This is a genomic window from Sporichthya polymorpha DSM 43042 (assembly GCF_000384115.1).
GTDB classification, from domain to species: Bacteria; Actinomycetota; Actinomycetes; order Sporichthyales; family Sporichthyaceae; genus Sporichthya; species Sporichthya polymorpha.
This window is the reverse complement of sequence record NZ_KB913029.1, coordinates 463625-520347: the sequence shown is the minus strand read 5'-3', so window position 1 is coordinate 520347 and position 56723 is coordinate 463625. Positions and strand designations below refer to the sequence as shown.

Sequence of the window (56723 nt, the reverse complement as noted above, 5' to 3'; positions counted from 1 at the left end):
GTCGTGAACCCGACCGTGGAGAGCATCGACGGCGACACCGCGCGGATCACCGACTGCCAGGACAGCAGCATGGCCGGGCGGAAGAAGCGCAGCAACGGCAAGATCACCACCCGCGGGACGAAGCAAGCCAAGGCCGAAGTGACGGCCAAGCGCGGTGAGGACGGCCGGTGGCGGATCTCCACCGTCGACTACCAGGACGACAGATGCTGACCCGAGCCGTCCCCCGCGGTGTCGGCGCGCTCGGCGTGAGCGCTGCCGGTGTGAGCGCCGTACTCGGTGTGATGGTGCTGTCGCCGGCGATCGCATCCGCCACGGATGATCCCGACCGGATCTCGGTCCTGCCTGGCTGGGCGGGGTGGATCGACACCGAGGTCGCCGACCCGGGCACGGTGGAGGGCGCGCGGGAGCGGCCCCGACCGGCGCGCGAGTCCGCGCCGCCCCGGTGCACGCAGACCAAGTCCGACGGCGCCGGCGGGTACGCGACGCAGGAGCAGTTTCAGTCCGGCGCCCCGGCGGGAGATGGCCCGGGCGGTTGGGTGGTGCGGCGATGCACGGACGGAACGATGGAGACCGCTTGGGTTCCGGTACCGGAGCCGACCCAGGTGACGCCGCAGCGGTTGGCGGAGCGGGCCACGAACCGGCTCCCGCTCCCGCTCCCGGAGCCGGGGTTCGAGCCCCATCGGGATTCCAGCGCCGGCCCGGCGACGTTGGTCGCGATCCCGACGTGGTTCTTCCTGGACGGCTGGGAGCCAGTCACCCAGCGCACTGCCGCCGGTGAGACGTGGGCCGAAGTGACGGCTGAGCCGGTCGCCACAACATGGTGGCCGGGCGACGGCAGCGGCCCGGTGCGGTGCGCGGGCGCGGGCGCGGGTCGGGCCTGGACGGCGACGGACTCGGCTGGGACGCCGTGCACCTACACCTATCGGCGCTCGAGTGCGGCGCAGCCGAACAACGTCTACCTCGCCCGCGTCGTCGTGAGCTGGCGAGTGACCTGGTCGGGGTCCGGGGGGCTCAACGGGACCCTGCCGCTGATGGAGCGTCAGACAACGTTCCCGATCGCCGTCGCCGAGCGGCAAACCGTCGTCGTCCAAGGGGGAGACCGATGAGCACTGCAACGACCGGCTCGCTGCCCAGGTCACGCAACGGCACTGTTCCTGGCGCCGGCATGGTCACGGGTGCCGGGTCGCCGGCGGCGCGGCCGTTGCCGACCCGGGCCCGCCGGCCCGGGTTGATCGCGGCCGCGGTGCTGCTGATCGTCGGCTTCGCCCTGACTGGTGGATTGCTGGTGTCCAACGCCGCCGGCAAGACGGAGGTTCTGGTCGCCGCGGGTCCCGTCCCGGCCGGGCACGTGGTGACCGCGGGTGACCTGCGTGCGGTCAGCGTCAGCGGTGGGGTGCGCGCGATCCCGGCTGCGGACTTGAGCACGGTGGTGGGCCGGACCGCCACGGTGGCGTTGGTCGGCGGCCAGCTGCTGAACCGGGACATGCTCACCGAGGACGCGGTCCCGGGCGCCGGTCAGGCGATGGTCGGGCTCGCCCTAGGTCTGGGCCGCTTGCCCGCCGACGGGTTGGCACCGGGGGACCGGGTCCAGGCGATCGCGGTCCCGAACGCCGCCGCCGCGGGGGCGAGCCTGGATGCCCCGCGGGTGCTGGCGATCGGGGAGGTCTTCGCCGTCCGCGCCGACGCCGCCTCCGGGGGCGACACCCTGATCACCCTGCTCGTGCCCACCGACGCGGCCGGACGACTGGCCGCTCACGGCGCGAGCGATCAGGTGAGCCTGATCAAGGTGCCGGCCGCACCTGTGGCCGCGCCGGGGCCGGGGGCCGGGTCGTGAGTCTGATCGCGTTGTTCTCCGAGAAGAGCAGCCCCGGTACCACCACGTTGGGTTTGGCTCTGGCCGCGGTCTGGCCGCGCCCGGTGGTGCTGGCAGAGTGCGACCCAGCGGGCGGGGATATCGCCCTGCGCGTGAGCGATCCCGCTGGGCGGCCGGTGTTGGGCCCGGAGCCCGGTCTGCTCACCTTCGCGGTCGCGGCTCGCCGCGATCCGAGCCCCGATCCGCGGGAACATGCACAGCCCCTGCCCGGCGGCCTAAGGTCCGGGCCGGCGGTGCTGGTGGGCCTGGCCTCGCCGGAGCAGGGGGCCGGCCTGGTCGGGCTGTGGCCGGGGATCGCGGCCGCCCTGGCCCGCCCCGGCGAGGGCGATGTGCTGGCCGACCTCGGCCGGTTGCACCCGGGCAGCCCCGCGATCGCGATAGCCGCGGCCGCCGACACCCTGGTCGGAGTCGCCTGCGGTGACGCCGCGGGCATCCTGCGAATCCGCGACCGGCTCACCCACCTCATCACCGGGCTCCCGCCCACCGACGCCGCCCACACCGTGCAGGCCGGCCACGTCGGGGGTCGCCGGGTGGTCGTGGTCCTGGTGGTGGAGGATCGCCACGCTGTCGAGGCGGTCGCCTCGACCCGCGCTGTGCTGGAGCACGCAGCCCTGCCGGTCACGGTGGCCGGGTACCTCGCCCTCGACGCCGCCGCGGTGCACGCCCTCTCGTGCGGGCAACGGGGCGCTCGCCTGGACCGCAGTCTGCTGATCCGCAGCGCACGGGCCCTCGTCCCGCACCTGAACCCGGACCTGCCCCCACCCGTTGTGGCACCCCCCGGCGCTGAGCGCTCGCCCGGGCGCCTCGCCGCGTTGGTGCGGTCCCGATGAGCACGGCCGTCGGGTTGGACCACGCCCTGGTCCGCCGCCTGCAGGGGCAGGTCGCCGAGCAGCTCTCGGCGGCGCGACGCGCGGCCCGGGCCGCCGGGCGCCCGGAGCTGGCCGGTGAGGACGAGCGCGAACACGCCCGCGCGGTGATCGCGGCCGTGATCGCCGCGGACGTGCAACGCGCGATGGCCACCGGGCACCGGCCACCTGAACCGGAGGAGGAACGCGCCCTCGCCGACGCGGTCCACGCCCGCCTGTTCGGGGCCGGCCGGCTGCAGATCCTGCTGGATGACCCGGCGATCGAGAACGTCGACATCAACGGCTGCGACGAGGTCTTCGTCTCCTACGCCGACGGCCGGCGGGCCCGGGTCGACCCGGTCGCCGGGACCGACGCCGAACTCGTCGAGCAGGTGCAGTTGTTGGCCGCCTACGCCGGGCTGAACGCGCGAGTCTTCGACGACGCCAACCCCGAACTGGACCTGCGCCTGCCTGACGGCACGCGCCTGTCGGCGGTACGACGGGTCACCGCGCGCCCAGCGGTATCGCTGCGCCGCCACCGGTTCCCGAAAGTATTCCTGTCCGACCTGGTCGGCAACGCCACCATCACCGCGGAACTGGCCGCGTTCTTGTCCGCGGTGGTCAAGGCACGACGCAACGTGATGATCGCCGGCGAGACCGACTCCGGTAAGACGACGTTGCTGCGCGCCATGGTCAACGAGATCGACGCGTCCGAGCGGATCTGCACGGTGGAGAACAGCCTCGAACTCGGGCTGCGCGCCCATCCCGCGCTGCACCCCGACGTGGTGGAGCTGGAGGCCGCCCCGGCCAATAGCGAAGGCGCCGGCGCGGTGAGCATGGCCCGGCTGGTGCGCCGGACGCTGCGGATGAACCCGGACCGGGTCATCGTGGGCGAGGTCCTCGGGCCCGAGGTCGTCACCATGCTGAACGCGATGAGCCAGGGCAACGACGGGTCCCTGTCCACGATCCATGCCCGCACCCCGCGCGGGGTCTTCGACCGCATCGCCACCTATGCCCGCCAAGCCGAAGAGCGCCTGGACCTGGAAGCCACCCACCAGCTCATCGCCGGCGGCGAGGGCGGCACCGGGGCCCTGGACTTCGTCGTGTTCCTGCGCAAGACCCGCCCTGGCACGCCACCATCACCTGACGCTCAATCAGAGATCGCAGCTTTGTCGTCGACCGGTGCACCGGCGGCCGGAACCCGGCGGGTGCTGTCCAGCGTGCTGGAGGTCACCGGGTTCGACCAGCGGGTCCAGGCCAGCGAGGTGTTCACCCCGGGCCCGGACGGGCGCGCGCATCGCAACGACGCGGTCGCGATCGGTTGCCTGTCCGACCTGATCGCCGTCGGTTATGAGCCCGGCTACACGGCGACCTGAGGCCCTGTCACCACAGAACAGTGGACACGAGGTAGGCACCACATTTGCGAGGGAGGGGAGCCCATGCAAACCGAAACGTTGGTGGCACTGGTGGTGTTCGCGGGTCTGGGCGCCGCGGTGTGGTTGCTCGCCGTCGCCTGCACCGGCCCGATCGTCCCGGTGATGCGGAGCCGGCCGGTCCTGGTCGCGTTGGCCGGCCCGCGGGTGGCCGCGGCCGGGGGAACGGTGCTGGCGGTCGGGGTGCTCACCCGGTGGCCGGTCGCGGCGCTGGGCGCCGGCGCCCTGGTGTGGGCGTGGCCACGGCTGGTCGGCGGCAACGCCGCATCCCAGGCGGGCATTGCCCGGTTGGAGGCCCTGGCCGGGTGGACCGAGTCGCTCAAGGACACCATCGCCGGTGCGATCGGACTCGAGGAGGCCATCCCTGCGACCGCTCCCACAGCGGCGGCACCGATCCGTGGCGAGGTGGAACGTCTGGTTGAGCGGCTGCGGGCGCGCGAACCGCTGCCGGCGGCGCTGCACCGGTTCGCGGCTGACCTCGATGATCCTTCCGCGGACTTGGTCGTGGCCGCGTTGATCCTCAACGCCCGGCTTCGCGGTCCCGGGCTGCGCGCCACGCTGGAAGCGCTGGCCACCTCGGCCCGCGACGAGTTGGACATGCGCCGCCGCGTTGACGCCGGCCGCCGTGCCCTGCGCAGCGGTGTCCGGATCATCGTCGGGGTCACCGTCGCCTTCGTCGGTGCGCTGATCGCGCTCGATTCGGCCTACCTCGACCCCTACGACACCGCGACCGGGCAGCTCGTCCTCCTGCTCGTGGCCGCGATGTTCACCGCCGCGTTCGCCTGGCTCCGCGCGCTGAGCGAGGTCACCGTCCCGCAGCGGCTGCTCACGAAACACGGCCATGAGTTCAGCGGAGCTGACGGACCCTCGTCCCTGACCCGGGCAGCGTCGCGATGACCGCGGAGCTCGTGGTCTTCGCCGGCCTCGGCGCTGCCGTGGCCGCCCTGCTGGCGCTGCTCGCGCCGCAGCGCCCAGGTCTGCTCGTCACGGTCGGACGTCTCGACGCCGCGCGCGCCGCTGCCCCCGCAGCCCCGCGCGCGGAAAACGGCTCGTCAGTGACGGGCCGTCAGGCCCAGCTCGGGCGCCTCGCGGGCGCTCGACTGGGCGCGCTGTCCCGGCCGGGTCGCTCCCCCCGCGGCCCGGCCGGGACCCGCGCGGCCGACCTGGCCATCACCGCTCACCACCCCGAGCTGTTCCTCGGCCGCCAGGTGCTCACCGCTCTGGGCGGGTTCTGCCTGCTCCCGGCCGCGGCCCTGATGCTCCTGCCGGCTGGGCTCGTCATGCCCGCCGGTGTCCTGCTCGCCGGGACGCCGGTGCTCACGGCCGCGTTCTGGTTCCTGCCCGATCTCGCCCTGCGGCGCGAGGCCGAGACCCGGCGGCGGGAGTTCCGCCGCGCCCTGTCCTGCTACCTCGACCTGGTCGCGATGAGCCTGGCCGGCGGACGCGGCGCGGCCCAGGCGCTGCCCGAGGCCGCGGCCCTGTCCGACGGGTGGGCGCACCGACTCATCGCGGACGCGTTGGACGGCGCCCGGCTCGCTGGGATCAGCCCCTGGCGCGGCCTCGGAGACCTCGGCGAGCGGATCGGTGTCGGCGAGCTGGGCGAGCTGGCCGGCAGCCTCGCCCTGGTCGGGGACCACGGCGCCCGGGTCCGCGACACCCTCACCGCCCGCGCCGCCACCTTGCGGCGCCGGGCCCTCACCGACGCCGAAGGCCAAGCCGCCCAGGCCGACCAAGCGATGCGCATCGCCCAGGTCCTGCTCGCCTTCGCCTTCCTCGTCCTCGTCGCCTACCCGGCCCTGGCCGCGGTCCTCGCCCTGTGACCAGTAGGCCGATGACTGAGCCGATGACTGAGCCGCCGAGCGGCCCCACCCGGGCAGTCGTGATCAGACCCGTGCACCAATCCATCGAGGGAGGCACCCGTGCCGCAGATCCAGTTCCTGTCCGCGCTCTGCACGATCCTGAGGGCCCGTCAGCGGAAGCTCGCCGCGCAGGATCGACCCTCCGATGCGGGGGACATCGTGCAGTACGTGGTGATCACCGCGGCACTGGCGATGGCGGCCGTCGTGATCGTCGCGATCATCGTCACCAAGATCACGAACAAGGCCAGCAGCCTGCAAACCGAATGACGGGGGCCCGCCCCGGCAGCCGGCGCCCTGCCGCTCGACCTCGTGCTGCTGCGCGCCGCACTGGCGAGCCGGGTGACCGCGGGGCGAGCAGCGTGGAGCTGGTCATCACCATGCCCGCGCTCCTGCTGGCTGTTCTCGTGATCATGCAGTTCGGCATCTGGGCGCACGCCCAGCACGTGGCGCTGGCCGCCGCCCGCGACGGGGCCGAGGCCGCTCGCGCCTACGGCGCCAGCGAGGCGGCCGGCCACGATCGTGCCACCACCAGCCTGGACCGGCTCGGGCCGACGATCCTGCGCGACCCGCATATCGAGGTCACCCGCACCGCGCAGGAGGTCACGGTCACCGTCACCGCCCACGCCCCCTCGATCCTCGGCGGCCTATTCACCTTCGGTGTGAGAGAACAGGCCCACGGTCCGGTCGAACGCTTCATCCCGACCGCCGGTGAGACAACCCCATGACCTCCGCCACCAGCCCCGACACCAGCCCGGCCAGCAACCCCGGCTCGGGTGCGGACCCGGACACGGGCATGGGGTCTGCGGCCGACCGGGAACGCGGCTCGATTGCGGTCGAGCTGGTGATCCTCACCCCGCTGTTGATCGTGCTGCTCCTGCTGGTCGTTGGGCTCGGGCGGATCGCCCACACCCACGCGCAGGTCGAGGGTGCCGCCGCCGACGCGGCCCGCTCGGCCTCCCTGGCCACCAGCCCTGCCACCGCGCAGCATGCCGGTGAACAGGCCGCCCGCGCCTATCTCGGCGACCGGTCCTGTCGTCACCTGGACATCGACATCGACACCGCCGGGCTCCGCCCCGGCGGCGTGGTCACCGCGCACCTGCGTTGCACCGTCTCGCTGGCCGGGCTCGGGCTGGCGGGCTTCCCCGGTACCCGCACGTTCAGCGCGACCGTGCAGGTCCCCATCGACCTTCACGCATCGCGGTGATGGTCCCCCGTCGCGCGACCGGCGCGCACCCGAACCGGACCGGTCAGCCCCAACACCACCGGCGCTGCCAGGCCGCGGCGGCGCGTGACGAGGGCAGCATCACCCCGTTCGTTGTCGTCATCACCGCCGCGCTGCTCGCGATGGCCGGGCTGGTTGTGGACGGCGGCTACGCTCTCGCCGCCCGCCAGCAGGCTGCCGGCACCGCCGAGCAGGCCGCCCGCGCCGGTGCCGACGCGCTGAACCGTGAGGCCGCGATGCGCGGCGGGCCCCTGCGGATTGATCCGGCGGCCGCCCGGGCCGCCGCCGAGCGGTACCTGAGCACCGCCGGCTCCACCGGCCAGGTCAACGTCGTCGGGCAGACCGTGACGGTCACGGTCCGGATCACCCGCGCCACCGCGATTCTGTCCGCCGTCGGCATCGACACCCTCACCGCCACCGCCACCGCCAGCGCGCACGGCCTGACCGGGATCGACCACGAAGAAGACCTGCCCGCCACCAACCCGGGGGAGCAACCGCGATGACCGCCACCGGCACGAACCGGCCGCCCCACGCCCCCAACACCGGCCGCCTCCTGCTGCGTGGTGTCGGGGCGCTGGCCCTGCTGGTGGCCCTCGCCTTCGGCCCGCCCGCGGCGCTGCTCGCGTTTATCGGCAACCCCATCCCGGCCCAGCCCGTCGTGGGCGGGCGGCTCACCGACGCCGCCGTGATCGGCATGCTCGCCGTCGTGGTCTGGGCCGCCTGGGCGCAGCTCATGCTCGCCGTGCTCGTTGAGGCCGCGGCCGCGCTGCGCAGCGCGCCGCTACCAGCCCGCATCCCCTTCACCGGCCCTCAACAGCACCTCGCCCGCCACCTGGTGCTGGCCGTCTCCTTCCTCCTCGCCGGCAGCGGGACGCTCCTGCTCCCCACGAGCGCCGTCCCGGCCGCGGCCGCCGTCGCGACCTGCGCCGCACCCGAGACGGCGCAGGATCGAGGACATGACACGGAACCGGAACCAGCCGCTGAGCTGACGTCACATCAGATTCCTGCGGCCCGGGAGCAGGTCACGGCGGCAGCGGTCCCGCCGCAATCTGCACATCGCGACGGCGTTCGCTTGGCGCGACCCGAGGCGACGGCTCCACCCCACGCGGCTCAGTCCCCTGTGTCTCAGTCCCCTGTGTCTCAGTCCCCTGCGTCTCAGTCCCCTGCGTCTCAGTCCCCTGCGTCTCAGTCCAATGCGACGACGGAGCGTGCCGGTCGCTGGTATGTGGTGAAGCCGCCGCGTGGATCTCATCACGACACCCTTTGGGACATCGCCGAACGTCACCTCGGCGACGGGCTGCGGTGGAAGGAGATCTACGAACTCAACCGCGGCCGCTCCCAACCCGGCGGCGGTGAACTGCAACTACCGCGGCTCATCCACCCGGGCTGGCGTCTGCTCCTGCCGCCCGACGCCACCGGACTTCCCAAGCCCGGCGGCGAAACATCGAAGCGGTCGACTCCCGCGGCCAAGGACGCCGATGAGCGCGCCGGCCAACCCGGCGCCCCGTCGGCCGATCACCTCGGCGACTCTGCCGATCACTTCAGCGACCCGTCCACCGGCCAACGCCTCCGTCTCGATCAGGCCAAGGAACGGGACCTGCAGACCTCGAAGGAAACGGGCGTCCTCGCGGTTCCGCCGGCGCCCGAGCGTGCTGAGGATTCTCCGCCCGCGGCCATCGTCCCGACGTTGCCACGACCCACTCCACCGGCGACCACCGTCAACGAGACCGACCGGGCCGAGGCTCCGGCCTTCGGCCCGGACCTCGCGCCCGATCATCACCTGGCCGACGACGACCCGGCCGACGATGGGCCGGGGCTCCCCGTCGGCGTGCTCACGCTGGGTCTCGGCGCGCTCGCCTGCGCCGGGCTCACCGCGGAACTGACCCGGCGCCGTCGCCGCGGGCAACGGTTCCGGCGACCCGGTGAACGACTGCGCCACCCCGGCGGCCCGGCCAGCGATCTGCAACGCCAGCTACACGCCGCCAACGCCGAGCTGACAGCGACGGCGTTGCGCGACGCACTCCGAGCGCTCGCCGCGGCCTGCCACGCCGGGGGCCATGCGCTACCGGACCTGCACACCGTCCGCATCAACGCCGCCGGGGCGACGCTGCACCTGGGCAGTGACACCCCGGCCGCTGTGCCGCCGTTCACGCGCGTCGACGCGCGGACATGGACCCTCGACGCCGCCGGCGCTGATGCCATCGACGGCGATGACAGCGATGACGCCGATGACGTCGGTGATTTCGTCGATCCTTACCCCGCCTTGGTCGCGCTCGGCGTCACCGGCGACGAGGCGATCCTGCTGATCAACCTCGAAGCCGCCGGCACCCTGCAGATCACCGGGCCGCCCGAGGGCGCCGAGGCGATCCTGCACGCCCTCGCCGCCGAACTCGGCACCAGCGATCTGACCCGCACCACCGGGATCCTCGTGAGCGGCTGCCCGGCGCCGTTGCTGCGGATCCTCGAACCCGGCCGCGCCCGAGCCGTTGACGCGGCCGCGGGTCGGCGGCGGGTCGCCGTCCACCAACGCGAGGTCGAAGCCCTGCTCACCTCGGCCGACACCGGTGACCTACTCACCGCCCGTGCCCGGTGCGTCCTCGACGACCTCTGGGCACCCATGGTGCTCATCGACGGCGGCAGGCACGACGACTCGAACACCGTCGAGGTTCCCACCCGCCCCTACGGCGGTGGCTGCCTGATCACCACCCGGGCCGGACTCGACGAGGAGAACCCCGCATGGACGTTGACCAAGGCCTCCGAGACCTGGCGCCTGGAACCACCCGGCATCGACCTTGACCCCCAGTGCCTCGATCCCGAGCGTCTCGCCCAACTCGATGCCCTGCTCGCGGTCACCGACGTTCCCGACCCAGACCCGCAGGAGCCGGCCACCCCAGCGCGGAACGGCGCCGGGCCCATCCCCGCACCAAGCCCGGCCGAACCGACGCCGACACCGCAGATGACACCGCAGATGACCGTGCACGACGTGAGCGCCGTGAACGGCGCCCCGGTGGCATCCCCCACCAGCCTGGCGATCATCGCCGCCGCGATCCCGGACTCGTCCGGCCGCTCCCAACCGCCCGCCGATGCGCACCTCGCGGGCCCGCTCGCGGGTCCGCTCGCGCCCCGAGTCTTCGTCCTCGGCCCGGTCGAGGTCCTGGGCGCGGGGGAGGAGGTGAAGCCCGGCCGGCGCCGCCGGGCGGAGGAGCTGATCGCCTACCTCGCCTTGCACCCCGGTGCCAGCCAGCACCAGCTGGATGAGGCCTTGTGGCCCGGCGTCCGGGTGTCACGCGGCACCCGCAACCCGCTGGTCTCCCGGGCCCGCCAATGGCTCGGCGTTGCCTCCGACGGGCAGCCCTACCTCGCGCTGGTCACCGAAGGCCAGCGCTACCAGCTGCGAGCCGAGGTGAGGTGCGACTGGCATGAGTTCTGCGCGCTGGCCAAACGCGGTCTCGCCGCCGGACCGGACGGGCTGGACGACCTGCATGCCGCGCTCGAGCTGGTCCGTGGTCGCCCGTTCCTCGGGGTGAACCCCGCCGCGTACGGGTGGGCCGACGCCGACACCCAGGACATGATCAGCGCCATCGTCGACGTCGCCCACACCCTGGCCAGTTTCGCCCTCGCCGGCGGCGATCACCGCCGCGCTCGCTGGGCCGCCGCCCGCGGGATCAACGCCGAACCCGTCGCCGAGCTCCTCTACCGCGACGCCATCCGCGCCGCGCAGGCCGCCGGTGACGACCAGGACGCGACCCGGCTACTCGACCAGCTACGCCGCTGCATCGCCGAGCTCGACCCTGACGACGACATCACCGACGCGACCGCAGTCACGACGGGCATCCTCGGCGCGCGCTGAAGGGCCGCCCCGGTCAACCTGCCTCCCGACATCGCACGCAGGTCGGGCCCGCGGCGGTCGTTCCGGCCGAACGCGACGTCCGGCCATGGCCGTGCCACCCGCGGGCAGCTGGCCGCGCCGCAGACCCCCCCCGGATTAGAACCGGATTAGAACGAAGCAGGCCTCGGCCAAGGGCAAACGTACAGGTCAGGGCTTTGCCTATGGCCCCGGATTAGAACCCACTGGTCGCCACCTGAAAGTCCCCACCCCTCGCTCGTCGCGTCGACCCGGAGGTAATTCAGCCCTGCCCGGTGACGGTGGCGGTTCCTAGCCAGGATAATGATCAGGCGCTTGTCACCGATGGTCGCTACGTTCGGGACATGACAGATGGTCAGACCGATAGCCTGGCACCGGTCGGGCTAAAGCCGCTGCGTTACGGGCGGCCGCGTTTCACTGGCGTGGTCGATGCGAACGTGCTTCTCAGCAGCATTGCGAACGGCTGCAGTACGGGTTGGCGGTCCCGGCTTCTCCGGATGACCGACGAGGACCATGCGGTCCTGTACGCAGCTGACCACGTGTTTGGTGAGGTCTACGAACATCTGTCGAAGTTCGTCGGCCGCGACGGAACACCTTCGGTCGAGGAGCTCCGGCAGCTCTTTGAAGAGGAGTACTTGGCCATCCTGCGGTTCGTGACGGTCACGCCGGATGACGGTGCGGCCGAAGCCTTGGGCGTTACCGATCCTGATGACGTTCCGACGGCGCAGCTCGCCGAGCTGCTCGGCGTGAGCGTCGTGTTCTCGGACGACAGGCACCTTCGCGACCCTGGGTTCGCTCCGAAGGACTGGCAAGTCGCTGCCCGCGGCGCGATTGAACTCATCGACTGCGAGCGCGAGAAGATCGCGCTTGGGATGGCGGTGTACTTGCCAGCGCGTGCGGCCGTCTGGGCCGTACAAGCGTCAGCTCGCCGGCTAAGCGTCACGCCGTGGATCCCGGCGGCTGCTCTCCTGGCCGGGGCAGTTCTGGTGATGCGCGCACCTGCCCGTCGCCGAACAGTAGGGGAAGCTCTAGGCACCATCGGCCGCGCATTCGCGGAGCAGCTTGCACGGATCGAAGCCGATGAGCACTTGGCGATGGCGATCCTGCAGGAGGCGATGTATGTCGCCTCTGGTGATTCTCTTCGCCACCAGCTCGCATCCGTGCTCGCGGTTCAGCTGGAACCGGTTGCTGAGGACGAGGTCCTCAGCCTTCTCATCGCGGCCTATCCCGGGGCTGACACGCCAAATGTCGAGGACGTACGGGTCGAGTTGGTGGCTGGTTCGGAGTTCGTTGAGGGCGAACCCTTCTGCTGGCAGCTGGGGCGTGCAGTCGATCCGCCAGACGGCTCGTTTGAAGTGATGCCCTAACAGGGACCGAGGCGAGTCAGGGCACGCTACACGGGAATGTCACAGGTGGCGCCTAGGCTCCGATCATGCGTCGAGCGTTCATCGCAGCCACCGTGTCCCTCCGCGATTCCTTTGCGATTGCGACGGAGTGGGCGCAGGCGAACCCGCTGACCGTCATCGCGCCGATGACCGCTGACGTGGAGGCGGAGTCATGGTTACAGGACGCCGGGGTACCGATCGGCGTCACTAGCAAGAAGCACTCCCGGTTCACCGCTCGCCCGCAAGGAACCTTGGTCGCGTGGTGCCTTGACCTGCATGACCTGCTTGATCAGGAGAGCCAGAAGGGCGTTCAGGAGGTCGTCCTTGTTCGCGCTCATGGCGTGCACGCCCCGTGGATCACAGCGCACGGTGTTGAGTGCCTTGCAGGGACACCCGTGCCGGCGGTGCCCGAAGCGAGCCCGGCGATCAAGGCGATGGTCCAGGGAGTGACGAACTATGTCATTCGCAACCAGGGGCTGGTTGATGAACGCGAGCGATGGCGTGTCATTCAGGCGCTGACCTACTTCCGCCAGTGCGGACATACCTTCGACCGCGACCAGCTCTCGGTCGAGGCCCTCAGACAAGGTTGGCCTGGCAACCGCGTCGGCAAGCTCGCTGAGCTTGCGTCAGATGTCAACGCCGGGAAGCGACTGCGGTTCGAACAACGTCTGCGTCCTGAGGTTGTCGCGGAGTGGGAGCAGACACAGACATTCGAACACGAGAACTAGAAGCCGAACGGAGTTTCAACCGTGGCAGGTGCCCCAACGGCAGTTCAACAGCAGACGACGGTCGGGGAGGGTCTGGCAGTTGGATGCCTCGCCATCGGTGTCACCTCAGTTACGGCACGGAAGCTGACCCTGGAGTTGGCCTTCAGCCGTGCCTGGCGTGACTGGCACCCGGCGCGGGAGTTTCTGGCCATCTGCACGACCCTTGCTCGGAACGACATCGTGACGATCCTGAGCCGCAGTGAACGGCGTCGCGGTCCGGTCTGGGCGGCTTGGACGCTCGACCGCGGGCTGTACGTCCCTTACCTGACCCAGGATTGGACCGTCGAAGAAACGGCGGACGAGCTTGAATCGTCGTGCGGTGTCGGCCGCGAGGACTGGAAAGACCTGGCCGGTTCGTTCGTCCATGCGCTCCAAGCGGGATGATTGGCTTTCCGAGCCAAGGCGGACCCAACGGTGCGATCCTTCCTTTGACCTGCTGTGTTTCTTCAAATAACATGTTTCTCGTGAAGGGAAACAGGTCTATTAGAGAAACGCTGCTGACGCAGAAAGCGCTGGCGTCAGTCAGCGAACTACTGCCGCCCGCGTGGCGACTCGAGACCGCGTCGCCACCACAGGCCACGCGACGCTTGGAAGCAGACGGACTAGTCCGCCTGGTCGGCCCGCGAGGCACCAAAGCCTCGTTCATCGTGGAGGCCAAACCTGCAGGCGCCTCGTCGATCGATTCCCTTCGGCTCGTGCTTGCGGATCTGAGCAGAACATTCGAACTGCCGGTCCTGTTCGTCTCCGACTACATCGGGCCGTCGCTGCGAGAGGCGTTGGCGTCAGAGGGAATCAGCTACGCCGACGCGACGGGCTGGGTGCGGGTGGCCAATGACGATCCGCTGATCCTGCTCACCGGGATCGGAGCCGACCGTGCTCCGAGGCCGCGCTCGGGCGGCAACGCCGTGGCGCGACTCAATGGCGTGGCGGCCAATCGGATCATCCGAGCGCTCTGTGAGACACCCGTCCCGGTCGGGGTGCGGGAGCTCGCTGTGGTTGCGGGAGCGTCGGCGGGGTCGGTGTCGAAGCTGCTGGTCACGCTGGCTGGCGAGGGAATCGTGGAGCGGGACGCGGGTGCGGTGGTGTTGGTACGCCGCCGGGCGCTGGTCCGTCGGTGGGTCGCGGATTACTCGTTCAACCGGTCTAACCCGCTCGCCGTCTGGTTTCTCGCTCCGCGTGGTGTAGCACGCACGCTCGAAAAGGTCGCCGGCCTCGGCGGTGCAGTGCTCACCGGTTCGGCGGCCGCGAGACGACTCCTGCCCTCCGAAACCACCTCCGTAGTGCCGCTGCGTCAGATCGCCGTCTACGCCGATGACCCGCCACTTCTTGCGGATCAGTGGGGCCTAGTCGAGGCCGATGCAGCAACCGCGAACGTGCTCATCGCCCGGCCGCAGGACATCGACATCCTGCGCGTGGGCAAGACTTCCGATGGCCTGCTCCCGATCGCGCCGACCGCTCTTGTGTTAGCCGATCTGCTTACGCTGCCGGGCCGATCCGATGCCGAGGCCGAGCAACTCATGGACGCGTTAGCCCTTCGCGACGCGGCCTGGAGGGAGTGAGACGTGCAACCTGCACCCGAATACGTCGAGGCACGGCGGGTTCTGCTCGACGCGCTCACTGCGTTGGACCAGCACCTGCCCAACCTGATCCTCGTCGGCGCACAAGCTGTCTATCACCACACCGGGGATGCCGACCTGAACGTGCCGTTGATGACCACCGACGGCGACCTGGCCATCAACACCCTGCATCTAGCGGACGTCCCGGAAATCGGCGACGTCTTGCGACGCGCGGGATTCACGCCTGGCCCCAACCCTGGGCATTGGGTGTCCGCCGGCGACGTGGCAGTGGACCTCATGGTCGTTCCCCATCAGGCCGGCGTCACCCGTGCCTCGGCGCGCAGTGCACGTCTGGAACCACACGAGAAGCTGACGGCGCGTATCGCGCGCGGGCTGGAGCCCGCCCTCGTGGACCACGACCTCGTCACCTTGAGTGCACTCGACCCGTCAGATCCCCGATCCGTCAGCCTGATGGTCGCCGGCCCGGCCGCCTTGCTGACCGCAAAGATCATCAAGATCGGTGAACGGCTCGGTCAGGCCGAGGCCCAGCCCGACCGGCTCAAAGAGAAGGACGCCCTGGATGTCTTCCGCCTACTCCAGGCGATTGACACGCCCGTCCTCGCAAGGGGGATCGCTCTCCATCGAGCAGACCAGCACGCAGCCGCCGTCACGGGCGAAGCGCTGGCCCTGCTAGAGGCGCACTGCGGGAATCCTCCCGGACGAATCCCGGAGATCGCGGCGGCCGCAGCTCAGGGCGACCCCACCGTCGCGCCGTCGTTCGTGACGCTCGTTCGGCAGTTGCTGGCCGCCTTATGACGTGTTGCCGCGGGTGCTGAACGCTGAGTCACCTGGACGGTTGCCGCTGCGCGACCGAGCTCGTCGCCGACGCATCTGAGCCCTCACTGCGGCCGAAGTGAACTGACAGACGCCAACCCGAGGCAGCAGCCGGACGAGTGGGGCGGCGTCGGGATTCCCCGCGTTGCCGCGAGTGATCGTCGATCTGGGTGCCGGGTGCGCACACAGGACTCTGAGGGCCCGCGCGCTGCGCGTGGGCGTCGGCCTTGGGGAGGCGCGTCATGGTGGTCAGTGCTCCGATCGGGTGGCTGGTTCCGCGAGCGGCTGAGTCGCCGAGGCCGCGGGCGGCGGATCCCGGGATCACCCCGAACAGCAACGGCCTGCCCGGGCTGGAGGTGCTTCGCGAGCTCGTCGGCGCGCTGCTGACCTGGGGCCTGGTGGCGTGCGTCGCCGGGCTGGTGGTGTCGGTGATCATCTGGGCGCTCGGGCACCACCAGGGCAACTACTCCCACACCTCCAGCGGCAAGACGGGCGTGCTGGTCGCGGCCGGTGGGGCGCTGCTGATCGGCGGGGCGAACGGGATCATCTCGTTCTTCTCCGCGATGGGAACGCGGATCCAGTGACCGCTGGCAACCCGGCCTGCGCCGGCCCCCTCGACCCGCTCTGCGCCGCCGTCGGTGGTGTCGTCGGTTCGGCGACGGCGACCGGTTCCGGCTTCGTCCTCGACGCCCTCGGCGACGCATTCGTCAGCGCCGCCGAGTCGGTGACCACGACCGCGCTGGCCGCCCTGGACACCGGCACCCGCATCGACTTGGGCGCGGACTGGTTTCGCGCCAACGTCGCGGTCATCGCCGCGGTCACCGTTCCGGTCGTGATGGGCCTGCTCGTCGCGCAGGCCATCACCTCCGTCCTGCGCCGCGAGCCCGGCGGCTTGGCCCGCGCCGCCGTCGGACTTGCCAAGGCTCTCCTCGGAGCGAGCCTCGCCCTCGGCGTCACCCAAGCCGGACTGATCGCGACCGACGGGATCTGCGAGTTCATCGCCGCCTCCAGCGGGACCACGGTCCACGGCGCCGCCGAGCGGTTCCTCAACCTCACGTGGCTGGCCGGCCCGCAAGTGGGACCGGTGCTGCAGATGATGCTCGGCATCGGGATCATCTTCGGCTGCCTGGCCCTGTGGGCCGTTCTGCTCTTTCGCAAGGCAGCGCTGCTGTTGGTCGCCGTGTTCGCGCCGATCGCGTTCGCCGGCGCGGTCTGGGACCAGACCCGGGTGTGGGCTCGCCGCTGGATCGAGATCGTCGCGGCCCTGGTGCTGTGCAAGGTCGTCATCGTCGTGACCTTCGTGCTCGGTGCGAGCGCCTTCACCGGAACCGGGCCCACGGTCGCCCCGCCGGGGACAGCACCTGGAACAACGCCGGGGGCACTACCGGGAGCGGTGCCGGATGCAGCTGCCGCCCAATCGGCCGGGCTCTCTGACGTTCTGGTCGGGCTGATCCTGTTGACGATCGCTGCCTTTGCACCGTGGATGACCTTCAAGTTCGTGCACTGGACCGGCATGGAAGCCGCCTCCGTCATGCACTCCTCCATGGCCGCCAACCCGGCGTCCCGCGCTGCGGGGGCCGCGGGGTCGCAGGCCCGCTTCGCCGCCCAACAAGCCATCACCTCCTCCGTGCTCGCCGGGGCCGGCGCCGGCGGTGCAGGTGCGGCTGCGGCAGGACGACGGGCCGGTCCGGCCCGTAACGCCAATGCCGGGGGAGCGCCCCTCGCGGCGGGTCTGTCCGCGCACCGGCCCTCGAACCCGCGCCCGGGCGGAACCGGGCGACCGACGAGCAGGAAGGACGAACGATGACCGCGACCCAGGCAAGTGATGTTCGTTTCGGCCGGTTGGAGCGACGCGGTCTGCTGCTCGGCCTGAGCGGCGCACAACTGGCCCTGGTGGGCTCCGCGCTGATCATCGTGGTCGCGGCAGGGATGGCCGCTGGGCCCGCAGGCCTGCTGTTCACCGTCCCGCTCTGGGGTGGCGCGCTCGCGATGGCGCTGCTCCCGGTCGGTGGTCGACCCCTGGTCGAGGTGCTTCCCGTGGTGGCGCCGTGGGCGGCTCGTCGCGCCCGCGGAGCCCACCTCGTCCTCGCGCGGACGACCGACTCGGACGACGACCTCACGATTCCCGGGGTGCGCGGACGGCTCCGGATCACCGTCGAGCCCATCACCGGTGCGGCGGTGATCCGCGCTACGGGAGCACGCGCCGCGGTGACGGTGGTGGCCCAGGTACGCGGTCCCGGGTTCCTGCTCGAGGACGCCGCCACCCAAGACCGCCGCGTCACGAGCTGGGGCCGCCTCCTCGGATCTATCGGGCTGGCGGGCGTCACTGGCATCCAGGTCCTGCACTGCACGAGAGCCGGCGCCGACGTCCGCACCTGGTGGGCCCGCCAATCCGGGCCCGCGCCGGCGTGGGCATCGCGAGTCCTCGACGAGGTGAACCAGGACGCCACCACGACTCGGCTGGAGTGCCTGATTGCGGTGAGCCTGCGGCCGCGCCGCGGTAGCGACCTCGAGGCGGTCCTCGCCTCGCTGGCCGAGGCGATGGCGGCGGCCGAGCTCGGCGCGGCCTGGCTGACGCCCCGTCAGCTACGAGGCAGGGTACGACGGGCCTACGACCCGATCGGTACCGACCGCCACGGCCCGGACGGATCCGACGGGCCGGCGGGCCCGATGGGCATCGCGGAGAACTGGTCCCACGCGCGCAGCGACTCCGCCTTCCACGCGACCTACTGGATCGCCGAATGGCCACGATCCGCGACCCACCCGAGCTTCCTGCGACCACTCCTGCTCGCGGCCGGCGCGGACCGCGCGTTCAGCCTGATCGCTCAGCCGCTGCCGACGGCGAAGGCGCTGCGGGAGATCCGCCGCGCCCGGGCCGAGCAGCTCGCCGACGCCTCCACCCGGGCCCGGATCGGGCGGGTCGAGGACGAGGCCTCCCGTGCCGCCGCCTCCGAGCTGACCCGCCGCGAGGAAGACCTGATCGCAGGCCACGGCGACCTGCGGTTCGTCGGCCTGATCGCCGTCTCCGCGCCGACGCTGGAGGAGCTGGAGAACTCGTGCGCCTCGCTGGAGTCTTCGGCCGGCCAAGCCGGGTGCGAACTGCGCCGGCTGGTTGGCCAGCAGGTCCAGGCCTACGCGGCTGCGGCGTTGCCGCTCGCCCGGGTGCTGTCGTGACCGCGCGCCTCAGCACCGGGCCGCGTTGGGGCCGGCTTCGGGTGCCGTCGCACCGGGCCAGCTCGGCGACCCTGGCGGGGGCGTATCCGTTCCTGACGCCGGAGCCGTGCTGCCTCGGCGCTCTGGTCGGGTCGGACGCGCTCTCCGGGGAGCCGTTCTCCTTCGACCCGTGGGCGCTCTACGCCGCGGGCGTGCTGACGAACCCGAACGTCGCCCTCGCCGGGGTCATCGGGTCGGGCAAGTCCGCCTTGGCGAAATCCCTCGCCGTCCGCGCGATCGCCTCCGGGCGCCGGGCCTACGTCCCGGGCGACCCGAAAGGGGAGTGGTCCGCCGTTGCCGAGCAGGTCGGCGGTGTCGTCCTGCGCCTCGGACCGGGACTCCCCGCCCGCCTCAACCCCCTCGATGCCGGGACAGCGGATGCCGCAGGGCAGCGATCCCGCGTCCTGACGTCCGTGGCCGAATCGCTGCTCGGGCACGACCTGACGCCGGGCGAGCGGGCTGCACTGGACGCAGCTGTCGCGGTCATGTCCGGCAGCAGCGGCCGCGAACCGGTGGTCTCCGACGTCGTCGCCGCCCTGATCGACCCCGACCCGTCGCAAGCCCGGGATGACGGCGTGGCGCTTACCGATCGGGTGAGCGACGGGCGGGACGTCGCGCACGGGCTGCGCCGCCTGGTCCGCGGCGACCTCGCCGGAATGTTCGATGGCCCCTCTACCGTCAGCTTCGACCCGAACGCACCGATGGTCGTCGTGGACCTGTCCGCCCTCGGCTCGGACGACCGCGCCGTCGCGGTCGCGATGACCTGCGCCGCGTCCTGGCTCGAAGCCGCCCTCGGGACCGGCGTCTCTGAGGATGAGGTGCGGGTCGGGCGCTGGATCATCTACGACGAGGCATGGCGGCTCCTGCGCTCACCCGCGCTGATCCGCCGGATGCAGGCGCAGTGGAAGCTCTCCCGGGCACACGGGATCGCGAACCTGCTCGTTCTGCACCGGCTTTCCGACCTCGACGCGGTCGGCGCCTCCGGCAGCGAGTCCCGCGCCCTCGCGGCCGGGTTGCTCGCCGACTGCTCGACCCGCGTGATCTACCGCCAGGAGTCCGACCAGCTCACCGGCACCGCATCGGCGCTCGGCCTCACCGACACCGAACGCACGCTGCTGCCCGCACTGCCCCGCGGCTGCGGGCTGTGGAAGCTGCCCCGCTCTTCGCACGTCGTGCATCACCGATTGCACGACCCGGACGAAAGAAATCTCTACGACACGGATTCGGCGATGCGTAACTCCCGTGGATTCGGGGAGGAGCGGTGAAGGTCGTGCCGTTGGCCGAGCGGGCCACCCTCGGTGCCCTACTCCTCCAGGATCCTCTGGGTCCCGCGATTCCCATTGCCAGTTGCGCGGTGAACTCCGTCGCCGCGCCGGGTCGGGGTGCAGGCGCCGGTGCGGACATGCTCGGCTGGTTGCGACCGCAGGACTTCGCCGACCCCTGGCACCGCGAGGTCTACGCCACGATCCGCGCCCACGCGGCCGCGGGGGACACCGTGCGTGCCGAGGCCGCCGGGCTCGACCTGCTGCGCCGCCTCGGACCGACCCGGGCTCAGGTGGTGCGCGTGGCCGGGCTGCTGCACGACCTGCCGCCGGGCGCGCAGGCCGCCACCTACGCGGTGATGGTGCTGGAGGCCGCGCTGCGCCGCGAGGTCACCGCCCACGGTGTCCTCCTGCAGGCGGCGGCGTTGCAGTGCGCCTTGGACGGCTCGGCGCGGCCGATGACCGCGATCACCGCCGTCGTCGACGCAGCGCTGGAGCAGGGCATGCAACGGTGGGCGGCCGCGACCGGACAGACCGCTATGGGTCAATCTGCGACTGGTCGGTCGCCGGCATGCCCGGGGCGGACCAGCGCAGCACGGGAGCCCGTAGCGGTGCGGTCCGCGGTGGCCCGGCTGGAGTCCTCCTACGGCGCGGACCGGTTGCTGGCCGCGCACCCGCCCCTGACGCCAGGTCAGATCGCCGAGCACGAGGCGACCCTGATCGCGGCGTTGATCGCCCACCCGCAGCGCATCGGGGCCAGCGCGGCGGGCTGGTTGCGCCCGGACACGGTGACCAACCGGGCCTGGCGCCCGGTGTACGAGTCGGTGCTGCGCCTGCACACCGAGGGCCGCCGGATCGACGCCGTCACGGTCTTCTGGGAGACCCAGCGGGCCTCCCGGGCGGCCGGGCGCGGCCCGGACCCGGCCGCGGGTGTCGCCGCGGTCGAGCGGGCGAGGACCGCCGACCCGGACTACTGGGCCCGGGTGGTCTCCGCCGATCACCTGCGCTTGGCCGCCGACCGGGCCGCGGACAGCCTGCGGACCGCCGCTGCCAACCCCGGCCTGGACCTGGCTCAGGTGTTCAGCACCGGGCACATCCTCACCCAGGCCCTGAGCACCGCCGCCCGACCGCTCGAACCTCCCGCCGCGGACCGGCGTGGCCTGGCCACCGTCCACGCCCTGCCCGACCGGCAGACCCGTCGCGCCGGACCGGTGGCCGGATGACGCCCCGTCACCCCGGGCCGTCGCGGTCTGCGCGGGGGCGCTCCGGCGCGGCGCCGTCGAGCCCGCTGATCGACCTGGCCCTCACCGTGCTGGCCGCCGTGATCGCGGTCGGGTTCCTGCTGTGGGCCGGCGCCGCGCTCGGCGCCCTGGCCACCGGCCGCGGCATGCCGACCGGCGGGCTCGTCGCGGCCCTGGCCGCGGTCACCGCCCTATCTGACCCGGCGTCAGTCTGGCCGGCGCCGGCCGAGCTGCCCGGCCCGCTCACGTACTGGGCCGCCACGCTGGTCGTCCTGGGCGTGGCTGGCGCGCTCGCCTGGGTCGTGCTTCACCGGTTCGGCCCGTTATTCGGTGGCGGGATCGGTGGCATTGGTGGGGGCGATTGCGGGGTGGATCGCCGTGACGTCCGCACTCTGCCGGGGCTGGCCACCGCGCGGCAGGCTCGCGCGGTCGCCGGCCGTGCGGTCGTGCTCGCCCGCGCACCGCTGGTCCGCCCCTCCCTGGCCGGGACCAAGCCCGCGCCGGGCGCGGTCGGGTATCGGCTCGGACGCGCCCGGGGCACGGAGTTGTGGTGCAGCGTGGAGGACTCCGCGCTGCTGGTCGGCCCACCCCGGATGGGCAAGGGCCTGCACGTGGTCATCCCCTGGGTCCTGGACGCCCCCGGCCCGGTCGTGACCACCTCCACCCGCCCGGACACGCTCGCGTTGACCTACCACCACCGCGCCGCCCGCGGCCCGGTCGCGATCTTCGACCCGCAACGCCTGGCCGGGCTGCCCGGTGGGCTGCGCTGGTCCCCGGTCCGGGGCTGCGAAACCCCCCGCACCGCCCTGGTCCGCGCCCGCGGCCTGGCCGCCGGCGCCGGGTTTGGGCGCTCGGTGACCGACGCGGACTTCTGGTCCGGGCAGACCGAGACCGCGCTGCGGTGCTTGCTGCACGCCGCCGCCCTGGACGGGCGCCGCGCACTGGACCTGTACCGGTGGTCGCTCAACCCGGCGCTGGCCACCGACGCCGTCACCGTGCTGATGCGCCACCCCGGCGCAGCAGACGGGTGGGCCGACGCCCTGGAGTCCGCGATCCACGCCGACCCCCGCACCCGCGACTCGGTCTGGCTCGGCGTGCGCCAGGCCCTCGCGGCGCTGGCCGACCCGGACGTGCTGGCCGCGGTCGACCCCGGCCCCCGCGACCAGTTCGACCCCGCCACCTTCCTGGCCAACTCCGGCACCCTCTACCTGCTCGCCTCCGCGGTCTCTTCCGGGACGTGCGCCCCGCTGGTCGCTGCGTTCGTGGAGGACATCACCGAGACCGCCCGCGCCCGCGCGGCCCGCGCCCCCGGCGCCCGTTTGGACCCGCCGTTGTTACTGGCGTTGGACGAGATCGCCAACCTCACCCCGCTGCCGTCCCTGCCCTCGCTGATGGCCGAAGGCGGCGGGTCCGGGATCACCACTCTCGCGGTGCTGCAATCGCTGGCCCAGGCCCGCCACCGGTGGGGCGAGCACGCCGCCGACGCGATCTGGGACGCCGCCACCGTCAAGCTCATCCTCGGCGGCCTCGGCAAGGCCCGCGACCTGCAAGACGTCTCCCGCCTGCTCGGGGAGATCGACGAACCCACCACCACCCTGTCCCGCGGGCGAGGCGGGGACCGCAGCGAGTCCGTGAGTACCCGTCAGGTCTCCGTGATGCCGGCATCCGTGCTGCGCACGTTGCCGTTCAGCACCGCGGTCCTGCTGCTGCGCCACACCCGGCCCTCGGTGCTCGACCTCGACCCGTGGACCGCCCGCCCCGACGCCGCCGCCCTACGCGCCGGGCAGCGCGCCATCGAGACCGCCTGCGCCACCGGCACCCCCATCCAACCCAGCCCACCGTTCACGCCCGGCCCACCGTTGCTGGGGGAGGCGAGGTCATGAAGGTGTTGCTCGCCGGAGCCGCCGCCACCGCGTGGATTGGTGCCGTCCCGGCTTTCGCGTCGCTCGCCGTCCTGGCCGGCCCCGGCCCCGGTACCTCAGCGAGCGGTATGGCCGTCACGGCGGTCTCGGGTCCGGTGTCGGCGGGGACGGCGATCCGCATCGCGGTCTCGATGGTCGGGATCACCGCGGGCTGGCACCGGCTCTGCGACCGCCTCGTCTGCCGCGCCTACGGGCACGCGAACTCCGGCTACCCCGACGCCGCCGCGCACTGGGCCGCGATGTTCGCCGCCGGGCACGCCCACCCCGGCGACCGCTGCCCACCGGCGGGCGCGTTCGTGTTCTGGCGCAGCGCCGCCCCCGAAGGCCACGTCGCCCTGGTCACCAGCAGCGACGTGTTCTGCGACCCGGCCCGGATCGCCGTGGTGTCCAACGACGTCCTCGACACCGCGCTCGGTCACCGCGGCGGGGTCTACCACGTCACCCTCGCCCGGATCGAGGACGGCTTCGTCACCCCCGGCGGCTACCTCGGCTGGTCCGACCCCGTCTGCGCCGGACGCCCGCTGCCGCCCGATCCGGAACCGGATAGCGACCAGGCACTGCTCTCTGACCCGGCCCACAACCGACGGACCGTCAGATGAGCCGCACCACTCCGACACGGCGGGCGGATCCCGGTGACCGGCTGGCCGTGGCCCACGCCCACCTGGTCAGCGCCGTCGAGGCCCTCACCCAGGGCGAGGCGTGGCAGCACATGCTCACCGTCGCCGCCCGGCTCCCGACCTACAGCGCCACCAACATCCTGCTCATCGGCATCCAGTGCCCGGACGCGACCCACGTGGCCGGAATCCGCGCGTGGAACTCCCTCGGCCGACGGGTCCGCAAAGGGGAGAAGGGCATCGCCATCCTCGCGCCCTGCCTGTCCCGGGTGCGTGAGGGAGACGAGCGACCCGCCGCAGACTCGCCACTGCCGGTCCCACGAGAGTCCAGCGAGCGCCCCGACGCCGTCCCGGCCCGCCGGCTGCGCGGCTTCCGGGTCGTGCACGTTTTCGACGCCAGCCAGACCGTGGGTGAGCCGTTGCCCGACGTCGGGCCGCAGCTGCTCGCCGGGGACGCCCCGCGGCTGCTCACGGCCCGGCTCGTGGACGTGATCCGCTCCGACGGCTTCACCGTCGAGCTTGGCCCGTGCACCGGAACGGCTAATGGGCACACGGACTTCGCCACCCGCACGGTGCGGGTACGCGACGACGTCCCCGACGCACAAGCCTCGAAGACGCTCGCCCACGAGCTCGGCCACATCCGGGGCGGGCACGAGACCCGATTCCTCGCCGAGTACCGCACCTCCCTCGGCTGCCGCGCCCAGGCCGAGGTCGAGGCCGAGTCCATCGCCTACCTCGTCACGCACGCCGCCGGCTTGCCCACCGAGGCCTACTCCGTGCCCTACCTCGCCGGTTGGTCCGGCGGCGACACCGACCGGGTGCGCGAGGCCGCCACCCGGGTCATCGACACCGCCCGCGGCATCCTTACCGACCTCGGCCTCGACCGCAGCCACCCGCCGGCCCCGGCCCCGGTGACCCACAGACTCGTTGACCCCGCCGCGCTGCCGGAGGTTGAGCCGCCCGCGCCGCAACCCCCGTAACAGGTCCCGAGTCCGTCGGCGCGCCCGCCTGTCATTCCACAGGGCGCCCAGCAGCGCGCACGTGTCCACAGATTGCAGCCCGACCTTGCCCACCAACGGCCGATCCCACCCACGCTCGACAGGTCCCGTCCACGTCACGGAGGTTCCGATGAATCACCCGCTCACCTTCACCACCCCGCCCGAGCCCGTGCAGCAGGCCCGGCTGGCCATGGCGCGCGCCGAACAACGCCTCGCGTTGGACGTCGGGCCGCTGGAGCCGTGCTGGGACCTGACCGGGATCGGCCTGGCCTTCCTCACCCTGGAGACCGTCCACCCCGCCTACCACCCGCTGCTTGAGGTGGAGGCCTCGCCCGACCCACGCGCCGACCTCCTCGCCGCGATCGACTGGCTGGCCGTCGCCATCGCCGACGCGAGCAGTGCCGCCGACATCGCCCGCTACATCATCACCATCCGCGACCTGCGTGACCTCGACCTGCTCGCCGATGCCGGCGGTGGCGACCCCTGCGACAGCGCCGGCCACACCGACAGCACTGCCTGGGACGCGGAGGCCACCGGTGGCGCTTCGGCGCACGGGTCATGAGCACGTGGCAGGGCGCCACCCGGCGCATCGCGATCGCCCTCGCCGACCTCGCTGCCCCGGCCCGGGACCCCAGCGCCACCGTCCGCGGCCAGGACATCGACCTGGACGTCGCCCTGACCGCCCGCGCAGCGGTCCTCGCCGGGGTCAGCGTCGTCGTGCACGACCTCGCGCCCGCTGGCCGTATCACGGCCGAACGCGCGGCTACCGATCCCACCGACGCCGAGCGCCTGGCCACCGAGCGCCCGGCCGCAGCTCGCACCGCCGGTCGTGAAACCTCCAGCCGTGGTGGCACCGGTCGTGGTGCCTTCGCCCGGGACCGGGACGACCTTCTCGCCCTGACCGATCGCGACCCGGTGCGGGCCCTCGGGCTGCTGCTCAGCGCCCGCGGCCGACCCGAACTGGGACGCCGCCCCAGCGAACTACTCGACGCCGCCACCCCGGGCAGCCGCCCCACTCTCCGATGGGCGGCCGCCGGACGCCATGCATTGCTTGCCGACCGGATCTGGACCGCGGCCCCGCGCCACCTCAATGGCGCGCACGCCTGGGAGGTCATCGGCGAGGCTGCTGCGCTCGCCGAACTCATCGCCATCCTCGACCCCGACCTGATCCGCCTCGCCGCCCTCGTTGGGCGTCCCGAGGTCGCCTCCTACCTCGACCGCACCGCAGGTCTTCGCCTTCTCGCCCGCGAGGTCCGCACGCTGGCCGTCGAGCCGACCGACAACGCCCTGCCAGCCACCGGCACGCACGCGGCCATCCGTGCCCGCGAACCGCTCTCCGCCATCGCCCCCACTGACGGCGTCAGTGCCATTAGGGCCACCCGCCGGCTGACCATGCTCATCCGCTGCGCCGACACACTCACCCCGGACCAGGTCCGAGTCCTCGCCACCGTCGGCCGCGACCTGGCCGTCCTCGCCGCCGCGAACGGCGCTACCGGCCCGGGCGGGATGGACCTGCGCCGCGAACTCGGAGAAGTCGCCATCGGTCTGAACCATGTCGTGACGGGCCGTCACGGCGAGGCCGCGACCGTCGAGGAACGCCAACCGGGGTTGGAACACCAGATCCGCAGGCTCGCCCGCTACACCCGCGATGCCTTCGCCGGTCGTGCGCCGCGCCCCCAGCCCGCGGATGCCACCCGCCTCGCCGCCTGCCTCCCCGACCTGGTCGCCACGCTCGCCGACCAAGCGAACGCCCAGGTAACCCAGCGGCGCTGGGCACTACCCGACCGCAACGACCGCCCCCGCCTGCACTTCGCCGTCGCCACCACCGCCGACCCGCACCGAACACCGCGGATGACGATCGCCCTGAACAACGCCGCGGAAGCCGCCGACGTGCTGCGTACGCACACTGCCGAGCACCGAGCGCCGGTCTCCAGTCTGGCCCCGGCAACCGTGACCCTGGAGATGCAGCTGCACTCCGCCATGCGCCGACCCACCGCTCGCCACCGACCGGAACACCCGGCCGCGCCCCTGCATGAGCGCCTGCCACCCTCGGCCTGACCTCGTCCTGCTGATGCCGGCAACCCAGCCATTGCTGGTGTGGAGTATCGGTCGTATGTCGGCGGGAAAGACCACAATCAGGGGTATGAGCCCGACCGATCTACAGCCCGCCGATCGTTCGCGTGTGGTGGCAGATGCTCGCCGATCCTCAGAGCTCGAGGGTGCGCGGAGCACGGAGGCGACCCGGGCCGATCAGGACGCCTATGTCCGCGGAGAGATCGACATCGACCAGCTCGGCGAGCGGGTGCGTTCGCGCTACGGACTCGCTTGAGCGACCCACGTCCTTGAGCGACCCGCCCCTTGGGGATCGCGGGCCCGTCTCGACGCGGATCCCGACGTGGATCCAGTACGACCTGACTCACCCGGTCCATCGTGGGCCGGATCCGCTGCGAGGGTCGCCGTCCGCCGGACGGGCTTCACCGGTCCGGTCGGTGCTCCGCCCGGCATCCCGTCCGTGACGCCCAATCCGTGAGCCGCTGGCGGGCGGCGGCGAACTGGGTGTGCCACTCCAACGGGGCCTCTGGTCGGCCGGTGATGTTGAAGGCCGCGACCCAGGCGGTCCGCAGGGCGGAGAGTTCCTCGACGAGCGCGCCGTGACGGTCCCAACAGGGCGGGACGACGCGCTGGTCGAGGGCGTAGCGGTCGATCGCCCAGATGACCCAGTCGGACAGCTCATCGAGGGCATCCTCGACCTCCAGGTCGGTCAGGGTCGCCCAGCAGACAGGGAAGACAGGGAACAACTCGGGGGGAAGGTTGTCGGTGTACTCGGGGCTGGTCATCGGCTCATCCCTTCAGCAGTGGGTGGTGGAGCGATGTGCTCGGCGCCGCGGTGGCGCCGTGGTTGTGGTGGTTGCCGTAGCTGGGTCGCGCGCAGCGCGATCAGACGCCTGACCTCGCCGGCAGCCCGGCCGCACTCCGGGTCGCCGTGCTCGGCCGCGGCGGCCAGGGTGTCGCGGACCGGCAGCAGCCGGCGCAAGGAGGCGGCCTCGTCCTGGCGACGGCGCAGGGTCGCGGTCGCGGACAGCTCGGCGCCGTCGGCGGCCAGGATGCGTTCGAGGATCTGACGGGAGGTCGGCACCGGGGCGGACTCCGGCGGGTGGGGGCAGGCCGGGTCGAGGCTGTCCAGGGCGACGTAGGCCTGGTTGGCGGTGCGGCCGCGGGTCAGGGCGACGTAGAGCTGTTGGCGGGTCATGCCCGCGTGCACCAGGACGTGCCCGTGCTCGACCGTCATGCCCTGGGCGCGGTGCACGGTGGCGGCGTAGCCGAGCTCGACATGCTCGCGCACGTACTCGCGCGGCAGCCGGACCGGCGCCGGTGGCGTGGCCGGTGGCGTCGCCGCCCGGTCGGGGGAGCCGGCCGGCCCGGCCGGTGTGTGCGGTTGGACCTCGATCGATCCGTCGGGGTGGGCGTCGGTGATGCGCCAGAGCGTGCCGTTGCGGACGTAGTCACCGTCGCCGGTGGGCAGGCGCCGGTCGTTGCGGCGGGTGACCACGACGTCCCCGATCCCGGCGGCGGTGTCATCGGCCAGGGAGATCGCGGCGGGCTGGACGAGGCCGGCGTTCACGCGGTCGTCATGCGCGCGCTGGTTCAGCGCGGCGACGGTGGCGCGGTCCGCGGCGAGCAAGACGGCGCTGCGTCCGGCGCCGACGTCGGCGGCCCACGCGGTGTAGGCGGCTTCGATCATCAGCTCGCCGGGACCACCGTGCAGGCGGCCGTGCTCGGCGTAGGCGTCGAGGGCGGCGGGGTTGCCCGCGCGCAGGGCCCGGGTGGCGTTCGCTTCCCAACGGTGCCGGAACCGCCACAGCCCCGTGAGGTGCACGGCGCCGGGCTGGTGGGCCAACAGTCCGAAGGCGCCACCGGCGCCGACGGCGTCGAGTTGGTGGTGATCCCCGACGAACACGACCTTCGCCCCGACCGCCCCGGCCTGGGCGGCGATCACATCCAGTTGACCGGTGGCGACCATGGAGGCCTCATCGACAATGACGAGCTGACGGGGGCGCAACCGCCACCGGGGCGCGGGCTCGTCGCGAGTTGACTCGTGTAGCCACTTGGCGGTGTTCTCGCACCCGACCCCGAGGGCGGCCCCTAGTTCGGCGGCGGCGACGGCGGAGGCGGCCAGGGCGACCACCGATCCCGCGCCGAAGCTCTGTTCCCACGCCACCCGCAGCGCCCGCAACGTGCGGGTCTTCCCGGTGCCGGCCGGCCCGACGAGCACGTCGACGCGTCGCCCCGAGCCGGCGATCGCCTCGAGCGCGGCCTGCTGATCGGCGCCGAGGCGCCGCCCGGGCGCTCCCGGCGGGACCCGAGACCCGGCGCCGGCAAGCTGATCAACCGTCAGAACCGGCGCGTCGGTGGTGGCAGCGGCGGTGAGCAGCCGCGCCTCGGCGGCCAGGACCGCGGTGGTGGTGTAGGCGTGCTCGTCGGGCCGGGTGAAGGTGCTGGTGCCGTCGGCCCGCCGGAACCGGGCCGGGCTGGTGAACAGCTCCGGCGGATCCAGCGGCACGCACCGGGCCAGCGCCGCCTCGACGACCCGGTCCACCAGGGCCAGGCGTTCCTGCGGGCTGGTGGTGCGCAGGAGCCGGGTGGCCCGGGCCGCCTCCGCGAGCAGGTTCGGCCGGGTCCAGGTCGAGCGGCGTTCCCCGACACCGTCCAAGGTGACCTGCGCGGCGCGCTCGATCAGCTCCGCGGGCAACTGCGCCGCAGTGGTCGGCGCCGTCGCGCCCTGCAGCGCCCGCGTGGTGAGCTGCTCCGGCGCTTCGCCGGTGGCCGCGGTGGCGTCCGCCCGCCAGCGGGTGAACAGGTCCGGCAGTGGGACCAGGGTCTTGTCCGGGCGGGAGGTCAGCGTCGCCTGTTGGCGCAGACGCAGGATCTCCCGCCGGTTCGGTTCGCGTCCGTGCTCGGCCGTGAAGGCCGCGAGCAGCACGCGCAGGTGTGTCTCGATCTGCGCGCTGCGCCCGGAGAAGGCAGCCAACACCGCGTCGTCCAGGCCCTCGATTTCGAAGCCCGGGGTCCGCCGCTTGCCGCGGTCCCGCAGCCCCCAGGTCACCGGCAGCCGGGCGGCGAGGGTGTCGGCGACCAGGGTGTCGTAGATCTCCGAGCAGGCCACCGCGGCGTGATAGATCGCCTGGCCGTCGACCGAGCGCCAGACCCCGTCCGGGCCCTGCACCTTGTTCGCGATCACCACGTGGGTGTGCAAGTTGGGATCGCCGGTACGGGTGTCCCAGTGATCGAACGCGGCAGCGACCATGCCCCGGGTCGCGACCTGCGCGCACGAATGCGCTCCGATGCGGGTGTGCAGGAACCGGTCCTCGACCAGGCCCAGCACGGCATCGACGGCCTCCCGATGCGCGTCGGCGACCGCCCGCTGGATCGTGGGATCCCCGAGTGCCCACAGCACGCTGGCCGACTTCGGCATCGTGAATGTCAGATCGAACCCGGCCACCGCCGTCCGCACCGGCCGCGCCCGCTCGCGGCGCTCGATCACCTCCACCGCCGCCTCCCGCTCTGGGGTGGTCAGCGAATCCGGCAACTTGGCGACCGCGTCGGCGATCCGCTCATCGGCGCTGCGGTAGGTCGGATAGGCCCGGCCCAACGGCTTCCCACTCACCGGGTCGTGGCCGCGGCCGTAGAGGGCGGCCATCGCCTCCTCGTCCACCACCGCCCCGCCGGCCAGACCACGCCCGCCGTTGAGCCCGGCCAGCCCGCGTCCCCGCCACCGCCCGGGCGGGTAGCCCGACGCGGCGTAGTACGACGTCAACGATGTCCCCGCGTCCCGGGCGCAGTCCCCGCACGCGGTGTATTTGAGCAGATAGCGATAGCCCGACCCCGCCGATAACCGCGCGAGCGACATCACCGCGACCACCCCGCCGACGCGGGCATGCCCGTCGGCCTGGTGCGTGCGATGGATGTCCCCACGCCTTGTCTGTGTGCGCGCGGACGGCCCAGACCGGCCGGGTCTCAAGTTGAGCAAGACGAGTGGCTCGCTGGCGATCTTGCGATCGCTTGGCCGTAGGGATTGAATGCGCGTGTGCCGTCCGGTGGACGTCGTCATTACTTTGATGCTGCGGGTACAGCTCGCAGATGAGTGTGAGCGCGGCGACCGTTGGGTGAGCCGGATTGCTGCCATAGAGCGCGTGGACCTGTATCCACTGGCTGAGGTCGCTACCGGACGGCACGCTCCGCCCTGTCCGCGCGCAGCGCGAACACGGCGGAGCCCGCCCTGGGTCACGCTGGAATCGCGCCTGATGCGGCGTCAGCGCACCCTTCGGGCGCGCTCTGGCTGCTGCGCGGTGGTCGGTGTCATTCAGGACCAGTACTGCTTCTGGCGCTTTTCGACCGCTCGCGTCGGGGCCGGAGAAATGGGCGGTCGGCTGCGGGTGGCGTGAGGGTGCTGGCGGGGCGTTCGTCGAGTCGCGCCCGGCACGGTGAGCCGGGACCTGAGAAAGAAGGTGTGGCACCGCCTCGAGGATGGAGTACCTGCGGCTGCCTGGACCGCTGCGTGTCACTTGAGCGAGGCGAGGGCCGGAGCGGTTCCTCCGTGCCGCCCCTGCCGGAAGAGGACGCGCCAGGTCCGTGTCCGGCTCCGCTGGGCCGCGCTGTCGTCGGCCCGCGCCGCCCAGTCGTCGACTACCCGACGCCCGCGGGCGGCGAGTGACTGCCGTGGAGTAGCGCGCTACACGCCGTCTGGGAAGTAGGGCGGGGTCCAGCCGAGGTAGCGCGCGTTCCACCTCGCGTCGATAGTCGACGCCGGCACGATGCTGATCCGACCGGGGGTGATGACGTCGTTGGTTGCGACGTAGCCGTTGCCGAGTGAGATCGCGACGTGGCCGGCCCGCAGGCCGGTGTCCCAGAACATCAGCGCGCCGGCCGGGGCCTCGCGCTGGCGGTGGTGGCGCATCGAGTTCGGCGTGAACAGCCAGTGGTCGATGGCGTAGCGCGTCCCCGAGTGGTCCCAGCCGTAGGCCTGTGCCATGAAGTTCAGGCACAGGCTGAGCCAGCCGTAGTCGCCGACCATGGACCGTGCCCAGCTGACGGCACTGGTGGGTGTGCGCGGGTTCGGCAGCGGGGTGTACATCGAGCGGGAGTTGTTCACCACGCCGAGGCCCTTGGCGTAAAGCGGTGCCAGGTTCTTGACCTCGGCGATGTACTCACGCGTGGCCGGCAGCTGCCCGAGCCCGCCGACCTCCTGGAGTCGGTTCCAGCCCAGCCGGTAAGCGGCGAGAGCGAGCGAGAGCCGGTCGCCGCGCAGTGGTGACTGGACCGCCTGCCGGTAGTACTGGCAGAGCATGCGCGCTTGGGCGTCGATGGCGTCCGCGGAGTCCAGCGGGCTGTTCGTGCCGTCGCCATCTGCGTCCTCGCCCCACGCCGCCCACATCCGCGGCGAGAGCTGGGCCAGGCCCTGGGTGCCGTTGGGCCCCTCCTTGGCCGCGTCCCAGCCGCTCTCCACGTCGATCAGCGCGGCCTGCAGACCGGCCGGTAAATGCGGGCAGGTGTAGGCGGCGTCGGCGAGGGCCGCCGTGAACCGGGACGGCGCCCCCGCTACGCCGGTTTTCTCGGCGGCGACCGCCACGCCGAAGAGGCCGGCGAGCAGAGGCAGTACCGCACCGCCGATGACAACGGCAACGCGCCGGTAGCGCATGTCAGCTCCCAAGGTCGTCGTTCTGCGGGCGTACAGAGCGCTGGCATTTCGGGGCGGGCAACAGAGGGCGAAATAGTACGAACTGCTCTCATGATCGTTCGGGGTTTCTGAAGTAGTCGCAGGTCACGGACGCGCGCCCGTAGCCGCAGTGTGGCGGGTGATTGTGGTCGCCCCGCGAGTCGGAATGCGACCAACAGCGGCACAGGCGAGTGCGTCGGCGACCTTGGTGATCTCCGAGGTCGCATGGGTGGAGCCGCGTCCAACGCGCCGTAGCGGAGCCGTGTACGGGTCGGCGCTGGTGTCCGTCAGCAGGCTCCGGTCGAGCGGCCAGCGGACGAACCTGCGTCCCGCTGCCGTCGCGGCCATGACCGCTGCGGAGAGGCCGAACTTATTCGTCGCTGAGGTCGAAGTTCCCGGTCAGCCACTGATCCCAGTCCACGTTCCAGTCCTGATAGCGGTTCCACAGGTCGGTGAACTTCTTCGGGGAGCCGATGGTGATGACGGGGTCCCCGATGATCGTGTTGTTATACATCCAGCGCATGTCGGCCAGGCTCATGCCGACGCAGCCGTGGCTGGTGTTGGCGGAGCCGATCCGGTTGTTCCAGGTCGCGTCGTGGAGGAACTCGCCGGAGTTCGTCATCCGCATCGCGTAGGACGAGCGCAGCCGGTAGTTCTCCGGGGCGTCGATCGCCTCGTTGGTCCAGATCTTGCCGGTGACCTTCTCCATGATGACCTTGGTGCCGTTACGGGTCTCCCAGCCCGGCTTGCCGGTGGAGACGTCGACGCGCCTGATCACGTCGTCGTCGCGTACAACCGTCAACTCGCGCCGCTTCACGTCGACCTTGATGACCTGCTCGCGCCCGATGGTGAAGCTGCTCTCGCGTCGGGAGGTTCCCCACTCGCCGTCGCCCATGTCGAGACCGACCAGGTTCTCCCTGACGGTGACCTTGGTGCCGGACGGCCAGAATTCTTTGGGCCGCCAGTGCACCTCGCGCGCGTCGATCCAGTACCAGCCGCCTTCGACCTCTTCCGATGTCTCGATCGTCAGCGACTCGAGGACCGCCTCGCGGTTGAGGATGTTGTGGTTGAACTGGACGACCACCGGATGCGCGACGCCGACGGTGCTGCCGTCGAGCGGCAGGATGAAGTTGGACCCGGTCTGGTCCTTCTCCATCACCTTGAGGGTGTTGAAGCGGCTGGTCTGGCTCACCGCCGCGCCCTTCTCACTGGTGCCGCGGGCGATGACCGTGTAGCTCTCGTTGGGGGAGAGTCGGCGGTCGGCCACCCAGGCCGTGCGGTCCTCGCTGAACTCGCCGGTGATGACGGTGCCGGTGGAGTCGAAGACCTGGACCTCGTCGAGGCGGCCGTAGGTGCCATTGACCGTGATGGTGCTGTCGGGCTTGACGTCGGTGGCGTCGTAGGCCGGGTAGACCGTGAGGCCCATGGCCGAGCGCGCCGCAACCGGCGAGAGCTTGTCCCCGTCGCCCCCGCACGCGGTGAGGGCCATGACGCACGCGCCGACGAACGCCGCGACCCGCATCGTGTTTCGCCTCATCGTGCCCTGACCCGTCCTGAATCCTCGTAGCGTCTGGTCGCGCGGACTCCGCGCCGCGTGCAAGAGACGCCGACCTCCGACCCGCGGTTGACGGGTCGGCAGAACCCGACGAACTTTCGATTTGTCCGGTTCTGGACCCAGTATCCGTACGAACCTTCATGATCACTATGGCTCGCGTGCCCGTGAATACAGAAGACACCCAAGTGACAGATGGGACTAAGCTAAACTCACGCGAAGCGTCGGTGGGAGTCGGCCTTCTGTCGTCATGCTGGAGCGGTCCTTGTCTGCCAGCAGGCTCGGTCTGCTGTTTGTCGCTATGCCGCTCGGCGCCTCGTGTCGTGCGCACGGGCCGTACTCGGCCGCAGCCCCCTCGACGCCCCTCGATCACGGTTCGAGATGAGCGCAGGCCCGGGTTCCACGTCCGCTGAGCGACACGACGCCGTGCGCGCCGCGGCGCTCGCAGGCATCTGGCCAGCTCAGCCCGAGCCCCCTCCGTGGTCCATCCCGGCGGGCATCTCGGCGGGCATCTCGGCCTGGGAGGGTGCCGCGTGCGCGGCATCGAGCGCGGCCTGCAGTGAGATGCGGTAGGCCTCGGAGGTGTGGGTAGCGCCGGAGATCGTGTCGAACTGCGCGTTCTGTTCGATCAGCGTCTGGCCGATCAGGGTGTCCACGGCGTCGTCGTTTATCGCCTTGTCGACGAGGGTCGCGCGCGGGTAGAGCAGCGCCGTCGCGTTCTCGATCAGCTCTTCGCGAAACTTGATCTGCACTTGCACCGGGCCGTAGTCGGTGTTCACGACCGGTCCGTCCACGATCAGCAGCCCGTCCGCGCCGGGCTTGACGGTCGCCGTCCTTGAGCCTTCGCCGGAGGCCGAGGCCTGCGTCGCGCTCCCACTGGTGCTCGACGGGTACATCAGCAGGGCGACGAGAACAGCGCCGGTGCCAGCGGCGAAGAGGGCGTTGCGGCGTGCGGCCCAGCGCGGCGCGCTCACCAGGCGAACCGTTCGCTGTGGACCCGCGGGCCGGGCACGCCGGCGGCCACGCTGGCGGCCCGGACCGCCTCTGACCAGGTCTCCGGGCCGCAGATGAAGACGTCGCAGTCGGTGATGCTCGGGACGAAGTGGCGGACCGCGTCCGCGTCGCTGCCCTCGAACGCCCCGGCCGGCAGCCAGGACCCGTCCCGGGTGCGGTGGCCCACGAGGTAGTGGATCCTGACGCCACGATGGGCGGCGAGGGCCTCCAGCTCGGCCCGGAATACGAGGTCCTCCTCGCGCCGCGCGCGGTAGACGAGCACAGCATCGCCGGGGCGGTAGTTCTCGTCTTCCAGCAGGGCCCGCAGCGGGGTGATGCCGATGCCGCAGGCGAACATGGCAAGGGTCGTTGCGGTGCGCCGTTCGCCGGTCAGGCGACCGTAGGGTCCTTCGATCTGGACCCAGGTGCCGGGGCGCAGCGCTGCCAGGCGGGCCAGCGATTCACCCCGGCCCTTGGCGGTGATGCGGATCTGGTTCAGTCGCGGCGGCGCCGACAGCGAGTACGGGTGCCCGCGCGACCACCCCGCGCCGTCCAGGAAGCGCCAGATGAAGAACTGCCCGGCGCGCGCCGGCAGGCGGTGCAGGTCCCGGCCGGCCAAGCGCACGGTGACGACCTCGGGGCTCTCCTGCTCGACCGAGAGCACGGTGATCTGGTGGCGCAGCGTCCGCCAGGCCGGCAGCCCGACCCGAAAGGTCAGCACCGCGGCGAGCGTCAAGGCGTAGAGCGAGAGCCAGTACAGTCGCGCCCCGGGCGAGGAGGTGAAGTCGGCACCGGCCCAGATCTGGTGCGGCAGCGCGAGTCCGACGCCGAGGTAGGCGTAGAGGTGGAGCAGATGCCAGCTTGCGTACCGCAGCCGGCGCCGGGCGATCCGCATCGAGGTCGCGGCGACCAAGCACGTCGCCGCCACCCCGGCGACGGCGAGCAGCATCCCGGGGTAGTTCGCGATCAGATCCCAGGTCTGACTCGCCCAGTTCCCGCCGACGAGGAGCGAGTAGCCCGAGGTGACCGACCCGATGTGTATCCAGATCAGGGCGAAGGAAGTGAAGCCGACGACCCGGTGCCGGCGCACGAGGCGGTCCCGCCCGAAGCTGGCCTCGAGGACGGGAACCCGGGCCATCAACAGCACCTGGATCAGCAGCAGGTCCGCGGCCAGCAGGCCGCTCAACCGACCCAAACCGGTTAGCGCGTTCGCGGTCGAGGTCCAGATCGCCGCCGAGCCCGGGCCCGTGGCCCACAGGATCACCACGACGGCGAGGCTGATCCCGCCGACGCCGTCGGCGAGCAGGCGCAGGGAGGCGTCGGCGGGGCGCACCCGCGAACGCGCGGGAGCTACGCGCTCCGCGAGGACCTCCACCGTCACATGACGAGAATGGCGGGCAGGCACCAGGGGAGTCCGGCAAATCACTCGATCGGGCGCCTCTTCGTGGGCCGCTCGTTTCCGATATCGGACTTAGGGGTCGATTCGCCTTAGTGGTGAAACTGGCACGACCGACTCATGTCTGCGCCCTCGGGCTAGACACCTGCAGTCAGCAGTCCGGGCGCGGCCACCCGCCGGTCGGAACCAGGGCGCCGTCGTGTCCGATCGCCAGCCCGATGCAGCCGGGTCCGAGGGCGACGATCTCGGTCCAGGACGGGCCCGCGACGAACGCCGCGGTGGCGAGCACGTCGGCCAGCTCCAGCGAAGTTCCGGCGACCGTGACCGACGCCCAATGGGTCAGCGCGGGTCCACGTGTCCGCGGATCGTAGAGATGCGCGCCCCGGACGGCGGTGCCACTGGTGGCCACCCCGCCGGAGCTCCAGGCCAGCACGGTGGCGGCCCGGGTGGCGTCGCGCGGATCCGCGATCCCGACGTTGAACGAGCGGTCACCGCCGCAGCGCACGACGACGTCGCCGCCCGCGTTCAGGCACCAGTCCAGCTCGCCGGTCTGTGGCAGGTGCCGAGCGGCGCGCTGCACCGCCCAGCCCTTGACGTAGCCGGACGGATCCCAGCTGTCGTCCGGCCGCCGGGCATCGAAGAGCCCATCGGTGAGGGTGCGCGCCCGCTCGCACAGCTGGGCGACCTCGCGGACATCGTCTGGGCAGTCCTCAAGTGCGACCTCACCGCGCCCGAGGCGGCTCACCACGCTCTCGGCCCGGTAGGTGGAGAAGGTCGCGTCGATCTCGCGGAGTTCGGCGAACACCGCCTCGGCCGCCGCAGCGGCCGCAGCCGACGAGGCCGGCCCGCCGCGGGCCAACAGGCTGATCGGCATGCCCATGATCTGCTCGACCCAGCTGCGCCGGGGCCCATCCGCTGTCATGGCCCGCTCCTGTCGCAGGCAGCGCGTGATTGACGAGGGGTCTCGCCTGGTTGGTCGCGTCAGCCTGACCCACCCACTACGAGAACCAACAGAGGGAACGATGAACGCCGGCGACGATGAGCCGGCGCCGCGTGCGGCGGCGCTCATCCCGCCCGTCTCGACGAGGTCAGTGCGCGTGACCGTCGTCGGGGTGCGGCGTTGCCTCGACGACCTTCTTCGTCGGCGCAGGCGCGGGGGCGGTCGCGCACTTGGCCAATTCGCGCTTGAGCATCTTCTTGGCTGCCTTCTCCGCCTTGAGGATGGCGGCCGGCTTGCCGTTAGCGGCAGCAGCGGCCTTGGCGAACACGGCATCGGTCCTCACCTCAGCAGTCCGACGACATTGGACGACCGCCGCCGCGGGCGTGAGCGGTGCCGTCGCAGCTGCGGCCTGGAGGTCGCTGGTGTGGCCGGCGTGGCCGTGCTCCTCGCCGATCGAATGCGCATGCCCCGAGACGCCGGTGAGTGCGACGAGCGAAAGCGCGGAGACCGCCAGCCCGCCAGCGCCAGCGGAGAGCGCCGGACGCATTGAGAGGAGAGAGCGCGGCCTCCAGCCGCGGGCGAGACCCAGAGCGCCGACGGCGACGAGAACGCCGAGCACACTGGCGATGATGTCCGCCCGCGCGGCGGGCTCCGCCACCCCCTGGTGCGGCCCGAACGGCATTCCGCTGATCCGGCTCACTGCCCAGGTTGCGAGGGCGGCAAGGTTTGCCGCGGCACCAAGGAGAAGTACCAGCGGGGCGGGTTTGCGGAGAAGCACGTAGCCGCCCCAACCGAGCTGGAACAGAGCCAGGGCGACGAAGAACGCAACGCTGGCCCACCAGTTGGTGTGTTCAGGGGCCACGGCGGCGTGAATGATCCCCGCACCTAGCGAGGCGAGGGCCGCGACCACGAGAAGGGGATCGTGACGGACCGCCTTCAGCCTGCCGGCGATGGCGGCGCGACCGGGGGGATGGCCATCGGTTGCGGTGGACGATGAAGCGTGACGGGACACAAGAACCTCCGGAAGTGCGAAGCGGCTGCAGGAAAGAACCCGTTGCCCCATGCCGGTGCATGGGCGTCGGGTCTCCTACGTGCGCTGCACCCCCGGACTTCGTCGTGGATCAGCAGCGGCGTCTCCGCCGTCGCCTCCTATCCACGCGGGGCGGAGGTCGGTCCGGTCGCTGGCGGTCGTTGTGTCCTGTCGCCACGTGCTGACAACACAGGTGGCCGCCGGCAGCGCGGCCGATGCTGGGCTGACCCCCACCACCGAGTGACAGGTGTCTTCGCCATGCGACCCCGTGACCAACTCGGCAGCAGTGTCCGAGGCGTTTGCCCCGCCGAGTTCGAGGCTTGAGTGCCCGTGAGCGGGTGACTCTGCGACCGTGGAGACTGGGAGCGCGGGTCCGAACAGGTGAATCATGAGCGCCGCTGCGATGACGGCAAGAAGAGAAAGGAAGCTACGCGGGCGCAGCCCGAGCGCGGCGGCATCAACGCCGGCGCGGTCGGTCCCCATGGCGCGCCAGCGTAGCTAGTGTTCGCCCAGACCTCTACGACATGGGCCAATCGGGAGCCATCCGGGCGTGCCGCCACGCCGAATTGATCTCGACCCCCGATCGGCGTCGCGTAACATGAAGGTAACCATGGACCGCCCCGCTCGTTCTCGCCTCGCACCGCGACTTGTGCTCGTTGTCGCGGTGCTTGCTTGCGTGTTCGGCTGGGGTCATTCCTTCGCCTCGGCCGCAGGCGCGACAGACCACGTCACGCAGCCCGCCGCGGCGGCTGAGCAGGCGGTCTCGATGTCCGAGCCTGGCCACGCTCAGGCGGGTCACTCCGAGGTCGGCCACACGCAATCGGGCCACGCGGAGTCGGGCGCTGCCGAGCACAACTCGGCTCACGACCACTCTGTGTCCTGCATGGCCAGTTCAGCCACCGCCGCCTTCGGTGCAGTGGCCGCCCCTGTTGCGGATGCTCTGGTGAGCGCCGGAATCCCACCGCAAAATCGAACATTCGAGTTGGCCCCGCGAGCCGAGGCCCCGATCGCTCCGAGCACTTCTACTTTCTGCGTCCTGCGGACCTAGGAGAACTCCGCCCACCTGCGCCTGCGCAGGTGGTTCTCCGGTGTTCCCGCCGCGCGTTTTCGCGTGGTCTCCGCGACCCAGAAGGGTTTCTCCGATGTCTGCGTTATCCCTGTTCTTCACCGGTCTGACCACCGGCGCCATCGCCGGCGGAGCCTCGTGCGCCGCCGTGCAAGGCGGGCTGCTCGCCGGGGCCGTGGGCCGTCGTCGCGCCGCGACGGCTGATGCCGAGCTCGTCCCCGCCGCAGGGTTGAGTGAATCAGTGGCCCGGGATCTGCCCAAACCCCTCCCCGAGGCGACCGGGCACCGCCGCGCCGCCGTTGCGCGGCGCGCCGGGCTGCTCGGTGAAGACGGGGCGCTCGTCCCGCTCGGTGCATTTCTGTCCGCCAAGCTGGTCTCGCACACGCTCCTGGGCGCTCTGTTCGGTGCGCTCGGTGCCGCTGCCCAGCCCAGCCCGCGACAGCGCGCCACGTTGTTGCTCCTGGCCGCGGCGCTGATGGTGGTGTTCGCCCTGGACATGCTCGGGGTGAAGGCCGTGCGTGGGCTCACTCCGCGCGCGCCTGAGGCCTGGACCCGGCGCGTCCGGCGCAGCTCCCGCTCGGACTCGGCGTTCACCCCCGCGCTGCTGGGCTTCCTGACGGTGCTGCTGCCGTGCGGTGTAACGCTGAGCGTGTGGCTGCTCGCCATCACCTCCGGGTCGGTGATCGCGGGTGCTGCGGTGATGGCCGGGTTCGTGATCGGCACTGCGCCGCTCTTCGCCCTCATCGGGTATTTGCTTCGCCAGTCCTCGCGGCTGTGGCAGGGCCGGCTCTCCATCGCTACTGCCGTGGTCGTCCTCGGTGTCGCGGCGTGGACCGTCAGCTCGGCGCTCACCCTGGGCGACTGGGGCCCGGACCGCGGGTCCGGCACCATCTCAGCGGCCGAGTCCGCGCGTGCGGTGCGGACGCTGCCCGACGGCACCCAGGTCATCACCCTCGCCGTCAGTAGTGGTGGCTACGCGCCCTCCGCCATCGCGGCCCGCCCGGGTGTGCCGACGCGCCTGGAGTTGGTCACCGACGACACCGGCGGTTGCACCCGCGCGTTCGTGGTGGCGAGCAAGGGCATCCAGCAGGTCCTGCCGGAGACTGGCGTCACCAGCGTTGACCTCGGCGTCCCCAAGGAAGGGACCCTGAAGTACACGTGCGGGATGGGCATGTACACCGGCCGGATCGCCTTCCAGGCCGTGTCGATCGCGCCGGCTGCGCAGACCGGGGCCATGGCCGGCCCGACGGCAGGGCGGTCGTGAGCACGATCGTGCTGGCGATCAGCGGCATGCACTGCGCCAGCTGCGGGATGTTGATTGACGAGGCGGTCGAGGACCTCCCCGGCGTCCGCGAATCGCGGACGGACATGAAGGCCGCGCGGACGACCGTCGACCTCGACGGCACCGGCGCCGGACCGGCGGAGGTGGTCGCGGCCATCGAGGCCGAGGGCTACAAGGTGCAGCTGCTCTGACTCGCTTGTCGGCTTGACGGAATACCCCTGGGGGTAACATGTTGTCGATATCGGGTACCCCCTACGGGTACGGCGTATGTCCGCTCCACCGAGATGGCACGCACGAGGAGTTCGCACCATGAACGTCGGCGTAAAACTCACGGCCTTCGCAGCCGTTACGGCCACTGTCTTCGGGCTGGCATTCGGTGTCGGATCCGTCCTCGACCCCATCGCCCCGGAAGACGAGATCGGCCTCGCTATGGCTGATGAGTCCGACGGGGACGAGCACGACGGTATGAACATGGGCGGGAGCGAGACCCAGCAGCCCACATCAACCCCCGCACCCGCTAGTGAGGGGGGAAGCGGCGGCGCAGCGGTGATCGGTGGTGAGCTTCCCGGCCTCGCGGTCTCCTCCCGCGGCTACACGCTGCGGGTGGTGGATGTGACGCCGGGTCAGGGCGAGGACGTCGAGGTTGCCTTCACCGTCACCAGCCCGGATGGGGGTGCGGTGCTGAACTTCGACACCACGCACGAGAAGCAGATGCACCTGATCGTGGTCCGCCGGGACATGGCGAACTTCCAGCATCTGCACCCGGAGCGGGACACGGATGGCACCTGGCGCGTGCCGGTCGACCTCAGCGAGGCCGGGGTGTACCGCTTCTTCGCCGACTTCTCGCCCTCAGCGTTGGCCGAGACGATCACGCTGGGCGCCGATGTGTTCGTGCCGGGGGAGTACACCCCGGCCGATCTGCCCGAGCCGGGCACGCAGTGGTCGGCGGACGGGTACGAGGTCACCTTGGCTGGGACCCCGGTGGCCGGCGGGGAGGCCGAGCTCACGTTCAAGGTCACTCGCAACGGGTCGGAGTTGACGGATCTGGAGGCTTATCTCGGGGCGTTCGGGCACCTGGTGTCGCTGCGTTCGGGGGACCTGGCGTTCTTGCACACGCACCCGGCCGAAGCGGCGAGTGCTGATCAGCGCGGTGGCCCGGAGGTCCGGTTCGGGACGGCCTTCCCGACCGCGGGCCGGTACCGGCTGTACCTGAATTTTCAACACGGCGGCGAGGTGCGGACGGCGGAGTTCACGGTCGAGGTACCGGAGGGCTCAGGCCCAGCGACAGGCACTCCGGCGGTTGTCACTTCGAACGAGGGCGACCCAGCCTCCACCGAACCTTCGCCGTCCTCGTCCGATGTTCACAGCGGTCACTGAGAGGAGCCGGACATGACCAGCATCGACAGCAGCATCGACACCCCTGCCGGCACCGAAGACCTGCGCACGATCGACCTCACCGTGGGTGGGATGACCTGCGCGTCCTGTGCGCGCCGGGTGGAGAAGGCGCTGAACAAGGTGCCCGGCGTCACCGCCTCGGTGAACTACGCCACCGAGAAGGCCCGGGTCAGTTACGCCCCCTCGGTCGCACCTGATGATCTGGTGGCCGCGGTGACCGCCACCGGCTACACGGCCAAACTCCCCCCGGCTCCGAAGTCGGCCGAGACCATTGGCCCAAACGAGTCCGGAGCTACCACGGACGAGGTGGAGCACGACCCCGCCGCGGCACTGCGGACTCGGTTGATCGTCAGCGCGCTGCTGGCGTTGCCGGTGCTGATTCTCGCGATGGTGCCGCCCGCGCAGTTCGACTTCTGGCAGTGGGCGAGCCTGACCCTGGCCGCCCCGGTGGTCGTGTGGGGTGCGCTGCCGTTCCACCGCGCCGCCTGGATGAATCTGCGCCACGGCGTGGCCACGATGGACACCTTGATCAGCGTCGGGGTGTCGGCGGCGTTCGGTTGGTCGTTGTACGCGCTGTTCTTCGGTGGTGCCGGGGAGCAGGGCATGACGATGGGGTTCCACCTCATTCCTGAGCGGGGTGGCGGTTCGGATGAGATCTATCTCGAGGTCGCCTCGGCGGTCACGGTGTTCATCCTGGCCGGGCGGTACTTCGAGGCGAAGGCAAAACGGCGCTCCGGAGCCGCCCTCCGCGCGTTGATGAATCTCGGCGCCAAGGACGTCGCCGTCCTTGCGGACGGTGTCGAACAGCGGATCCCGATCAGTGCACTGGCTGTGGGCCAGGAGTTCGTGGTGCGGCCGGGGGAGAAGATCGCCACCGACGGCGTGGTGAGCTCCGGGACCTCGGCGGTGGACGCCTCGATGCTCACCGGGGAGTCGGTGCCGGTCGAGGTCGGTCCCGGTGACGCCGTCACCGGAGCCACCGTGAACGCCGGCGGCCGCCTGGTCGTGCGTGCCACCCGCGTCGGCGCCGACACCCAGCTCGCTCAGATGGCCCGCCTGGTCGAGGAGGCGCAGACGGGCAAGGCGGCCGTGCAGCGCCTCGCCGACCGGGTCTCGGCCGTGTTCGTTCCGGTCGTCCTGGTGCTGACCGCCGCCACCCTCGGCCTGTGGCTGGGCAACGACGCCAGCCCGGAACTGGCGTTCACCGCAGCGGTCGCCGTGCTGATCATCGCCTGCCCCTGCGCCCTGGGGCTGGCGACGCCGACGGCGCTGCTGGTCGGCACCGGCCGGGGTGCGCAGCTCGGCATCCTCATCAAGGGCCCCGAGGTTCTGGAGAGCACCCGGCGGGTTGACACCATCGTGCTGGACAAGACCGGGACCGTGACGACAGGTCAGATGAGCCTGATCGCCGTCCACCCGGCGCCCGGCCAGGACACCGGGCGGGTGCTGCGGCTCGCGGCGGCGTTGGAGAACGCCTCCGAGCACCCCATCGGGCGCGCGATCGTGGCCGGCGCCCTGGCCCAGGGTCATCCCCTGGCCGACGTGGACGACTTCGCGAGCACCGACGGGCGCGGCGTTGCCGGGATCGTCGAGGGGCACTCGGTCGTCGCGGGGCGGCGGACCTGGCTCGCTGAGGAATGGTCGCAGTACCCCTCGCCCGAACTCGTGGCGGCGGCGGAAACCGCGGAAGCGGCGGGCCAGTCCCCGGTCTGGATCGGCTGGGACGGCGCCGTGCGAGGTGTGCTGGTCGTCGCGGACACCGTCAAGCCCACCTCGGCGGAGGCGATCCGGGAGCTCAAGGCGCTCGGCCTGCGGCCGGTCCTGCTCACCGGGGACAACGCCCGCGCCGCCCAGGCCGTGGCCGCCTCGGTCGGGATCGAGGAGGTCATCGCTGAGGTCCTGCCGGCCGAGAAGGTCGAGGTGATCAAGCGCCTGCAGGCCGAGGGTCGCACCGTGGCCATGGTCGGGGACGGCGTCAACGACGCCGCGGCGCTGGCCCAAGCCGACCTTGGCCTGGCGATGGGCACCGGCACCGACGCGGCGATCGCCGCCAGCGATCTGACGCTCGTGCGGGGTGACCTGCGGTCCGCCGCCGACGCGATCCGGCTGTCCCGGAAAACGCTGGCCACCATCAAGGGCAACCTGTTCTGGGCGTTCGCCTACAACGTCGCTGCCCTGCCGTTGGCTGCGGCCGCTTTGATGAACCCGATGATCGCGGGGGCCGCGATGGCCTTCAGTTCGATCTTCGTGGTCTCCAACAGCCTGCGGCTTCGACGGTTCGCTCCGCTGCGCCGGACGGAGCCCGTGTGACGCGGGTTCCTCTGCGCGGCCGGGTGGCCGCCGCGGTCCTGTTGGCCGGGGCGGTCAGCGCCGCGTGCGGCGGGTCGGGTCAGGCGGACCCTGCGGCGGCTCCGGGTGGCGCAGCTGTCCCTGCGTTCGTCCAGGCTGATGTCGATTTCGTCGTCCATCTGAGCCAGCATCACAGCCAGGCACTGCACCTTGCGGAGCTGGCCCCCTCCCGTGGCCGCTCGCCCGAGGTCAAGTCCCTCGCCGCCGACATCGCCGCCGTGTACGCACCCCAGGTCGACACGCTCGCCGAGTGGATCCGAGCCTGGGCGCAGGCCGGCGCGGAACTGCCTGCGCACGGTATCGGCCAGGACGAGACCGGTCCGGGGATGGTGCCCGAGGGCGCCGTGACCCGCCTCGAAGCGCTGAAGGGCCAGGCCTTCGACCGCCAGTTCCGGGTCCTGATGGCCCGTCACCACCGAGGTGGACTTGACCTGGTGGACGAGCAACTCCAGGGCGGCATCAACCCGGACGCCCGCGCCCTTGCCGAACGCCTGCGCACCGCACAAGACGAGCAACTCGCCCAGTTGAAGTGATCGCCCCTACGAAAGGCCCTCGATGACCAACCGCTTCGTTCGGTCTGCAGCGCTCGCGCTCGCCACCGTGGCTTCGGCCGCCTTGCTCGCTGGTTGCGGAGGAGGAGATGACGCTACCTCGCAGCCGGCGGCCGCCGCCGCCTTCAACACTGCGGACGTGACCTTCGCCCAAGGCATGCTGCCCCACCACGTCCAGGCCGTCGAGATGGCGCGGCTCGCTAAGTCACGAGCCGCGAGCGCCGAGGTCAAGAAGCTCGCGGCGACGATCCTGTCCGGGCAGGAGCCGGAAATCGAGCAGCTGCGCCAACTGCTCGCCCAATGGGGTCGGTCCTTGGACAAGAGCATGGAAACCATGACCGGCATGGAGTCGATGCGAGGGATGCCCGGTATGGAGACCATGGAGGGGATGTCTAACTTGGAAGCCACTATGGACGGCATGGCGACCAGCGGCGAGATGGCCGAGTTGCGGGCGGCGAAAGGGGCGAAGTTCGACCGGCTGTTCCTCACGATGATGATCGAGCACCACCGCGGCGCTCTGCAGATGGCCAAGGCGGAACGGGCCGACGGCAAAGCCCCCGAAGCCCTCACCCTCGCGGAGCAGATTGAGATCGCGCAGCAAGGTGAGATCCAGAAGATGCAGAAACTGAAGAATGGCTAGCTTCGTGGACGCCGCACCGCCGCGAGGCGGCCGCGTCGTCCTCGTCGCTGTGTTGGTGGCCATGCTCTTCCTGGTCGGCGCTGCGCTCGTCTTGTCCCTCACGTGGGACGGTCCGCCAGATCCCCATGGGTCGAGGGCACACCCAGTGCCGATTCAGCTATGACCTCAGACGTCCTGGTCGCGTCAATCCCAAGCCCTTCTGAGGGCGTGTGGTACCTCGGCGGCTTCCCGATCCGTGGCTACGCGCTCTGCATCGTGGCCGGGATCCTGATCGCCATCGTGGTCGGCGATAAGCGGCTGATCGCCCGCGGCGGCAAGCCCGGCCAGGTCGGCGATCTCGCCATGTGGGTGGTCCCGTTTGGGATCGTCGGCGGCCGGATCTACCACGTGATCACCACCCCGGACGATTACTTCGGCGACGGTGGCCGACCCGTCGACGCGCTGAAGATCTGGGAGGGCGGCCTCGGGATCTGGGGCGCGGTCGCGCTCGGCGCGCTCGGTGGCTGGATCGGCGCGCGGCGGGCCGGGCTGTCCTGGCCGCCGGTCGCGGACGCCGTCTTTCCCGGGGTCGTGCTGGCGCAGGCCATGGGGCGCTGGGGCAACTGGTTCAACCAGGAGCTCTACGGCAAGCCCACCGACCTTCCGTGGGCGCTGGAGATCGATCCGGAGAACCGGCCGCGGGCCACTCCGGACGCGGCTACCTACCACCCGACCTTCCTGTACGAGTCGCTGTGGTGCCTGCTGGTCGCGGCGCTGCTGATCTGGGCCGACCGGCGCTTCAACATGGGCCGTGGCCAGGTCGTCGCCCTCTACGTGGCCGCCTACTGCACCGGCCGGTTCTGGATCGAGGCGCTGCGGGTCGACGAGGCGCACCGCATCGCCGGCCTGCGCCTGAACAACTGGGTCGCGCTCGTCCTGTTCGCGGCCGCGGTCGCCTACCTCGTGGTGTCCCGCCGTCGCGGCGACCGCCGCGAGCCGACGCCCTACCTCGGACAGTCTCGGACCGAGACGCTCAGGGACGAGGCCCGCTGATGAGGTCGGCCGCCGGTTCGCTGTCGCCGTGGGCGCGCCGCCGACATCTGTTCGTCCGGGGGGTCGGCGAGGTCTTCATCACCGTGGGTGTGCTGGCTCTCCTGCTGGTGGTCTACCAAGTTTTCTACACAAACTTCGAGGCCGGCCGGCGACAGGACGCCATCAGGGACGACCTGCGCGACTCATGGGTACAGCCGGTGAGTGCCGGTGCTCCTATCAAGGGCGATGCCATCGGCCTCATCTACATCGAGCGGCTGGGACGGAAGTGGGAGAAGCCGCTCGTGGAGGGCGTCGAGCTCAAGCAGCTCGCCCGCGGGGTGGGGCATTTCCCGCGCTCGGCGCAGCCCGGTCAGGTCGGCAACTTCGCCGTCGCTGGGCATCGGGCCACTCAGGGGGAGCCGTTCGCCTACCTCGACCGGCTCCGCGCGGGGGACCGTGTCGTGGTGGAGACGCGGACCAGGTGGTTCGTCTACACCATCGACCCGCAGCCCGGGGCGAAACCCGGCGACCGGGCGTACAAGCTCGTCGACCCCAGTTACGGCGAGGTGGTTCTGCCAGTGCCTGAACAACCAGGCGTGAAGCCGACCGAACGCCGCATCACCCTGGTTACCTGCAACCCGCGCTGGGGTTCCTCGACCCGGCTGATCCTCTACGGCACGCTCACTACGAGCTACCCGAAGCCCGGGCCCTTGCCGCCAGAGCTTGCTTACACGACAAGCTGAAGAACGTCGGGCTCGAGCTCAGAGCGGTCGTCTCACGTTGTGCGATGCGTGGCCGAAGGAAGGGTGGGTGCAGACAAGAGCGGCGCCTCGAATCGCGGAGGTCTTCGCCTTGACAACTTCAACCGCTTCACGGTCTTCGAACGCCGAGGGTGGTGGTCAGGCTGAGACGACCCGCGGCACCGACCGGGGGCGGGCCCGCGCCGACGACGACGCCGGCGCGAACACCGGCAAGAAAGCGAAGTCGAAGAAGAAGATCGTCGGCGTGGTGTTGGTCGTCGCCACTCTCGCGGGTGGGTACTACGCCTTTCTCGGGCCCAAACCTTCCGCGAGCGCGGAGCCCGAGCCAGGGATCGTCGTCGACCTCGGTCCGGTCACGCTCAACCTTGACGGCGGCCGCTACCTCAAGATGGGCATGGCGCTGCAGTTCACCGCCGACCTATCAGGAGGCGGACATGGCGGCACAGCGGAAGAGCCCGACGGCTCGAAGGCCCTCGATCTGGCGATTGCGCAACTCTCGAACCGGAAAGCTGCTGACCTGATCTCTGCGAACGGGCGAAGCGCCGCGAAGGCTGCCCTGCTCGAAGCCGTGGCGGAGGCCTACCACGGCGACGTCATGGACATCTACTTCACCCAGTTCGTCATGCAATAAGCGCCGGAGAAGCGGCGGAGTAGGGCCTACCCGCCGGGTCGCGCGTCGAAGGGCGTCACCACGGGAGCCCAGATGCGGCCCCGGGCTGCGGCTGCGAGCGGCACGGCCACGAACAGCAGTCCGAGGCCGAGAGCCAGCAGGACGCCGGCCGGTGAGGTGGGCTCCACCGCGCGAGCGGTCTGGGCTAACAGGGCCTCAGCGGGCTCGCCCGTATCGATCGCACGTTGCTCCGCGACCAACTGTGCGGGTGACGGAATCTCCGCGGCCGAGGGCGTGCTGCCGGCGGGGAGCGTCTGAGTAACCGTGTTGTCGGCGGTGTACTGCTCCGCGACGGCTGGACTCCACGTGGTCGCGGGAAGCCCCACCAGAAGCGATTCCGGGGTCGGAGGGATCTGCGTGCCGGGCGGCGGTGAGACGGCCGGATCGACATCGGACGAGGCCGCCACCAAGGCGATGGACTGGTGGTGGGAGGACGTCGCTGCCGGTGCGGGAATCGGCGTTGAGAGACGCCTGGGGGCCGTCACCCGCACGGCGGCAGCTTCGGTGATCCCTTCGTAGCGGTAGGCGCCGTAGCCGCGGGAGAGGTAGTACGACAGGGGGGCGTTCCGCACGAAACGGGGCGTGTGCCCGGTGGCGTATTGCTCGAACAGGCGGAACTTCGTCTTCGCGGCGTCCTCCCAGCCGGCGAAGATCACGACGTGCTTGCCGGCCAGGTTGAGAAGGTCGCCGGGCCGCAGGGCAGGGGAGGAGATCCGGTCGGAGATGCGGGCCAGGTTCCCGGTCCAGTAGTTGATCCGCTGGTCCGTACGCCAGGCCATCGACACGTAACCGGAGCAGTCCTGCCGGAACGTGCCGGCGGAGTCAGTCCACCACCGGCTCTGGCTGTAGGGGACCTTCTGGGTCACCCAGCTCACCGCCCGGGCGATCACCTCGGGCCTGCTGATGGTCCCAGTTCGGCCAGGAGTCGGCGTGCGCGGCATACCCCGTCCGGAAACGCCGATCTCGGTGGGTTTCCCCAGGACCGGGACGCCCAGCTCGGGGTCATCGTCGTCGGGCTGCGGGGGAGTCGCAGGCGCGGGTGCCGGCATGGGCGAGGGCGTGGGCAGTACCTGCACCGGTGGTGCCGCAACCGGGGGGACCTCGACCGGATCGACCGTGGGGCTCGGCTCCAGCGACGGCAGTTCCGGGGTCGGGGCGGTGACGGGGGCGGCGCCATGCGGAGGGCAGATCAGCGGCGCTGTGGTCGTGAGGTCAGGGAAGGGGTCCGCCGTGACGTCGCCCCCGATCGGAGCGGGCGAGTCCGTCGCGGGTTCGCTGCCCGGGTCGGTCGGCTCGAGGCTGGTGTTCTCGTCCTCAGCGATCGGGGCGGGCTCGGCAGGGATTGGGTCGGGCGCGATGGCCGAGTCAGGTTCCTCAGCCGCGGCCGGCGTGGGCGCGACTGTTCCGGTGCTTGGCGGCGCGCCCAGGCCGTAGCACTTGTCGGCCGCTGCGGCCGGCGCGCCGTCGAAGCCGAAGGCGCCCAGACCGGTAAGTGAACCCCCTAACAATCCACACAGGACGGCGGCGGCAAAGGTGGGTCGTACACGTCGCCGCGAGGCGGCCGAGTGGGGCATCCGGAGGTCCTGTCCGAGGGGCGGCGGGGATGCTCGGAAGCCTTCGATAAGGGCGGTGCCGTGGCGCGACCAGAAGGTAAACGCCGCATGACGCGCGGGTCAAACCCCCGGGGGGTACCTCCTTGTGCTTACGAGACGGCGTCGGCGAGGTCGACTAACCGGCGGTGTCCCTTGGTCGATGAACTGCGCGGCGCCGGTGACCGGTCGCGAGGTTGCTCACACTCCCCGCCGGGACTTTCTGCTCTGACCCCTGGGGTCTGGAAGCGGAGGCTGAGGCCAATGAATCCCGGGAGCGGCCCTGGCCCGGGAGGCTAATCCGATGTGGCACAACGGCGACTGGGGCGTGTGGCACTGGACAGCGATGGCGGTGATGATGAAGCCCTGGCGGGCTTCTGCGACCGGGTCGAGCTGCTGTTCCTGGGCGGGCTGATCGCGCTGATCATGTGGCTGTGGCCCGCATTGGCGCTGGCCCAAACCCCCGTGGCACCGATGAGACCTCACCGTCCGCGACGCCGGGTGGAGTCCTGGCGGAACGGTTCGCCCGCGGGGAGATCGACGAGGACGAATTCACCCGCCGCCGCGAAATGCTGCACGGCACCGGCCCGACGGCCTGACGATTCAAGAAAGGGACGTGAGGACGATGCAGAACCTGTTGCCGTGGCTGATCCTGCTGGCCTGCCCGCTGATGATGATCTTCTTGATGCGCGGGATGGGCGGCGGGAAGGGGCACAGCGGGCACATGGCCCCGAGCGACGCGCGCCGGGAGACCGACGACGAGCGCGACCGGCGAATCGCAGACCTAGAGCGCGAGATCGTCTCGCTCCGTAAGGCCGACCCGGCCGCCCGCGCCGTCGTGGGACTCGACACGGTGGGCCGGGACGGGAGCCCACGCTGACGACTGATGGTGCCGAACTCCCGATTTCGAACTGACTGGGCGCTCGCGGCGAGATCCGACGCGCTGCGGAGGCATCCCGGGCAGCTTGCCGGAGGGACGACGATGCGGGGCGACATGCGGTGCTGCGTGACCATCGACCCGCTTGCGGCCGTCAACGCGCCATGGACGCCGTCGGCCTGGGTTCAGCCCGGTTTGTCCGCCAGGGCGTAGCCCGCTTCGTCGATGGCCGCTCGTACCTGGTCCAGTTCCGGCGCGCCCTCGCCGGTCACGGTGACTGTCGAGATCCCGTCCGGCACGAGATCGACCCCGACGTCTTCGACCCCGGGCAACTTGCTCAGCTCCGCTGTGACGGCGGCAACGCAGTGACCGCAGGTCATTCCCTCAACGCGATACGTACTAGTTGGCACGGCAACCCCTTCCGGACGACCTACTCAACCTATACCCCATTAGGGTATGTGGCATGCGCGGCCGAAGTCAGGATCGGACCAGGCGCTTGATCGCAGCGGTTGCCTCCGCCAGCTTTGCCTCAGCCAGTGGGCCGCCATCAGCTGCGGCATGCACGACACAGTGTCTGAGGTGATCCTCGAGCAGGCGTAGTGCCACGGACTCCAGGGCGCTGGTCGCGGCTGAGACCTGCGTGAGGATGTCGATGCAGTACTCGTCCCCCTCGATCATCCGCGCGATCCCGCGGACCTGACCTTCGACGCGGCGCAACCGCTTGAGGTAGGCGGCCTTGTCGTCGGTGTAGCTGTGCGGGGTGCTCTCTTCCGGCTCCATATCCATACGGTACCGGGGTATCCGTCACGCGTCAGCCCTCTGCGCGTCTGATCTCGGCGCGCACCTGGTCAAGGCTGAAGGGCGCGTTCGGATCAGCACCGTCCATGGCGTACAGCCCCTGAGCTCCGCCGGTGACCTGCCAGTGCTGCGGCTTAATGTTCTCGTGCACAGTTCCGGTGGCGTCGGCGAGGAACAACAGCACGCGGGAGCCCGGAACCAGGGCGGCCCCCAGGGCCGGCCCCGAGGTGATGGCGGTGCCGTAGTCGTAGTCGAAGGCCGCGATCTCCTCGACCGCAGGGCCGCGCAGCATCTCCTCCACCCTCACGGTCCCGATGATGTAGTCCAGACCGCCATCGGAGTCCAGCGATCCTCGCTTCACCTCGACGATGGTCCCGACAACCACACGCGGCGACTCAGCGACCAGGCGGCGCAGGTCGTAGGAGATGCTCATGGCGGCTGGTCTGCTGGCGTCCGGCTGCGCCGCACCCGGCAGTGTCGTCCCAGGCGCCTCCTCCGCGAGCGTGGTGGGTGGGGCGTCGTCCGAGAGCACCTTCGTGCCGATTCCGACCGTGAGCGCGACAATGGCTGCCGCGGCGCCCAGCACGACCGCAGGCTGCCAGTGGGGTCGCCTCGACGGCGCAGGGGTGCCGTCGGCTTCCTCGGCCAAGAGCATCAGACCGCGGCGCAGGCGATCCGCCGCCAGCGCGTCGAGCTCGTCGACGTTGTCCTCGGTCACGATTCCCCCAGTTCCAGTCGCAGGATCCCGGCGGCCCGATGCAGCCGGGATTTGACCGTGCCCTCGGCGACGCCGAGGAGCACAGCGATCTCGCCGACCGGGAGGTCGGCGAAGTAGCGCAGGACCACCGTCGCCCGCAGGTCGGGATCGAGCTTGCGCAACGCGGCCCGCACGGATTCCCGCAGCGCGACGTCGGGATCGCTGTAACTGCTCGTCCCGCGCAGGCGTAGCCGGGCCAGAGCGGCGGTGCCGCGTCGGCGGGAGCGGTGCCGATCCAGGGCGATCCGGGTGGCCACCGCGCACGCCCAGGCGTTGCGGCTGCTCACCGTGGGCGCGTGCTCGACCATGCGCATGGCGACGTCCTGAGCCGCGTCGTCGAGGTCGGCGCCGCGCAGGCCGTTCAGGTAGAGCACGGCCCGGACCCGGGCATGCTCCTCCGCGCTCGGCGCCGGTGCTCGCACGTCACCATGCCGACGCCGGTCGGAGTTGTGGATCAGATCTCCCATCTCGCCCCCCGCCCTCTTCTGCATGCCGTTAAGACGCCGCAGCCCCGAAGAACGTTCTCGGCCCCGACGCTCCCCGACCCGAGGGTCGCGCTCCGCAAGATTGGAAGAAATAGGGTTACGCCGTGGAGGATCGAACGCTGGCCTACGCCGGATCGGACGGCTGCCTTCTCTACGCGTCCGTGCAGGGTGAAGGTCCGTTGGTCCTCCTGTTGCACGGCGGTGGGCCCGACCACCGCAGTCTGCTTCCGCTGGCGGCGCGACTGGCGGACGAGTACACGGTTGCCCTGCCGGATGTGCGCGGTTACGGGCGCTCCCGGTGCGCGGATCCGGCGCGTCACACCTGGGACCAGTACGCCGCCGACGTCGTTTCGCTCATCGACTTTCTGCAGACCGACCGAGCCGTGGTCGGCGGGACCGGCCTGGGCGGGACTATCGCGCTGCGGGCTGGCCTGTCCCACCCGAGCAGAGTCGGAGGACTGATCGTGGTGAGCTTGGAGGAGATCGAGGACGACGAAGCGAGGGCCGCCGAGACCGCACTGATGGATCGGTTCGCGGAGGTGGTGCGCGCCCGCGGCGTCGCGGCGGGATGGGAGCGCTACCTGCCGTACCTGCAGCCGCTGATCGCGAACTTGGTGCGGGAGGCGCTGCCGCGAACTGATGCCGCCAGCGTCGCCGCGGCAGCGGCGACCGGCCGGGACCGTGCCTTTCGTGACGTAGCGGATCTCGCAAGCATCACGGCCCCGACGCTGATCTTCGCCGGCGGCGACCCCCGCCATCCAGCCCGTACAGCGACCCAGGCCGTTGACGCGCTGCAGAACGGCAAGCTGGCGCCGGTCGGTATCCGTGCCGACCTGAAGACGGCCGAAGACCTCGCGAAGGCCGTCGCGCCGGGGATCCGAGAATTCCTCCGCGGCCACCAAACGTGCGGCCATCGACCATGAGCGCGCAAGTGACCGGGCGCCAAAGGCCCCAGATAACGCGCGATTCGTGCGACCGCGTTGTTGCGGCCGGCTACACCTTTGTTTTGGGCGAACCCTCGGTCACCGCGCGACTGGCGAGTTGCCGGCCACTTCGCGGAGCACTGCGATGCGGTCCTCGAGCGGTGGATGGGTCTGGAACAGTCGGTTGAACCAGCCGTGCGCGCCCTTGGATTGCTTGTCGAGAGGTGACTCGATCCACATGTGCGCGGTGGCGGCGGGAGCGTGGGCGACGATCGCGGTGTTGTCGCGAAGCTTCTCCAAGGCCGCGATGAGGCCTTGAGGATTGCGGCTGATGCCGACGCCGGAAACGTCAGCGAGCGACTCCCGGCGCCTTGAGATCGCAAGCTGCATCGCCTTCGCCCCGAGGGGGGCCAAGATGATGAAGACGACAGACAGGGCGGCGATGTAGATGGCGGTGCCATCCCGGTCGTTGTCGCGGCGCCGGCCGCCGAACAGCAGCATGCGCAGCCCGAAGTCGCTCAGGAGCGCGACGAAGCCGACCAAGGTCACTGCCACGGTGCCGACGAGGATGTCGTAGTTCTGGATGTGGCTGAGCTCATGGGAGAGCACACCTTCGAGTTCGGCGCGGTCCATGATCTCGAGGAGGCCGGTGGTGACCGCCACTGCGGCGTGCGCCGGGTTCCGGCCAGTGGCGAAGGCGTTGGGCGCGGGGTCGTCGACGATGTAGACACGGGGCTTGGGCAGGCCGCTGGCGATGCAGAGTTCCTCGATGATGTTGTGGAGTTGTCGGTACTCATCAACATCGGCCTCACGGGCGTGGGCGGCAGCGATGGCGACCCGGTCGGAATAGAAGTACCCGCCCCACATCATCGCCACCACCACCACGACGGCTACGGCGATGAGCACCGGCCCGCCGGCGACCAGCAGATCGAAGGCGGCGACCACGGCGGTGATGAACACGGCGAAGCCGGCCATGAGATAGAAGGTCCGCCGTTTGTTCCCGGCCACCTGCGCCCACAGGTCCTGACGCTCACGCATCGCGGTCCCTCCGTCGTGCGACCTGATGGCTTTCGGCGCCGGTGAGGAGGTCGACTGACGCACCATGCAGCGCGCCCGCGACGCGGGGTCGTCCGGTCGGCGTCATGTCGATCAGAACCGGACCGTGGGCGCGACGTCGACCTGTTCGGCGTCGGGCACGTTGAAGAACGTGCGGGTCGTAAAGTGCATCGCGGCGGCCATCAGGTTGCCGGGGAATTTTTGGATCTTGGTGTTGTAGTACAGCACGCTGTCGTTGAAGAATTGGCGCGATGCGGCCACCCGGTTCTCGGTCGAGGCCAGTTCCTCCTGCAGCGCCAGGAAGTTCTGGTTCGCCTTCAACTCGGGGTAGGCCTCCGCCACTGCGAACAGCGTCTTGAGCGTGCTGGTAAGGATGTTGTCCGCCGCTGCGGACTTGACCGGATCCCCGCTGGTCTGGGCGCTCAGCGCGCCTGCCCGTGCCGCGGTCACCGCCTCGAAGGTGCCCTTCTCGTGCGCCGCGTAGCCCTTAACTGTCTCGACCAGGTTGGGGATCAGGTCGTAGCGCCGCTTCAGCTGCACGGTGATCTGCGACCACGCTGCATCGACCCGATTGCGGGCGCGAACGAGCCCGTTGTATGCCAGGACCGCCACGGCGACGACGACCAGGACGATGCCTACGATCACGAATACAGTGGACACGCTCGACTCCTCGGATTGGGCACGACCAGGTGGGGGCGCGGCTGGCGGGAACGGGTGGCGAGCGCCGACGCTGTTGCCGGGACGCTCGCCATTTTGACCATGAAGCAGGTCTGGTGACCGCCTGCGCACACCTGAATTCCTTCAGCCATCCCTGCTGTCGCACCTTTCGCTATCCAGCCTGGGCAGTCAGTCGGGCACGCGTCAGGGGCGAACGCCCCATATACCTATGGGCCTTCGACCAGCCTTGGGGGGGCAGGATGCGCGACCGCAGTCTTCGCGCAGCGCCCGTGAGAGTCGTGGCGGTACCGAGAAGTACAGCGACGAGCTGCTGCTTCGCAGGCCGATCCGCCCGTCCCGGTGGGGTCGGGCGCGAACCTGGCATGCGTCCATGCGCGGTGTGACCAACGCAGGCGGTGGTAGGCATCCGCGAGATCGCGCGCATGCGTTGCCTCCATCTGTGATGAGCGCGACGGCGATGTTCGTCGTCAGCCCGGCACGGCGGCGCGCAACTGACACCATGTCTCGGCGGGCACGTGCTTGCGCGAGCGAGACCGGGCCCTTTCAGGGATTGTCGGGGCGCGATCGTCCACGTCGCGGCGGCTCCGCTGCGCCTCGAGCTCGCCGCGGGCAGGCGTCCCTGGCAAGCCCGCCCCGGTAGCGGGTCCCATGATTGCGAGCGTCGCCCATCCCCAGGGATCGATCACGTGCCGTCCCGGCCAGCGCCTGCGGCGACCGAAGGGATCGGCGGGACGCAGGGCAGGGTCAAGTAGTAAAGGGCTCTCCGTCGCGAGAGCCAGTCGGCACACCTTGGTCGCTCGTCCGCAATTGCGGGACAGGCCGAACTCGACCGAGCCGGGCGGGTCATCGTTCCGGTGCCGAGGGATGGCGGCGTCGACGGTCGCGGTGCAGGCAATCGCACGTGGCGCCGTGCGGTTCGCATGTGACTGGTTGGGACACTGACGTCGGCGCGGGCCGCAGCAGACTCCAGGCGAGGCTGGTGGTCAACACCGCGATGATGACGGTCAGACTCAGGGGCGAGGGTATTTCGGGAACGTTGGGGCTGATGCTCTTGTGCGCTGCCTGCAGGGCGAGCTTCACGCCGATGAAGGCCAGAATGAGCGCCAGTCCTCTGCTCAACAGCCGGAATCTGGCCAGCAGTCCGTCGAGCAGGAAGTACAGCGCCCGCAGTCCGAGGATGGCAAAGACGTTGCTGGTGTAGACGATGAACGGATCGCTGCTGACGGCCAGTACAGCGGGCACGCTGTCGATTGCGAACATCAGGTCGGCGGCTTCCACGGCAGCGACGACGGCGAGGAGCGGTGTGGCGACAAGGCGCCCG

At 71.0% G+C, this 56723-nt stretch carries 56 protein-coding genes (2 of these 56 running past the window's edge); 40 read left to right on the top strand and 16 right to left on the bottom strand.

What is annotated here, in order from left to right; genetic code table 11:
• The 28 genes from SPOPO_RS0102600 to SPOPO_RS0102465 all read left to right on the top strand — a co-directional run.
• Positions 1–210, top strand: the final stretch of a protein-coding gene (locus SPOPO_RS0102600; RefSeq protein ID WP_156869510.1) for a hypothetical protein. The gene continues 387 nt to the left of window position 1, outside the view; the window shows 210 of its 597 coding nt (coding positions 388–597); its start codon lies off the left edge, out of view; the stop codon is at positions 208–210.
• Positions 204–1106, top strand: coding sequence for a hypothetical protein (locus SPOPO_RS34695; RefSeq protein ID WP_019873222.1), 903 nt, complete (start codon positions 204–206; stop codon positions 1104–1106). The genes SPOPO_RS0102600 and SPOPO_RS34695 overlap by 7 nt, the downstream gene beginning before the upstream one ends.
• On the top strand, positions 1103–1834 hold the full coding sequence (locus tag SPOPO_RS32255; RefSeq protein WP_169577145.1) for an SAF domain-containing protein: 732 nt from the start codon (positions 1103–1105) through the stop codon (positions 1832–1834). Before SPOPO_RS34695 ends, SPOPO_RS32255 begins: the two co-directional genes overlap by 4 nt.
• A gap of 131 nt (positions 1835–1965) precedes the next feature.
• Positions 1966–2703, top strand: a complete 738-nt coding sequence (locus tag SPOPO_RS27330) for a hypothetical protein (RefSeq protein ID WP_156869508.1) — start codon at positions 1966–1968, stop codon at positions 2701–2703.
• Positions 2700–4094: a TadA family conjugal transfer-associated ATPase gene (locus tag SPOPO_RS0102580; RefSeq protein ID WP_019873219.1), complete on the top strand. Its 1395-nt coding sequence runs from the start codon at positions 2700–2702 to the stop codon at positions 4092–4094. The genes SPOPO_RS27330 and SPOPO_RS0102580 overlap by 4 nt, the downstream gene beginning before the upstream one ends.
• Before the next feature lie 63 nt (positions 4095–4157).
• Complete coding sequence (locus SPOPO_RS0102575) at positions 4158–5048, top strand: type II secretion system F family protein (RefSeq protein WP_033384877.1); 891 nt, start codon at positions 4158–4160, stop codon at positions 5046–5048.
• Positions 5045–5971: a type II secretion system F family protein gene (locus tag SPOPO_RS0102570; protein WP_019873217.1), complete on the top strand. Its 927-nt coding sequence runs from the start codon at positions 5045–5047 to the stop codon at positions 5969–5971. The genes SPOPO_RS0102575 and SPOPO_RS0102570 overlap by 4 nt, the downstream gene beginning before the upstream one ends.
• Positions 5972–6070: 99 nt before the next feature.
• Positions 6071–6277 (top strand): hypothetical protein, encoded by a 207-nt coding sequence (locus tag SPOPO_RS27325; RefSeq protein ID WP_019873216.1) that lies wholly within the window; start codon positions 6071–6073, stop codon positions 6275–6277.
• Between the two features lie 92 nt (positions 6278–6369).
• Entirely contained in the window at positions 6370–6735 is a 366-nt protein-coding gene (locus SPOPO_RS27320) for a TadE family protein (protein WP_019873215.1), read from the top strand.
• Positions 6732–7214 carry a TadE/TadG family type IV pilus assembly protein gene (locus tag SPOPO_RS0102555; RefSeq protein WP_019873214.1) on the top strand — a complete coding sequence of 161 codons (483 nt, stop codon included), beginning with the start codon at positions 6732–6734 and terminating at the stop codon, positions 7212–7214. The genes SPOPO_RS27320 and SPOPO_RS0102555 overlap by 4 nt, the downstream gene beginning before the upstream one ends.
• Positions 7214–7735, top strand: coding sequence for a Tad domain-containing protein (locus SPOPO_RS27315; RefSeq protein ID WP_019873213.1), 522 nt, complete (start codon positions 7214–7216; stop codon positions 7733–7735). The genes SPOPO_RS0102555 and SPOPO_RS27315 overlap by 1 nt, the downstream gene beginning before the upstream one ends.
• A complete protein-coding gene (locus tag SPOPO_RS0102545) occupies positions 7732–11082 on the top strand; it encodes a BTAD domain-containing putative transcriptional regulator (RefSeq protein ID WP_019873212.1) in 3351 nt (1116 codons plus the stop codon). Before SPOPO_RS27315 ends, SPOPO_RS0102545 begins: the two co-directional genes overlap by 4 nt.
• 290 nt (positions 11083–11372) lie before the next feature.
• Positions 11373–12464, top strand: a complete 1092-nt coding sequence (locus SPOPO_RS27310) for a PIN domain-containing protein (protein ID WP_051098264.1) — start codon at positions 11373–11375, stop codon at positions 12462–12464.
• Between the two features lie 65 nt (positions 12465–12529).
• Positions 12530–13210 carry a hypothetical protein gene (locus SPOPO_RS0102535; RefSeq protein WP_019873210.1) on the top strand — a complete coding sequence of 227 codons (681 nt, stop codon included), beginning with the start codon at positions 12530–12532 and terminating at the stop codon, positions 13208–13210.
• 21 nt (positions 13211–13231) lie between these two features.
• Complete coding sequence (locus SPOPO_RS0102530) at positions 13232–13633, top strand: hypothetical protein (RefSeq protein WP_019873209.1); 402 nt, start codon at positions 13232–13234, stop codon at positions 13631–13633.
• A gap of 71 nt (positions 13634–13704) precedes the next feature.
• Positions 13705–14808 (top strand): helix-turn-helix domain-containing protein, encoded by a 1104-nt coding sequence (locus tag SPOPO_RS0102525; RefSeq protein ID WP_084670852.1) that lies wholly within the window; start codon positions 13705–13707, stop codon positions 14806–14808.
• A gap of 3 nt (positions 14809–14811) precedes the next feature.
• Positions 14812–15621 (top strand): hypothetical protein, encoded by an 810-nt coding sequence (locus tag SPOPO_RS0102520; protein WP_019873207.1) that lies wholly within the window; start codon positions 14812–14814, stop codon positions 15619–15621.
• A 260-nt stretch (positions 15622–15881) separates the two neighbouring features.
• Complete coding sequence (locus SPOPO_RS0102515) at positions 15882–16223, top strand: DUF6112 family protein (protein ID WP_019873206.1); 342 nt, start codon at positions 15882–15884, stop codon at positions 16221–16223.
• Positions 16220–17446: a type IV secretion system protein gene (locus SPOPO_RS0102510; RefSeq protein WP_019873205.1), complete on the top strand. Its 1227-nt coding sequence runs from the start codon at positions 16220–16222 to the stop codon at positions 17444–17446. The genes SPOPO_RS0102515 and SPOPO_RS0102510 overlap by 4 nt, the downstream gene beginning before the upstream one ends.
• Positions 17443–18813 (top strand): SCO6880 family protein, encoded by a 1371-nt coding sequence (locus tag SPOPO_RS0102505; RefSeq protein WP_028984461.1) that lies wholly within the window; start codon positions 17443–17445, stop codon positions 18811–18813. Before SPOPO_RS0102510 ends, SPOPO_RS0102505 begins: the two co-directional genes overlap by 4 nt.
• Positions 18810–20117, top strand: coding sequence for a VirB4 family type IV secretion system protein (locus SPOPO_RS35465; RefSeq protein WP_019873203.1), 1308 nt, complete (start codon positions 18810–18812; stop codon positions 20115–20117). The genes SPOPO_RS0102505 and SPOPO_RS35465 overlap by 4 nt, the downstream gene beginning before the upstream one ends.
• Positions 20114–21337 (top strand): DnaB-like helicase N-terminal domain-containing protein, encoded by a 1224-nt coding sequence (locus SPOPO_RS0102495; protein ID WP_019873202.1) that lies wholly within the window; start codon positions 20114–20116, stop codon positions 21335–21337. The genes SPOPO_RS35465 and SPOPO_RS0102495 overlap by 4 nt, the downstream gene beginning before the upstream one ends.
• Complete coding sequence (locus SPOPO_RS27305; RefSeq protein WP_019873201.1) at positions 21334–23238, top strand: type IV secretory system conjugative DNA transfer family protein; 1905 nt, start codon at positions 21334–21336, stop codon at positions 23236–23238. The genes SPOPO_RS0102495 and SPOPO_RS27305 overlap by 4 nt, the downstream gene beginning before the upstream one ends.
• Positions 23235–23876: a hypothetical protein gene (locus SPOPO_RS27300; protein WP_019873200.1), complete on the top strand. Its 642-nt coding sequence runs from the start codon at positions 23235–23237 to the stop codon at positions 23874–23876. Before SPOPO_RS27305 ends, SPOPO_RS27300 begins: the two co-directional genes overlap by 4 nt.
• On the top strand, positions 23873–24871 hold the full coding sequence (locus SPOPO_RS32250) for an ArdC-like ssDNA-binding domain-containing protein (RefSeq protein WP_019873199.1): 999 nt from the start codon (positions 23873–23875) through the stop codon (positions 24869–24871). Before SPOPO_RS27300 ends, SPOPO_RS32250 begins: the two co-directional genes overlap by 4 nt.
• 148 nt (positions 24872–25019) lie before the next feature.
• The gene (locus SPOPO_RS0102475; RefSeq protein WP_019873198.1) at positions 25020–25451 is read left to right on the top strand and encodes a hypothetical protein; all 432 of its coding nucleotides are present in this window, start codon (positions 25020–25022) and stop codon (positions 25449–25451) included.
• On the top strand, positions 25448–26947 hold the full coding sequence (locus SPOPO_RS0102470; RefSeq protein WP_019873197.1) for a hypothetical protein: 1500 nt from the start codon (positions 25448–25450) through the stop codon (positions 26945–26947). Before SPOPO_RS0102475 ends, SPOPO_RS0102470 begins: the two co-directional genes overlap by 4 nt.
• Before the next feature lie 85 nt (positions 26948–27032).
• Positions 27033–27218 (top strand): antitoxin VbhA family protein, encoded by a 186-nt coding sequence (locus SPOPO_RS0102465; protein WP_028984460.1) that lies wholly within the window; start codon positions 27033–27035, stop codon positions 27216–27218.
• Positions 27219–27363: 145 nt separating this feature from the next.
• Here SPOPO_RS0102465 and SPOPO_RS27290 read toward each other — a convergent pair whose 3' ends face one another.
• The 8 genes from SPOPO_RS27290 to SPOPO_RS32240 all read right to left on the bottom strand — a co-directional run bounded on the left by SPOPO_RS27290 (position 27364) and on the right by SPOPO_RS32240 (position 38394).
• Positions 27364–27726, bottom strand: a complete 363-nt coding sequence (locus SPOPO_RS27290) for a hypothetical protein (protein ID WP_019873195.1) — start codon at positions 27724–27726, stop codon at positions 27364–27366.
• Positions 27723–30797, bottom strand: coding sequence for a MobF family relaxase (gene mobF / locus SPOPO_RS27285; protein WP_084671626.1), 3075 nt, complete (start codon positions 30795–30797; stop codon positions 27723–27725). The genes SPOPO_RS27290 and mobF overlap by 4 nt, the downstream gene beginning before the upstream one ends.
• A gap of 822 nt (positions 30798–31619) precedes the next feature.
• Positions 31620–32585, bottom strand: coding sequence for a lytic transglycosylase domain-containing protein (locus SPOPO_RS32245; protein ID WP_019873193.1), 966 nt, complete (start codon positions 32583–32585; stop codon positions 31620–31622).
• 388 nt (positions 32586–32973) lie between these two features.
• Positions 32974–34140 (bottom strand): L,D-transpeptidase, encoded by a 1167-nt coding sequence (locus SPOPO_RS0102445; protein ID WP_245541688.1) that lies wholly within the window; start codon positions 34138–34140, stop codon positions 32974–32976.
• 476 nt (positions 34141–34616) lie between these two features.
• A complete protein-coding gene (locus SPOPO_RS27275; protein ID WP_019873191.1) occupies positions 34617–35129 on the bottom strand; it encodes an FMN-binding protein in 513 nt (170 codons plus the stop codon).
• The gene (locus SPOPO_RS0102435) at positions 35126–36529 is read right to left on the bottom strand and encodes a ferredoxin reductase family protein (RefSeq protein ID WP_156869504.1); all 1404 of its coding nucleotides are present in this window, start codon (positions 36527–36529) and stop codon (positions 35126–35128) included. The genes SPOPO_RS27275 and SPOPO_RS0102435 overlap by 4 nt, the downstream gene beginning before the upstream one ends.
• A 166-nt stretch (positions 36530–36695) precedes the next feature.
• Positions 36696–37466 carry an FAD:protein FMN transferase gene (locus SPOPO_RS27270; RefSeq protein ID WP_019873189.1) on the bottom strand — a complete coding sequence of 257 codons (771 nt, stop codon included), beginning with the start codon at positions 37464–37466 and terminating at the stop codon, positions 36696–36698.
• Between the two features lie 166 nt (positions 37467–37632).
• On the bottom strand, positions 37633–38394 hold the full coding sequence (locus SPOPO_RS32240) for a hypothetical protein (RefSeq protein ID WP_019873188.1): 762 nt from the start codon (positions 38392–38394) through the stop codon (positions 37633–37635).
• A 1262-nt stretch (positions 38395–39656) separates the two neighbouring features.
• On the opposite strand from SPOPO_RS32240, the gene SPOPO_RS0102420 reads away from it, so the two are divergent.
• The 9 genes from SPOPO_RS0102420 to SPOPO_RS35460 all read left to right on the top strand — a co-directional run bounded on the left by SPOPO_RS0102420 (position 39657) and on the right by SPOPO_RS35460 (position 48200).
• Entirely contained in the window at positions 39657–40844 is a 1188-nt protein-coding gene (locus SPOPO_RS0102420; protein WP_019873187.1) for a sulfite exporter TauE/SafE family protein, read from the top strand.
• Positions 40841–41053, top strand: coding sequence for a heavy-metal-associated domain-containing protein (locus tag SPOPO_RS0102415; RefSeq protein WP_019873186.1), 213 nt, complete (start codon positions 40841–40843; stop codon positions 41051–41053). The genes SPOPO_RS0102420 and SPOPO_RS0102415 overlap by 4 nt, the downstream gene beginning before the upstream one ends.
• A 118-nt stretch (positions 41054–41171) precedes the next feature.
• On the top strand, positions 41172–42239 hold the full coding sequence (locus SPOPO_RS27260; RefSeq protein WP_019873185.1) for a hypothetical protein: 1068 nt from the start codon (positions 41172–41174) through the stop codon (positions 42237–42239).
• Between the two features lie 12 nt (positions 42240–42251).
• On the top strand, positions 42252–44567 hold the full coding sequence (locus SPOPO_RS0102405; RefSeq protein WP_019873184.1) for a heavy metal translocating P-type ATPase: 2316 nt from the start codon (positions 42252–42254) through the stop codon (positions 44565–44567).
• On the top strand, positions 44564–45139 hold the full coding sequence (locus SPOPO_RS27255) for a DUF305 domain-containing protein (RefSeq protein ID WP_019873183.1): 576 nt from the start codon (positions 44564–44566) through the stop codon (positions 45137–45139). The genes SPOPO_RS0102405 and SPOPO_RS27255 overlap by 4 nt, the downstream gene beginning before the upstream one ends.
• Before the next feature lie 22 nt (positions 45140–45161).
• Positions 45162–45797 (top strand): DUF305 domain-containing protein, encoded by a 636-nt coding sequence (locus SPOPO_RS0102395; protein WP_019873182.1) that lies wholly within the window; start codon positions 45162–45164, stop codon positions 45795–45797.
• A 159-nt stretch (positions 45798–45956) separates the two neighbouring features.
• Positions 45957–46829, top strand: coding sequence for a prolipoprotein diacylglyceryl transferase (gene lgt / locus SPOPO_RS0102390; RefSeq protein ID WP_028984459.1), 873 nt, complete (start codon positions 45957–45959; stop codon positions 46827–46829).
• Positions 46829–47551, top strand: a complete 723-nt coding sequence (locus tag SPOPO_RS27250; RefSeq protein ID WP_019873181.1) for a class E sortase — start codon at positions 46829–46831, stop codon at positions 47549–47551. Before lgt ends, SPOPO_RS27250 begins: the two co-directional genes overlap by 1 nt.
• Positions 47552–47588: 37 nt before the next feature.
• Positions 47589–48200 (top strand): flagellar basal body-associated FliL family protein, encoded by a 612-nt coding sequence (locus SPOPO_RS35460; protein ID WP_245541686.1) that lies wholly within the window; start codon positions 47589–47591, stop codon positions 48198–48200.
• A 26-nt stretch (positions 48201–48226) separates the two neighbouring features.
• Here the strand turns inward: SPOPO_RS35460 and SPOPO_RS32235 are convergent, their stop codons facing one another.
• Positions 48227–49813 (bottom strand): hypothetical protein, encoded by a 1587-nt coding sequence (locus SPOPO_RS32235; protein ID WP_156869502.1) that lies wholly within the window; start codon positions 49811–49813, stop codon positions 48227–48229.
• Between the two features lie 443 nt (positions 49814–50256).
• On the opposite strand from SPOPO_RS32235, the gene SPOPO_RS36005 reads away from it, so the two are divergent.
• Positions 50257–50427: an SHOCT domain-containing protein gene (locus SPOPO_RS36005; RefSeq protein ID WP_342672887.1), complete on the top strand. Its 171-nt coding sequence runs from the start codon at positions 50257–50259 to the stop codon at positions 50425–50427.
• 26 nt (positions 50428–50453) lie between these two features.
• The gene (locus tag SPOPO_RS27235) at positions 50454–50708 is read left to right on the top strand and encodes a DUF2933 domain-containing protein (RefSeq protein ID WP_156870360.1); all 255 of its coding nucleotides are present in this window, start codon (positions 50454–50456) and stop codon (positions 50706–50708) included.
• 182 nt (positions 50709–50890) lie between these two features.
• Here the strand turns inward: SPOPO_RS27235 and SPOPO_RS0102365 are convergent, their stop codons facing one another.
• From SPOPO_RS0102365 to SPOPO_RS0102350, 4 genes are all read right to left on the bottom strand, one after another.
• Positions 50891–51115, bottom strand: a complete 225-nt coding sequence (locus SPOPO_RS0102365) for a heavy-metal-associated domain-containing protein (protein WP_028984458.1) — start codon at positions 51113–51115, stop codon at positions 50891–50893.
• A gap of 67 nt (positions 51116–51182) precedes the next feature.
• A complete protein-coding gene (locus SPOPO_RS0102360; RefSeq protein WP_019873177.1) occupies positions 51183–51491 on the bottom strand; it encodes a metal-sensitive transcriptional regulator in 309 nt (102 codons plus the stop codon).
• 25 nt (positions 51492–51516) lie between these two features.
• Positions 51517–52221: a hypothetical protein gene (locus tag SPOPO_RS0102355; RefSeq protein ID WP_019873176.1), complete on the bottom strand. Its 705-nt coding sequence runs from the start codon at positions 52219–52221 to the stop codon at positions 51517–51519.
• Positions 52218–52682, bottom strand: a complete 465-nt coding sequence (locus SPOPO_RS0102350; RefSeq protein ID WP_028984457.1) for an RNA polymerase sigma factor — start codon at positions 52680–52682, stop codon at positions 52218–52220. The genes SPOPO_RS0102355 and SPOPO_RS0102350 overlap by 4 nt, the downstream gene beginning before the upstream one ends.
• Positions 52683–52849: 167 nt before the next feature.
• Between SPOPO_RS0102350 and SPOPO_RS0102345 the strand changes: the two genes are divergently transcribed.
• Positions 52850–53668 (top strand): alpha/beta fold hydrolase, encoded by an 819-nt coding sequence (locus SPOPO_RS0102345; protein ID WP_019873174.1) that lies wholly within the window; start codon positions 52850–52852, stop codon positions 53666–53668.
• 99 nt (positions 53669–53767) lie between these two features.
• Here SPOPO_RS0102345 and SPOPO_RS0102340 read toward each other — a convergent pair whose 3' ends face one another.
• The 3 genes from SPOPO_RS0102340 to SPOPO_RS27230 all read right to left on the bottom strand — a co-directional run.
• The gene (locus SPOPO_RS0102340) at positions 53768–54706 is read right to left on the bottom strand and encodes a M48 family metalloprotease (protein WP_019873173.1); all 939 of its coding nucleotides are present in this window, start codon (positions 54704–54706) and stop codon (positions 53768–53770) included.
• Between the two features lie 111 nt (positions 54707–54817).
• The gene (locus SPOPO_RS0102335) at positions 54818–55384 is read right to left on the bottom strand and encodes a LemA family protein (protein ID WP_033384874.1); all 567 of its coding nucleotides are present in this window, start codon (positions 55382–55384) and stop codon (positions 54818–54820) included.
• 861 nt (positions 55385–56245) lie between these two features.
• Positions 56246–56723, bottom strand: partial view of a TerC family protein gene (locus SPOPO_RS27230; protein ID WP_033384872.1) — the end only. Its footprint extends 557 nt past the window's final position; 478 of the gene's 1035 nt are visible here — the last part of the coding sequence; its start codon lies beyond the right edge, outside the window — the gene reads right to left on this strand; its stop codon occupies positions 56246–56248.

Coding starts and splice junctions, on each gene's coding strand:
- SPOPO_RS0102505 (WP_028984461.1), top strand. CDS start 17,443: ATGACCGCGACCCAGGCAAGTGATGTTCGTTTCGGCCGGTTGGAGCGA.
- SPOPO_RS32250 (WP_019873199.1), top strand. CDS start 23,873: ATGAGCCGCACCACTCCGACACGGCGGGCGGATCCCGGTGACCGGCTG.
- SPOPO_RS0102570 (WP_019873217.1), top strand. CDS start 5,045: ATGACCGCGGAGCTCGTGGTCTTCGCCGGCCTCGGCGCTGCCGTGGCC.
- SPOPO_RS0102515 (WP_019873206.1), top strand. CDS start 15,882: ATGGTGGTCAGTGCTCCGATCGGGTGGCTGGTTCCGCGAGCGGCTGAG.
- SPOPO_RS32235 (WP_156869502.1), bottom strand. CDS start 49,813: ATGCCCCACTCGGCCGCCTCGCGGCGACGTGTACGACCCACCTTTGCC.
- SPOPO_RS27315 (WP_019873213.1), top strand. CDS start 7,214: ATGGTCCCCCGTCGCGCGACCGGCGCGCACCCGAACCGGACCGGTCAG.
- SPOPO_RS27290 (WP_019873195.1), bottom strand. CDS start 27,726: ATGACCAGCCCCGAGTACACCGACAACCTTCCCCCCGAGTTGTTCCCT.
- SPOPO_RS0102555 (WP_019873214.1), top strand. CDS start 6,732: ATGACCTCCGCCACCAGCCCCGACACCAGCCCGGCCAGCAACCCCGGC.
- SPOPO_RS32245 (WP_019873193.1), bottom strand. CDS start 32,585: ATGCGCTACCGGCGCGTTGCCGTTGTCATCGGCGGTGCGGTACTGCCT.
- SPOPO_RS0102545 (WP_019873212.1), top strand. CDS start 7,732: ATGACCGCCACCGGCACGAACCGGCCGCCCCACGCCCCCAACACCGGC.
- SPOPO_RS27300 (WP_019873200.1), top strand. CDS start 23,235: ATGAAGGTGTTGCTCGCCGGAGCCGCCGCCACCGCGTGGATTGGTGCC.
- SPOPO_RS27260 (WP_019873185.1), top strand. CDS start 41,172: ATGAACGTCGGCGTAAAACTCACGGCCTTCGCAGCCGTTACGGCCACT.
- SPOPO_RS0102445 (WP_245541688.1), bottom strand. CDS start 34,140: ATGAGGCGAAACACGATGCGGGTCGCGGCGTTCGTCGGCGCGTGCGTC.
- SPOPO_RS27270 (WP_019873189.1), bottom strand. CDS start 37,466: ATGACAGCGGATGGGCCCCGGCGCAGCTGGGTCGAGCAGATCATGGGC.
- SPOPO_RS34695 (WP_019873222.1), top strand. CDS start 204: ATGCTGACCCGAGCCGTCCCCCGCGGTGTCGGCGCGCTCGGCGTGAGC.
- SPOPO_RS0102525 (WP_084670852.1), top strand. CDS start 13,705: ATGTTTCTCGTGAAGGGAAACAGGTCTATTAGAGAAACGCTGCTGACG.
- SPOPO_RS0102580 (WP_019873219.1), top strand. CDS start 2,700: ATGAGCACGGCCGTCGGGTTGGACCACGCCCTGGTCCGCCGCCTGCAG.
- SPOPO_RS0102395 (WP_019873182.1), top strand. CDS start 45,162: ATGACCAACCGCTTCGTTCGGTCTGCAGCGCTCGCGCTCGCCACCGTG.
- SPOPO_RS27235 (WP_156870360.1), top strand. CDS start 50,454: ATGCAGAACCTGTTGCCGTGGCTGATCCTGCTGGCCTGCCCGCTGATG.
- SPOPO_RS0102420 (WP_019873187.1), top strand. CDS start 39,657: ATGTCTGCGTTATCCCTGTTCTTCACCGGTCTGACCACCGGCGCCATC.
- SPOPO_RS0102360 (WP_019873177.1), bottom strand. CDS start 51,491: ATGGATATGGAGCCGGAAGAGAGCACCCCGCACAGCTACACCGACGAC.
- SPOPO_RS0102340 (WP_019873173.1), bottom strand. CDS start 54,706: ATGCGTGAGCGTCAGGACCTGTGGGCGCAGGTGGCCGGGAACAAACGG.
- SPOPO_RS0102575 (WP_033384877.1), top strand. CDS start 4,158: ATGCAAACCGAAACGTTGGTGGCACTGGTGGTGTTCGCGGGTCTGGGC.
- SPOPO_RS0102535 (WP_019873210.1), top strand. CDS start 12,530: ATGCGTCGAGCGTTCATCGCAGCCACCGTGTCCCTCCGCGATTCCTTT.
- mobF (WP_084671626.1), bottom strand. CDS start 30,797: ATGTCGCTCGCGCGGTTATCGGCGGGGTCGGGCTATCGCTATCTGCTC.
- SPOPO_RS32255 (WP_169577145.1), top strand. CDS start 1,103: ATGAGCACTGCAACGACCGGCTCGCTGCCCAGGTCACGCAACGGCACT.
- SPOPO_RS0102405 (WP_019873184.1), top strand. CDS start 42,252: ATGACCAGCATCGACAGCAGCATCGACACCCCTGCCGGCACCGAAGAC.
- SPOPO_RS0102470 (WP_019873197.1), top strand. CDS start 25,448: ATGAGCACGTGGCAGGGCGCCACCCGGCGCATCGCGATCGCCCTCGCC.
- lgt (WP_028984459.1), top strand. CDS start 45,957: ATGACCTCAGACGTCCTGGTCGCGTCAATCCCAAGCCCTTCTGAGGGC.
- SPOPO_RS27305 (WP_019873201.1), top strand. CDS start 21,334: ATGACGCCCCGTCACCCCGGGCCGTCGCGGTCTGCGCGGGGGCGCTCC.
- SPOPO_RS0102465 (WP_028984460.1), top strand. CDS start 27,033: ATGAGCCCGACCGATCTACAGCCCGCCGATCGTTCGCGTGTGGTGGCA.
- SPOPO_RS27250 (WP_019873181.1), top strand. CDS start 46,829: ATGAGGTCGGCCGCCGGTTCGCTGTCGCCGTGGGCGCGCCGCCGACAT.
- SPOPO_RS0102475 (WP_019873198.1), top strand. CDS start 25,020: ATGAATCACCCGCTCACCTTCACCACCCCGCCCGAGCCCGTGCAGCAG.